Raw genomic sequence first — 57,671 nt, forward strand, 5'->3', positions numbered from 1 at the left:
CACGTAGATATCGTTAAACTGTTTCATGACCTGCCTCCTGAGTTATGGCACTGGGTTGATAAAGGTTTCGCACCCATCAACTTAACCCACGTTTGTCAGGTGGGCAGGTCATCCATCATGTCTACAAAAACACATCCTTTGCATGTTGCCCAAGGCTTCAATGGGCTGGATCTACAGGAGTTCCGATGTGGGTGCCAGAGTCGGTGAGAAAGAGACAGGTGGCCAAGGTGTCACATGGCCGCCCGCACCGGCGAGCACGGTATGGGCCTGCACACGATGGATTTTTTGCACACCGTCATTGATGGGGGTGTTCAAGTTTTCAAAGGCACCCTAGAGTCAGCCGTTTTTGATGCTTGACGCCTTATGGACCCCCTCGAACTCACGCTGCTGGAAGCGGCCGCAGCGCTGCGCACGCGACAACTCGGGCACTTGGAGTATGTCCAGGCCTTGCTTGCGCAAACCGACCGGCTGACCTCTCTGAATGCCTGGATCAGCCGCGGTCCTGAAGGCCTGGTCCTGCAAGCCAAGGCCTTCGATCAGGCCTCGAGTGCACCATCTGAACATCTCCCTTTGGCGGGCATACCTGTGGCCATCAAGGACAACATCGACACCGCTAATCTGCCCACCAGTGGTGGCACTCGGGCCTTGCTCGCTTCCAGGCCCCAGCGCAATGCGGCTGTGGTCGAGCGCCTGCTTCAGTCGGGCGGCTTGATCGCTGGCAAAACCAATCTGCACGAACTGGCCTTGGGCGGCACCACGAACAACGCGGTCACGGGTGCTTGTCGCAATCCCTGGAACCCGCTGCGCATCCCGGGTGGCAGCTCAGGTGGATCGGCCGTGGCCGTGGCCGCGCGCATGGTGCCCGCTGCCTTGGGCACAGACACGGGTGCCTCGGTTCGCCTGCCTGCCGCCTTATGTGGTGTGGTCGGGTTCAGGCCCAGCATGGGCCGCTACGCCTCGCAAGGCATCTTGCACTTGTCCCCAAGCAAAGACACCGTGGGGCCGATGGCCCGCAGCGTTGCCGACGTAGCTTGGCTCGACGCGCTCTTGGCTCAAGACCCAGCGGACCTGCCGGATGTGTCGCTCAGGGGCCTGCGTCTGGGCATTCCGCGCGGGGACTTTTTTGAAGGCGCCGACCCGCAAGTTTTGGCGGTCATTGAGCAAGCGCTGGATACGCTGGTCGCTGAAGGCGTTGTGTGCGTGACTTTGGATGTGCCCGAGCTGAAACAGCACAACGACGCCACGGGTTCGACCTTGGTGATGTTCGAAATGATGCAAAGCCTGCCCGCTTATGCCCAGGCGCAGGGCTTGTCGATGGACGCCCTGCTGGCAGGTGTAGGCAGCCCGGACGTGGCCCGGCTTTTGTCTGGGCAACTCGGCCCTGCACGCGTCACGGCCACCGCTTATGCTGCGGCACAGGCCCGTCGCCAGAAACTGCAAACCGACTACGCCAGGCATTTTGCCGACCACCGCCTGGATGCCCTGGCTTTCCCAACTTGCCTCATGACGGCCCCACCCATTGGTCACGACGACCTGGTGGATTTGCATGGGCAAGCCGTGCCCACATTCAAAACCTTGATCCGCAACACCGACCCTGGCAGCAATGCCGGACTGCCTGGCATCAGCCTTCCGGCGGGTTTGACGGCCGAGGGCTTGCCCGTGGGGCTGGAGCTGGACGGCGCTTTGGGCTCGGATCGCCACCTTTTGGCTGTGGCGGCGGCCATTGAGCGGGTTTTGCCACGCCTGCCGCGGCCACCGATGGTTCAGGCCTGATGCAAAAGCTGCCCAATGTGGGCAACCAGTTTGTTGCGCCCCTGAACGCCAAGTTTTTCAAACGCGTGGCCCAGGTGATAACGAACGGTGGTAAAGCCAATGTGGAGCTGCCGCGCAATGTCCTTGTCTGAGCAACCGTTCAGGCAAAGCAGCACCACATCGGCCTCGCGCTGGCTGAGCTGACAAGGACCGCTCAACAAGCGGCGCAGCTCGGCTTCGTCATGGCCCAGCCATGTGGTCTTGGTGGATTCATCGGTGTCCAGTCGGCTCATTGCGGCCGTGAACACGGGCGCAAGAATGTTCAGGCAGGCCATGTCTTGACGGCTGAAGTCGTCTCGTCCCCTCGCCCGGTAAATGACCAAATCGCCCAAACAGTCATCACCACGGTAGGCGTACAGGTTCACGCCCCAGTGAATACCGTCCTGACGCAGGTGGTCGTTGTAAAACTCGGAGCGCTCCAGCTCTTGCACTGAACACACATCGCTGACCCGCACCGGTGTGCGCATGGCCTGCAGGCGCGGCGTGATGGGGTCACAAAACTGAAAGTGCTCTTCATAAGCCCGGATTCTGGACGGCTTAACGTTGTACGAAGCGCAGATGGCGTAGCGATGGGTGGTGGCATTCCATTGGCGAGACACCAGATGATCGGCCTGCATGAACTGGGCCAGGGGTTGCGCCAAGGTCTGGAGCAGTTGTGCTTTCGAGACGTCCGAGGCCATCACCGCGCACAGGTCTGCCAGCATTTTGGATCGTTGTGTGTTCAGGTACATGGGGGGCTTCTCACTAGCACTTCAAGTTAACAAATGCAACGGCATGGTCAAGAGAGATTACCCGCTGTCTGGGCGCCTTGAACTTGACCAACCGTCAATTTTGAGGGTGTTCGCTAACGGCAGAAAACCCTAAAGTCATCTCGTGTGTTTTTTTAACTTTTGAACCTCAAGGATGCGCGATGAAAACGAAACTCTGGTTGGGCAGCGTGTTGCTGCTGTTGTCTGGGCTGGCGCAAGCCAACGACCCGGTGCCCCTCAAAGTATTGGTGGGTTTTGGCGCTGGCGGCTCGGCCGATTTGGCCGCACGCCTGCTGGCCGAACGCTTAAAAGACGAATTGGGCCGTCCTGTGGTGGTTGAAAACCGCGTGGGTGCGGGTGGCCGCATCGCCGCAGAAGCCTTGAAAAATGCCCCGCCCAACGGCTCCACCGTCATGCTGGCACCCATTGTGGTGCCCGTGCTGGCACCGCTGGTGTTCAAGAAACTCAATTACGACGCGCAAAAAGACCTCGCACCCGTGGCGCACATTGCCGACTTCCAGTTTGGTGTGTCGGTCAAGGCCGACAGCCCGATTCGCAGCATTGCGGACTTGGTGCCCGTGCTCAAAAAGAACCCCAAAACCGGCTCATTTGGTTCACCCGCCCCGGGCAGTTTGCCGCATTTCTTTGGCGTCATGATCGGTCAGAAGACCGGGCTCGATTTGACCCATGTGCCCTACAACGGCGGCGCGCAATTAATGACGGCCCTCATCGGCGATCAAGTCACGCTGGGCATCGACACCTTGGTGGACCAAGGCGAAATGCACCGCTCAGGCAAAAGCCGCATCCTGGCCACCTCAGGCCCTCAGCGCAATGCCTTGTTTCCGGATGTGCCCACGCTGCGCGAGTCGGGCTTCAAGGATTTGGTGGGCGTGGGCTGGTTTGCCTTGTTTGCACCGGGCGGCACCGATTCCGCACAGATCGCCACATTGAATGCTGCCGTGAACCGGGCTTTGAAAAATCCGGCCCTCAAAGACCGTTTCACCAAAATGGGCCTGGAAATCGGTGGCGGCAGCCCGCAAGACCTGCAAGCGCTGATCAGCTCAGAAGCTGCCCGCTGGGCACCCGTGGTCAAGGCCTCGGGATTCACGGCCGATTGACCCAGCGCTTCCAAAAAAACGGCCAGGTGAGGTTTCCCACCTGGCCGTTTTTTTCTTTCAAACCGGCTCAAGACCGGTCTTGATCAGATCGCTGGCGCTTTCAGTGAGCCCCACACCGCCTCGATGCCCATGCCGATGGCCAACAGATTGCTGTCTGAGCCCAAGGGGCCGTCGATTTCCATGCCCACGGGCAAGCCACCCGCTGTCAGACCCGCAGGGATCGACAGGCTGGGAATGCCGGCGTTGGTGCAAGGGTCGGTGTTGCGGATGCAAGTGCCAAAGGTGTCGCCCGTTTTCGCAACGCCACCGACTGTGTACTTGACTTCGCTGGAACCTTTGGCTGCATCGATCTTGGGCGCTGCCAAGAGGGTCGTTGGGAACAGAACACACTCCACACCAGTCGCAGCAAAGTAATCTTTGTAGAGTTTTTGCAGTTGCGCGCGGCCCCCTGTCGTGGGAACCATGGCCGCGTCATAAGCGGCGGCAAACACATCACCCGCAATCGCGCCAAAAGCACCGATCACATCAGGGCTGGCCAATCCGGCCTGCACTTGAGCAACGGTGGTCACTGGCGCGCTGTTGGCGCTCAAGTAAGCAGGAATCGCAGCGACGGGCTCGTGCAACGCAATCGGGAAAGAGACCGAGTCGTTGAGAGCCATGATGCCATCCAAATCGGCCGTGCTGGCTTCCACGAACACCACACCCGCATCTGCCAGCTTTTTCTTGGCTGCATCAGCGACAGGTTTCACGATGTCATCCAAATCCTTCCAGAAGGCAGAGGGAATACCTATTTTCACACCCTTCAGCGATTTGGCTGTAGGCACAGCGCTGCCTGTAATGACCGCATCGAGCAAGGCGATGTCTGCGACGGTTCGGGCCATGGGGCCGACGGTGTCACGCGTGGTGCTGATGGGAAGCACGTCACTCACACCATCCGGATAACGACGGCCTTTGCCGGCGCCATCGCCCACCGAGGGGCGAAAGCCCGCAATGCCTGAAAAAGATGCAGGCTCCCTTGTCGAGCCGCCCGTGTCGGTGCCCAAACCTGCTGGCGCAAAGCGTGCGGCCACGGCAATGGCTGTGCCACCCGATGAACCGCCGGGAATACGGCTGGTGTCGTACGGATTTTTGCCTGGACGCGTGGCTTCTTTGGTGATGGGGTCAATACCCAGTGTGAAGTTCGTGGTGGTGATGCCAAAGGCCCACTCGTGCAGGTTGGACTTGCCCAAAATGATGGCACCTGCATCGACCAGCTTTTGTAAGCTGGGCGCGTTGGTTTTGGGTGTGAAGTTGCGCAGCGACGAAGTGCCGCCCGTGGTTTTCATGCCTTTGGTGTTGATGTTGTCTTTGACCACAATCGGCAAACCAGCCAATGCGCCCATGGTTTTGCCTGCAGCGCGGTCGGCATCGACTTGCTTGGCCGCAGCCAGTGCACCCGCTTCGTCAAGGCTGATCATGGCGTTGAGCTCAGACAATGACTTGGCGCGGTTGATCAAATTGGTGACGTACGCGGTGGCGGTCAAGCTGCCTGCTTTGTAGGCGGCCAAGGCCTGCGTGGCGGTGAGCGCCAGTTGTTCGTCTGCGCTCAAAGCAGCTACGCCACTGCTGCTGCCGCCGCAGGCGGTCAAGCCAGCGCCGCCCAACATGGCAGCGGCTGACACAGCGCCCGTGCTTTTGAAAAATTGTCGACGTGATGTATTGGGGGTCATGAAGGTCTCCTTGGATGTTGAAACGCCCGGATGGACGTTCTCTTCATGCTAAGCAACCCCTCTGTTCGCCACCATCCTCGGGATTGCGGAGGGTCGCGCGCTCAGGCCCTCAACTTGTGCACCAGGGCTGCGCGGTTGCTCACGCCCACTTTGCGAAAAGCATTTTCCAAATGCGTGCGCACCGTGGTGGTCGAGATCTGCAACGCCCGTGCGATTTCTTTGTCTGGCATGCCCAGCATCACCAAGCGCGCGGTGTCCTGCTCACGCGGGGTCAAGCGCTGAGACAAGATATTGAGTGGCAGGTCCTGCGTCTTTGCGGGCCGTTGAGCCCTGGCCAGTGCGGTCACAAACGCCGGTTGCAGCATGTCCAGCAAACGCAACTCATCGTGCGAAAAGTTCTCACGCCGCTTATCACGCCAGATGCGCATGTCGCCGAGATTCTGCCCCTGATGCCAGGCATACAGGTTCACACCCCAGTACAGGCCGTCTTTGTTCAGGAAGTCATTGAAAAACTCTGTTTTTTTCAGCTCTTCAAGGGACAAAACATCGGTTGCACGCACGGCCACCTGGTATCGCTGCATCTGGGGCGTAATCGGGTCGTGAAACTGGTAATAACTTTCATAGGCCCGAAGGTTGATGGGGTCCATGTTGATCTGGGTGGGCCGTGCAAAGCTCAAAGAACCCGGTTGCCAGACGTAACTGGCATAGAACTGCGCACCCAACAATTGCATGACCAGGTCACCCATGATTTCACGGATTTCCAATTCTTCATGCGGTTCGGCCAGCGTTTGCATGATCTGGCCGAGCAGCACAGTTTGCTTTGCGCTGAGGTACATGCTCACTCCTTGAAAGCTTGCGGTTTTGATCGTGGATTAGATGTCGATCAGGAAAAAAACCCTATCGGGTTTATCCCATCCTTAATAACAAGGATACACACTCAGGGCGTTGGCTCAGGGCAGCAGCAACTGCTCGATGCGCTCGAACAATTGTTCAGGGTCAAAAGGCTTGAGCATCACACCACTGAGCCCCGCCGATTTGAAGCGTGCCAGATCCAAAGGGTTCACGTTGGCAGTCAGGCCCAAAATCGGCACCTGGTTGATGCGCGCAATGGGGTCCTGACGTATGAGCCGTGTGGCGTCGATCCCGTCCATGACCGGCATGACCATGTCCATGAAGACCAGGTCCACCGCTTGCTGGCGCAACAGGTCCAACGTCTTTTGCCCATCCACCGCCTCCAGCACGGTGCTGTGAGGCCAGGTGTTTTGCAAAACCTGTTTGAGTAGCAATCGGTTCACGGGGTGGTCGTCGGCCACCAGAAAAGTCCAGGCCCGATCGGCACTTTGCAGCGGCTGCTGGTGCCGCTCGGATGACTTGGCGGGTGGGGTGGCCGGCGTCAATGGCAGTTGCAGCCAAAAGCGTGAGCCGTGACCGGGCTCACTCTCGAAGCCGATTTCACCACCGAGCAATTGGGCCAATCTCTGTGAAATAGCCAGCCCTAGGCCATTTCCCCCGTACAGGGTTTGCGTGTCGTTTTCAGCCTGGGTAAAGCGTTTGAAGATCTGGTCTTGCCGCTCCTTAACGATGCCAATGCCGGTGTCCTGCACTGAAAACTCCACCCCGGGATCGGTCCAGCGCACCCGCAAAACCACCGAGCCTTGGTGCGTGAACTTGAGCGCATTGCCCAGCAAATTCACCAGTACCTGCATCAGGCGATGGCGGTCGGTGTACACCCAAACGGGCAAGGCCGGGTCCAACACCAGGCGGTATTCCAGATCCATGCTTTCCACGCGGGGCTTGAACAACTCGAAAGCATGTTCTGCGGTGTGGCGCAACTCAAAGGTTTCGGGCTGGATGGCCAATTGCCCTGACTGCAGTTGGGAGTAATCCAGGATGTCGTTGATCACCGTCATCAGATGATCGGCCGACTGGCGTGTGTGGTTGAGCACCTTGAGGGCTTCGGGCTTGCCTTGAACCCGTGCCAACAGCAACGCATTGAAGCCCAGTATGGCGTTCATGGGTGTGCGCAACTCATGGCTCACGGTGGCAATGAAGTGCTCGCGCATGACCGAGGCATGCTCCAACGCCTCGCGCCCGGCCTCCAGTTCGCGTTGGTGCTCGCGGCTTTCTTCCAGCGCTTGGCGGTACATGTGGTCGTACATCAAGGGCACCACAATCAAAACGCACGTCACCAGCGTGTAAGTCAAAAAAGACGATGGCACATGCGCCATGCCCGTCTCAAAGGATTGAATCCAGCCCAAGTGGTTGGACACGGCCATGATCAGCTGCAAGACCATCACAACCAAAAGCCAAAAAATGCCCGCCCTGCGGTTGATCACGTAAAAAGGGGTCAAAGGCAAGATCAACATCCAGGCTAACCGTGGCGAATAAACACCCCCGGTGACCCAAGCTGCATAGAACAAAATCACCGCACCCAGGCCTGTGCCCAGATGCGTCGCCCAGATCAGGGAAAAGCCTTGGTTGGTCAAGACCAACAGCACCAACAGGCAGAATGCAAAACCGCTGAACATCACGTTGGCATAGGGATAGGGGCTCACCACGGCGTAGGTCAAGAGCACCGCGATCAGCACAGCCACAAAGAAAAACACGTAGGGCATCTTGCCCTCTTGAAAACGGGCGGGCAAACGTGCCACCATGTGGGCCATCGCTGCGCTTGACCAGGCCATTGCTTTCACGACAGGCTCTTTCTCGCCAAAGCCACATGATGGCCCACGGTGCGCATCAGCATGACCGTGTCCATGGGCTTGTGCAGCACCTCATTCATACCAGCAGCCAAGCAGCGTTCTCGGTCCACCGGATTGGTGTTGGCCGTGAGTGCCAAGATGGGCATGCGGGCTGCAATGGCTGGAAACTGCTGACGAATTTGCCGTGTGACCTGCATGCCGTCCATGTCAGGCATGATCATGTCGATCAGGGCCACATCGAACAACTGCTGGTCGATCAGGTTGAGCGCTTGGGCACCACTGTCCACCGTGGTGATCTGCGCATTGGGCCAGCATTTTTGCAATTGCAACTGTGCCACCATCAGGTTGACCTTGTTGTCGTCCACCACCAGGATGCTCAGGGCTTCGTCGCTCAAGTTGTCATCGGTCAAAGCCACGCGCGGGTCTATGCTCTGCGCCGCCTGCAAGGGGATCTCAAACCAGAAACAAGCGCCAGACCCTTCATGACTGTGCACACCGATCTGGCCCCCGTGCAGCGTCACCAGTTTTTCGCACAGCGTCAAACCCAGTCCCGTGCCACCAAAAGCCCGGTTGGTTTGCTCATCGGCGTGTTCGAAGCGCCGGAAAATGTGCACCTGCCGTTCACGGGGAATGCCCCGTCCGGAGTCCTGCACCTCCAAGCGTATGCGCTCGCCTTGGGCCTTCATGCGCACCGTCACCGATCCTTGGTGGGTGAATTTGATGGCGTTGTCGACCAAGTTGTTCAGGATTTGCAGCAAGCGGTTGGGGTCGCCGTGCACCCGCGCAGGCAAATCAGCGTCCCTCTCAAAATGCAAGGCCAAGCCTTTGTTGTGTGCTTTTTCACCGTTTCGTTGCTGCAACTCGTCTTGCAGGGTCTGCAGGGCAAAATCCACACGGTTCAGGCACATCTTGCCCGCCTGCAATTGCGAAAAATCCAGGATGTCGTTGACCACCTGCAGCAAATGTTCGGTTGAACGGCGGATGTGCCCGACCACCGCCAAAGGTTCGGGCTCGTCAGCCAACTCACGGCGGAGCACACCATTAAAGCCCAAAATCACATTCATGGGTGTGCGCAGTTCGTGGCCAACTGCGGCCACAAATTCGTCCTTGTGCGCCTGTGCCCGAATCAGCGCTTCATGCGTGGCCTTAAGCTCATCGTTGCGTTGGTTGAGTTTGCGCAGCTGAACCTTGTGCAGGTGTTCATAAATGCGCACCCCCATCATCAGGTTCAAAAGCGCCAGTACGTGGTTCAGATAGGCCCAGGTCACCACCGACGAAGACACATCCACGTGGCTGCCCACAATGCCCCACCATGTCATCGCGGTCAAGCCAAGAATGGCCAACAGCATGATGCCGATCCAGACCACGGTGGCTGCGCGTCCCAACATCAGCAAGACCGGCACCGACAACACGTTGAGCCAAACCACGGCAGTGGAGTTGATGCCACCCGTGTACATGGCCGTATAAACAATCAGCACCACTGTGAGCGCAGTCACCGCGTGCACAAGGTATTCAAAAATGGCTCGGATGCGGACCACCGCAAACAAGCACACCGCCAACACCGACACCACCAAATTGGCCTGTGCCACCGGCTCAAGCGGTGTAAAACAATACCCAAAAAAGGTCGTACCGCTCACCAGTATCAAATAGATGGTGAGCATTTCCTGGCGCAGAAACCCATCGGCGCGAAACAAACTTCGCCACACGGTCTGGGACCATTTTTGAGCCTGTTTCAACGAGCACTCAGCCTCGCAGTTTGTCGATCAGCCCGTTGAGTTCGTCGAGCGAACCGAACTGGATGCTCAACTCACCCATTTCTTCCATCTTGCCCATGCGTTTGACGCGTTTTTTAACGCGCACTTCGACCTGGGCCATCAACAGGTCTGACAATTCTTCTTCGACCCGGCGCACGTCGCGCGACTTCTCCTTCTTGGGCTTTTGAGTGACCAGGTTGAACTCGGCACCCAGTTTTTTGGCCAGACTTTCCGCCTCACGCACCGACAGTTTTTTGGCCGCAATCTGGTTGGCGGCCGTGATTTGGGCCGCTTTGTCCAGGGGCAACAGAGCGCGGGCATGGCCCATGTCCAAGTCACCCGCCATGAGCATGGTCTGCACCGGTTCGGCCAGGTTGAGCAAACGCAGCAAATTGCTGGCGGCACTGCGAGAGCGGCCTACCGCCTTCGCGGCAGTTTCGTGAGTGAGCCCAAACTCTTTGATCAAGCGCTGCAAACCCTGGGCTTCTTCCAGCGGATTGAGGTCTTCGCGCTGGATGTTTTCGATGAGGGCCATCGCGGCAGCGGCCTCGTTGGGCACATCGCGCACCAAAACGGGGACAGATTCCAGACCTGCCAGGCGTGAGGCGCGAAAGCGGCGCTCGCCTGCAATGATTTCGTACTTGCCGGCGTTAGGGCCATCGGTGAGTTGACGGACCAGAATCGGCTGCATGATGCCCTGCGCCTTGATCGATTCGGCCAGTTCGTACAGAGCACCTTCGTCCATGCGGGTGCGCGGTTGGTACATGCCGGCCACCATCTGCTCAAGCTTGAGCAGGCTGGGCTGTCCGCTGTTGGCCACAACCGGGGCGTCTTCCACTTTGGGGCCCAACAGGGCTTCGAGTCCGCGGCCAAGGCCTTTCGGTTTTTTGGTGACCATGGTCATTCCTTCATGAGGGTTTGCAAGAGCGCATGGCCTTGAGGCCAGGCGCCTAAAGATGAATCAGCATTGATGTGCCCGGCCAGTCCCGAGTCGAGCCATGAAGCGCCCCAATCTTGCGCCAGGGCCTGGGCACGGTCTGCGCGGCAATAGGGGTCATTCTGGCTGCCCACCAGAATGCTTTTGAATGGCAAGGGCTGGCGCACGATGGGCGTCCAACCGGAAAATCGGTCGCGCATCTCTGGCGCTTCCACGTCGCCGGGCGCCACCAACAAAGCGCCTCGTACGCGGGCGGTGTGGCGTGAAAACAAGGCCCAAGCCGCCGTCAAAATGCACCCCAAACTGTGCGCCACCAGCACCACCGGACCGGGTGCATCGATGACCACCTCGTCCAGTCGGGCCAGCCAGTCACCCCGCAGGGGGTGCAACCAGTCGTTTTGCTCGACGACGGTGTACCCATAAACACGCGCCCAGTGCATTTGCCAATGACCGGGTCCACTGCCATGCCAGCCGGGCAAGATCAAAACGCTGACCGAGGTCCCTTTCGCGCTTTGGCGTGAGCCTGCGCCTGTGTCACCGGTCAAATTGATCATGGCGCGAAGGATCTCTCGGCTCACAGCGTGGGGGCACGTTTGACCATTTCGCGGGCAAACTCCACATAGGCTTGGCTGCCCTTGGCCGACGGGTCGAACACCACACCCGGCAAGCCATAACTGGGTGCTTCGGCCAAGCGCACGTTGCGGGGGATCACGGTGTCAAACACCTTGTCCCCAAAATGCGCCTTGAGCTGATCGCTGACCTGCATCTGCAATGTAACGCGTGGGTCGAACATGACCCGCAAAAGGCCAATGATTTTCAAGTCCTTGTTCATGTTGGCGTGCACCTGTTTAATGGTGTTGACCAGATCCGTCAAACCCTCCAAGGCAAAGTATTCACACTGCATGGGCACAATCACGCCATGGGCCGAGCACAAGCCATTGAGGGTGAGCATGGACAAAGACGGTGGGCAGTCGATCAGTACAAAATCGTAATCGGCATCTGCCTCGGCGATGGCGTTTTTCAGGCGCTGGTCTCGGTGCTCCAGTTGCACCAGTTCAACCTCGGCACCAGCCAGCTCGCGGTTGGCGCAGAGCACGTCATAACCGCACTTTTCGGCCTTGACGACCGCTTCGGCAATCGATGCCGACTCCAGCAGCACATCGTAAACGCTCAATTCCAGCTGCCGCTTGTCGATGCCTGAGCCCATGGTGGCGTTGCCTTGCGGGTCCAAATCGACCAACAACACGCGCTGCCCGACTTTGGCCAAGCCTGCGGCCAGATTGACGGTGGTGGTGGTTTTGCCCACCCCACCCTTTTGGTTCGCAATGCAAAAAATCTTGGCCATGGTCGTACCCCGGTTTATTTAGAAGCGGCCAGCTTGATGCCAAAGCCAATTAGAAAAACACCCGCCAGTTTCTCAAACATCCGACCGACGCGCGGGTTAGCGCGCATGCGCTCTGCCAAGTGGTGCGTCAGCAAAGTCATGCACAGCCCGTAAAGAAACGTCAACACAGCAATGGTCACAGCCATGACCGCAAAGCTGATCAGTCCAAGGTGCGTTTTTGGATCGACAAACAACGGAAAGAAAGCCATGTAAAAAACAATCGCCTTGGGGTTGAGCAAGGTGATGGCCAAGGTTTGCTGAAAATACTGCCGAGGCCGGATATTCAGGACCGGCGCATCACCCGGCTTGGCCGACAACAGCTTCCAGCCCAACCAGGCCAAGTACAAAGCACCCAGCCACTGGATGGCGGTAAATGCTGCTGGGTAGGTGGCCAAAACAGCAGCAACACCGGCCACCGCCAACCACATGAGCACCTGGTCCCCCACTATTACCCCCAGCGTGGCCATCAAGCCGCCAGCCACCCCACCCTTTCCGGTTGAGGTGATCAGCGCCAGATTGCCAGGTCCAGGAATAGCCAGAAACAGCACAATCGCGGCCACAAACGCGCCATAGTCGGAGATGCCAAAGAACATGCAAACCTTTCAAAAACAGGGCGAAGTTTGACTCAGGCCGAGTTTGGCCATCACCATTTTGAGACTTAACCCCACCAAACACAGGCACGCTAATATTGCATACCGCCCAAAAGCGGAGATGGACCTGAGTGTAAGTGATCGACCCCCAGTACAACAGGCCCTGACCATCCATGTTTCACGTGAAACAAGCCATCCATCTCGCAAGGCCCTGCTGTATTGCCCTGACCTGACGGCTTGTTTTGCGGTGTGCGCGACACAGTCGCTCCTTCTAGTTTCAGGATTAGTCCGACTGAACTGACTTCATCCAAATCATGCAGCGCTCCACATCCAGCCCCGGAACGGTCAATGGTTCCACGTGAAACACTTTCACATCAGCAGGTAAAGCGCCTATTTCGACTTGCGGGTGTTTGCCCTTCATGGCCATCCACACCCCGCCCTCGGCCAGTGCCGAACGGGACCAGGTCACAAAATCATGCAAAGATGCAAAGGCACGGGAGCAAATGACCTGATACGGATCGGTCAGGGATTCGACCCGCGCATGCAAGCCGCGCAAATTGGGCAGCTTCAGGCTCACGGCTACTTGCTGCACAAATGCGGCTTTCTTGGCCACGGTGTCGACACAAGTCAACTGCAGTTCGGGCATGCAAATGGCCAGCACCACACCGGGCAAGCCGCCGCCTGAGCCCACGTCCAGCACCCTGATCGGCTGACCTTGCGTGTGCCGGATCAACGGAGAAACGGCCGTCAGGCTGTCCAGCAGATGGTGCGTGAGCATGTCCGCCGGGTCGCGCAGCGCGGTGAGGTTGTAGACCTTGTTCCATTTCTGGATCAGAGCCGAATAGTCAAGCAAATGTTTAATTTGTGCGTCCGACAAAGCCAAGCCCAAGGCTTCGACCCCCGCACGCAGCCCCGCCTCCAGACTCAGACTCATGCCTGCACGCCTTCCTCGGAAGCTTGCATGAAGCCCTTGAAGCCACCCTTTTTCAAGTGGATCAACAGAAGAGACACGCTGGCAGGCGTAATGCCCGAAATACGCGAGGCTTGACCCAAAGTTTCAGGCCGGTGTTTGGCCAACTTTTGGCGAGCCTCGATCGACAAGGCAGAGACCTGCATATAGTCCAGACTTTCTGGCAGGCGCAGGTGCTCGTAAAACGCCGCCCGCTCCACCTCGCCCCTTTGGCGGTCGATGTAACCAGCATATTTGGCGGCAATCTCAACCTGTTCGATGACCGACTCGCTCAATTCGCCCAGCGTTTCACGTGAAACATCGGCACTGAGCATGCGTCCTTCGTCCAAAGACATGAGGGCCGGGTATGTGACATTGGGTCTTCGCAGCAAATCGAACAGGTTGTGCTCGTGCTCAATGGCCTTGCCCAGCACCCGCTCAGACTCGGCCGCAGGCAGGTTACGCGGGTTCACCCAGGTGGATTTCAAGCGCTCTGTTTCACGTGAAACAGCATCGCGCTTGCGGCTGAACGCATCCCAACGGGCGTCGTCCACCATGCCCATTTGGCGCCCCACTTCGGTGAGGCGCGCATCGGCATTGTCTTCGCGCAGCTGCAGGCGGAACTCGGCCCGGCTGGTGAACATGCGGTAAGGCTCGGTCACGCCCTGGGTCACCAAGTCGTCGACCAAGACGCCCAAATAAGCTTGGTCGCGTGCTGGCAACCAAGCGGCTTCGCCACGGCATTGCAGCGCGGCATTGATGCCCGCAAACAAGCCCTGAGCCGCCGCCTCTTCATAGCCGGTGGTGCCATTGATCTGGCCCGCAAAGAACAAGCCGTTAATCTGCCGCGTCTCAAAACTGTTCTTTAGTGAGCGGGGGTCAAAAAAGTCGTATTCGATGGCGTAACCGGGGCGCAGGATGTGGCAGTTTTCCAGCCCTTTCATTGAGCGCACCAGCTCGTACTGGATGTCAAACGGCAAACTGGTCGAAATGCCGTTGGGGTAATACTCGTGCGTGGCCAAGCCTTCAGGCTCCAGAAAGATCTGGTGGCTGTCTTTGTCGGCAAAGCGGTTGATCTTGTCTTCCACGCTCGGGCAGTAGCGCGGGCCCACGCCCTCAATCTTCCCGGTAAACATGGGGCTGCGGTCAAAACCGGAGCGGATGATGTCGTGTGTGCGCTCGTTGGTGTGGGTGATCCAGCACGGCACTTGCTGCGGGTGCATGCTGGCCTGACCCATGAAACTAAACACCGGCACCCCACCCTCAGGGTTCATGCCACCGGGAACACCATCACCGGGTTGTTCGGAGCACTTGGAAAAATCGATGGTTCGGCCATCCAGGCGCGGCGGTGTGCCGGTTTTCAGCCGCCCTTGTGGCAGCTTCAGTTCTTTCAAGCGCGCCGACAAGCTAACGGCTGGGGGATCGCCCGCACGACCCGCCGCGTAGTTTTGCAAGCCCACATGGATCTTGCCGTCCAAAAACGTGCCGGCGGTCAACACCACCGTGCGCGAACGGAAGCGGATGCCCACCTGCGTGACAGCGCCCACCACCCGGTCGCCCTCCACCATCAAGTCATCCACAGCTTGCTGAAACAGCCACAAATTGGGCTGGTTCTCCAGCATGCGGCGGATGGCGGCCTTGTACAAAATCCGGTCGGCCTGGGCACGGGTAGCGCGCACGGCCGGACCTTTGGAGGAATTCAGGATTCGGAACTGGATTCCGCCTTCGTCAGTGGCCAGCGCCATGGCGCCGCCCATCGCGTCCACCTCTTTGACCAGATGGCCCTTGCCAATGCCGCCAATCGACGGGTTGCAACTCATCTGGCCCAGCGTCTCGATGTTGTGAGTCAAAAGCAAAGTTTTGCAACCCATCCGGGCGGAGGCCAAGGCAGCCTCGGTTCCGGCATGGCCGCCGCCGACCACGATCACATCGAATTCTTGAGGGTAAAGCATGAGAGTCTGCCCTGGGAGGGTCAAAAAAATGGGCGCCGCCTGCGCCATGGAGCCGCCCCTGCCACGGGGTAGGCTGAAGCTGCTTATTTTACAGGCAGGGTGTTTTCGGTGAAGTGCACAGCAAACGCCCAGGAAACACGCCCAGAACAGCGTGGCGGTTAGTGCCCTGCTCGCATGAAGTGTGGTGACATCAAGTCAATATAGCGCTAGCGATGGTCAGCGCCACCAAACGTGTTTTCTGCTAATCTGCGAAGAACCCTAAATCGCTGTTTTCACCTACTTTCCTGCCTTTTAATAAGGAGACTACCCTTGTTCCAGCAACGCAGAACCCTTCTGGCCCTAGGCCTGTCTCTGGCCGTTGGCGCGCCCGCGCTGGCACAAGACAAATTCCCCTCCAAACCGGTCACCATCATCGTGCCGCAGGCGGCCGGTGGTGCCAACGACACGATCGCGCGGGTGCTTGCACAAAAGCTGACCGAACAGACGGGACAGTCCTTTTTGGTGGAGAACCGCACTGGCGCCGGGGGCAATGTAGGCACGGCAGCAGCTGCGCGGACCCGTCCTGATGGTTACACCATACTGTTAACCGCCGACAGCGCAATGGTCATCAATCCAGCGCTTTACAAAAACACGGGTTTCGATCCGGTCAAGGACTTCGAGCCGGTCAGCAGCGTCGCCACGGCCGGGTATGTGTTGGTGGCCCACCCGAGCTTCCCAGCCAGAAACACCGCCGAACTGGTCGCACTGGCCAAGCAGCAACCAGGCAAAATCAACATTGGTTCGGCTGGCAACGGCACCCTCAACCACCTGATCGGCGAGATGCTGGGCAAAGCCACCGGCATCGAATTGACCCATGTGCCCTACAAGGGGGCCGCAGCAGCAGCCACCGACCTGGTGGCTGGGCAGGTGCAGGTCTCGGTGCAGAGCCTGCCCTCTTCGATCGCATTCATCCGTTCCGGCCGGATGAAAGTGCTCGGCGTGGTCAACCCCAAGCGCCTGCCTGTGTTGCCGGATGCCCCCACCATAGGCGAAACCATCAAAGACTTTGGCGCCACCCCTTGGTACGGCGTGTTTGCGCCGACCGGAACGCCCAAGGCGATCATCAACCAGATCAACGCTGAAATCGCCAAGGCACTCGACTCGAAAGAGGTACAGGAGCGTCTGGCAGGCGTGGGTTGTGAGTTCTTCAAATCCACCCCCGAGCAGTTCGCCCAATTGGTGCGTGACGACTTGCCCCGTTGGGCCAGGATCGTCAAAGACTCTGGTGCCACCATCGACTGAGCGCCCTCTGCATGACCCTTTGAATGAATATGCCGGCGCTGACCCAAGCGCCAGAGGGCCTGCATGGGGCATATTCGCGTCTCCAGCAGGCGCGTGAGCTGCGAGGTTTGCCTTTGATCGTCTTTTACGGCTTTAAAGGCAAGGCCCCAGCAGCCTTGACCTCACCCAATGAAAAGCTGGTGTGCAGATCTTTGACATTGGGCAGATTAAGCAACACATCCCGCGCAAACTGACTGAAGGTGTTCAGGTCTTTGCTGACCACCTGCAGCTCAAAGGTGCCGGTGCCGCTGATGTAATGGCAAGACACGACCTCAGGAATTTTCAAGATGGCCTCTTCCAGTTGGCGCGTGATGTCGCCGCGGTTGCGCTCAGCGTCCAAGCGCACAAAGGCCAACACGTCCAAGCCTACCTTCTGACGGTTTATTTCGGCGCGGTAACCTTGGATGACACCCGACTCTTCCAGCGCCCGCACACGCCGCCAGCAAGGCGCAGCCGATAGCCCCACCCTTTGCGCAAGTTCGGCATTGGTCAAACGGCCGTTGGTTTGCAGTTCATTCAATATCGCCCAGTCAAATTTGTCCAGTGTTTCCAAAATAAGCCTCTTTGCGAAAGATCCTTTCAAATCATAGGGCAAATCCTGTCGCCGAAAGCAAGCACTTGTCGGCTGGCCCGCTCTACACTGTGCATTCCATTTCAGCCGCAGGACAGACCATGAACGCCCCCTTGCCCGAATCGATTCGCCAAGCTCTTGAAACGGTGACGCTGGACGACAAATACAGCTTGGATGTAGGTCGCGCGTTCATGAGTGGCGTGCAGGCCTTGGTCAAACTGCCCATGCTGCAGCGCCAACGCGACGCGCTGCAAGGCAAAAACACCGCTGGCTTCATTAGCGGTTACCGAGGATCCCCGCTGGGCAGCTACGACCAGTCGCTTTGGAAAGCCAAAGACCACCTCAAAGCCCAGCACATCGTGTTTCAGCCCGGCGTCAACGAAGAGCTGGCCGCTACCGCCTTGTGGGGCACTCAGCAACTGGGTTTTGCGCCACCGGGCACCAACAAGTTCGATGGCGTGTTCGGCATCTGGTACGGCAAGGGCCCGGGCGTCGACCGCTGCTCGGACGTGTTCAAACACGCCAACATGGCAGGCACCACGCCGTGGGGCGGCGTACTGGCCGTGGCAGGCGATGACCATGTGGCCAAAAGCTCGACTGCCGCGCACCAGAGCGACCACATCTTCAAGGCCTGCGGCCTGCCCGTGTTTTTTCCGGCCAGCGTGCAAGACATCCTGGACCAAGGCCTGCACGCCATTGCCCTGAGCCGTTTTGCTGGCATTTGGTCGGGCATGAAGACGATTCAGGAAATCGTTGAGTCGAGCGCCACCGCGCACATCGACCCTGAACGCGTGCAAATCGTGTTACCCGAATTTGTCATGCCGCCCGGCGGCGTGCACATTCGTTGGCCCGACACCGCACTGGAACAAGAGGCTCGTTTGTTCGACTACAAGTGGTACGCGGCACTGGCCTACATCCGCGCCAACAAGCTCAACCACAACGTCATTCAGGGCCCGAACGATCGGTTCGGCCTGATCGCCAGCGGCAAGGCTTTTAACGACACGCGCCAGGCCCTGCTCGATCTGGGTCTGGACGACGCCAACTGCCATCGTTTGGGCATCCGATTACACAAGGTTGGCGTGGTCTGGCCCCTCGAAGCGCACACCACGCGTGAATTCGCCACCGGTCTGCGCGAAATTTTGGTGGTCGAAGAAAAACGCCAGGTCATCGAGTACCAAATCAAGGAAGAGCTGTACAACTGGCGTGACGACGTGCGCCCCAACATTGTGGGGAAGTTCGACGAAGCCGATGGCGACACCTCGGGGGGCGAATGGTCAACGCCCAATCCGACACAACGCACCTTGCTGCGAGCCAACGCCGACCTGACACCTGCGCTGATTGCGCGGGCCATTGCCAAGAGGCTGAAAAAACTGGGCGTGGATGCCGACACCACCGCCCACATCGATGCCCATCTGGCCGTGCTAGATGCCAAAGAAAAATCCTTGCAAACACTGAACTTGGGTGCGGCCGCTGAACGCACACCCTGGTTTTGCTCGGGCTGTCCACACAACTCCTCCACCAAAGTGCCCGAAGGCTCACGCGCGATGGCGGGCATTGGCTGCCACTTCATGAGCCTCTGGATGGACCGCAGCACTACGGGCTTCACCCAGATGGGCGGTGAAGGCGTGCCATGGAGCGGGCAACAGCCCTTTTGCACCGACCAGCACATCTTTGCCAACATTGGCGACGGCACTTACTTCCACAGCGGCATCCTGGCGGTGCGCCAAAGCGTAGCTTCGGGTGTGAACATCACCTACAAAATTTTGTACAACGACGCTGTCGCCATGACGGGCGGCCAACCCGTAGGTGAGCGATCTGAAGGCCACAGCGTGGTGCAGATCGCCATGAGCATGAAAGCCGAAGGTGCGCAACGCATCGTAGTGGTCACCGACGAACCCGAGAAATACGAGGGCGTGGCTTTGGTCGAAGGCGTGCGCGTGTTTCACCGCGATGAGCTCGACCGCATCCAACGCGAAATGCGAGAGATCAAAGGCACATCCGTCATCATTTACGACCAAACCTGTGCCACAGAAAAGCGCCGCCGCCGCAAACGCGGCACCATGGTGGACCCGGCTGTGCGCGTGATGATCAACGAAGAAGTCTGCGAAGGCTGCGGCGATTGCAGCGTGCAGTCCAATTGCTTGTCAGTCGAACCGCTTGAAACACCTTTGGGGCGCAAACGCACCATTAACCAAAGCACTTGCAACAAGGACACCAGCTGCCTCAAGGGCTTTTGCCCGAGCTTTGTCACGGTGGAAGGCGGCACCTTCAAAAAGAAAGCTTCCTCCTCTAGTGCGGCCCCAAATCCTGCCGCGTTGGGTGTTCTGCCCGAGCCCGAACTGCCGCTTATCAACCAGCCTTGGGGCATGGTGGTGGCGGGTGTGGGGGGCACAGGGGTCATCACCATTGGCCAGCTCCTCGGTATGGCCGCGCACATGGAGGGCAAAGGCATCGTTACACAAGACTCGGCAGGTCTGGCCCAAAAAGGCGGTGCCACTTGGAGCCACATCCTGGTGGCCAACACCCAAAACGACATCCGGACCACCCGCGTGAGCATGGCCGCTGCCGACCTGATCATAGGTTGCGACCCCATCGTCAGTGCTTCCAAAGAAACCACTGTGCGCATGCGTGCAGGTCGCACCCATGTGGCCCTGAACAGCAACAGCACCCCCACAGCTGCGTTTGTAAAAAATGGCAATTGGCAAAACCCGGCCGAACAATGCGTGGCCGAAATCACAGCGCAAGTTGGCGTTTCAGGCGTTGGCGCTTTTGATGCCGATGCCCTGGCCAAACAACTCATGGGCGACACCATTTATGTCAACCCGATGCTGCTTGGCTACGCCTGGCAAAAAGGCTGGGTGCCTTTGCGCCGTGAATCTTTGGTGCGGGCCATTGAGCTCAATGATGTACAAATTAAAAACAACTTGGCCGCTTTCGAGTGGGGCCGTCACGCGGCACACCAACTCGACGCGCTGATGCAAACCCTGCAGCCCGTGCAAGTGATCCAGTTCAAAAAGCGTGAATCTTTGGACGACCTCATCGCTGACCGCATGGCACGATTGACCGATTACCAAGACACGGCCTATGCCCAGCTTTACCAGAGCATCGTGGGCCGCGTACAAACCACCGAAGCGCCTTTAGGTAAAACACTTTTGAGCGAAACAGTAGCGCGTCAACTGTACCGCCTGATGGCCTACAAAGACGAATACGAAGTGGCCCGTTTGCACACGCAAACGGGATTCGTGGAACGCATTCAAAACAGTTTTGAGGGCGACTTCAAAGTCCATTACCACCTGGCCCCGCCGCTTTGGTCCAAGCGCAACAGCCAAGGTGAATTGGTCAAAAGAAAGTTCGGCCCCGTCATGCTCACGGGCTTCAAACTTTTGGCCAAGCTCAAGGGTTTGCGCGGCACCACGCTCGATTACTTTGGCAAAACCGAAGAACGTCAGACAGAGCGTGCCCTGATCCGCGAATACACAGCGCACATCGAGCGCCACTTGATGCAACTGTCAGAAAAAACCCATGCACATGCGGTCAAAGTGGCCCAAGTGCCAGAGAACATCAAAGGCTATGGGCACGTCAAAGAACGCAATATCCGCGCAGCACGCTCCTTGTGGGCATCTTTAGACCCTCTATAAAAATGCCTTGGCCCTAATTAAGGGGCCATGGCATTTTGAAACACAGCATCAGAAAAATGGTAACAGCGGCTCAAAAGCAGCTAAAAATAAGGCTTAGCGCGAGTCGGGTAATTCGATTTTGACTTCCAGCACCTCAAGGTTGTCATGACGCTCTAGGTTGACCTTGATGTCTGCAACGTTGATCTTGATGTATTTACTGATCACTGCCACCAGTTCACGCTGTAAATCAGGCAAGTAATCGGGTTCAGCAGCATTGCGACCGCTGCGTTCGTGTGCCAAGATGATTTGCAAGCGTTCTTTGGCCACATTGGCCGTCTGCTTCTTTTCGCCCAAGAAGAAGGAAAGAAAAGACATGATTTATTTGCCTCCAAACAGACGTTTGAAGAAACCCACCTTTTCCACATCGATGAAACGCATGGGCTTGTCTTCACCCAAAAAGCGTGCAATCACATCCTTATAAGCTTCTGATACATCACTGCTGTTCATGTGAATGGCTGGTGTGCCTTGGTTGGAAGCTTGCAACACAGTTTCGCTTTCAGGGATGACGCCCAGGAGTTTGATGCGCAAAATGTCCTGTATATCTTGCAAGGACAGCATTTGCCCCTCTTCTACCCGACTGGGGTTATAGCGTGTGATCAGCAAATGCTCTTTGATGGGTTCAAGACCTTCAATGGCGCGCATGGTCTTGCTGCCGAGTATGCCCAAAATACGGTCTGAATCACGCACCGAAGATACCTCAGGGTTGGTCACCACCAAAGCTTCGTCAGCGAAATACATGGCCATCAAAGCGCCGGTTTCAATGCCGGCAGGCGAGTCACAAACGATGTAATCGAAACCCTTGTCGCGCAAGTCGTTCAGTACTCTTTCGACGCCTTCTTGAGAAAGGGCATCTTTATCCCGAGTCTGGGATGCAGCCAAAACAAAAAGGTTGTCACATTGTTTGTCTTTAATCAATGCTTGGTTCAAATTGGCTTCGCCGTGAATGACATTGATCAGGTCATAAACCACGCGACGCTCGCAACCCATGATCAGGTCTAAATTGCGCAACCCCACATCAAAGTCAATGACAGCTGTCTTAAAGCCTCTTAGAGCCAGGCCTGTGGCAAAACTGGCGCTGGTTGTAGTCTTGCCCACACCGCCTTTGCCAGAGGTCACAACAACGATTTTTGCCATGGATAAACTTTCTTCGACAAAATAAAAAATACAAATCAGTTTTTCAAGGGATTGATCAGCAGTTTGTCCCCATCAGGACCCGAGTTCAAACTAACCAGGGCCGGTTTGCCGAAAAGGTCTTTGGACAATAGATTTTCACTGGTGCGGTAGACACCTGCAATGGAAATCAGTTCTGGCTCCATCGCTTGCGCAAAAATCAGTGCGTCGGTATTACCTCTAGCGCCAGCAATCGCTTTTCCTCGCAAAGTGCCGTAAACGTGGATATGGCCATCGGCAATGACTTCAGCACCGGCATTGACCATGCCCATCACAATCAAATCCCGTCCTTTGGCGTAAACCTGTTGACCAGAACGCAAGGACTTGTCGATGCGCATCGCGACAGAAAGTGCAGGTGATGTGATGAATGCATCGGCCATAGGCTCTTGAGGTGTTTGTGGCTCAGCAAGGGGTATAGAACGACGAATACGGGCATCGGATGCTTCAACCAAGCCAAGCCCCTTGGCCAGATCCAAAAGTGCTTCAGAAGCACCTTTGATGGCCAAAGGCACAAGTCTGTGTTGCGTTAAAAGGGTCGTCAGGGCGCTCAAATCGATGGTTTCATGTTCAACCAAACTTAAACCACTGACATCAATGACAAGTGGATCGTGGTCAAAAAACCCTGGACTTTCAGCCATTTGAACGGCAAAAGCGCGGGAAACCTTGGCCATATCGCTTGTTTTAAGGACCAAAGCCACCAGTGACAAGTCAGCGCTTTTGATCTCGTAACAGGGGTTTGAAGGGTCTTCTGAAACGATCGCCATGGTGCCGTTAAGGGGGAAAAGACGCAAATTTTAACAGTGCACTTGTTTTTTTGTTATCTCTTTATGTTTTATATCTCTAAATAGTTGTAGTAGTAAGGGGATGGTGAAGATGTGGACAAGTTGTTTTTGTTGAGCTTTGACAAGGACTTGGTGTACTTTCAAGCATGTGGGTGACCCTGCTTTTGAATTGCTTCGCCGATATGAACAACTTTTACAAATCGGATCAAGCTGTGGATAAGTCATGGGTTGCGCTATTTTTATCCACAGCTTTGTCCCGAGTCTCTTTTCATTTGTCAATGACCCATTGAATGACCCCTTTGGCCACAAAACCCAACATGCCGAAAGCCAGGCTCAGAAAGATGACAAAGGTGCCGAATTTCCCGGCTTTTGACTCCCAGGCCAGCTGCAAAACGATGAACAGCATGTAGAGCATGAAAGCGCTCACACCAATGGTCAGGCCAAACCAGGCGAACTGTTCTTCAGTGAAACTCCACATCACACAGTCTCCTGGCGGGGTATGCGCTCGGGCACTTCACGGATATCAACGAGATCGCGGTAGGCATGCCAGGAAGCGTGGCCCAGCATAGGCACAATCACGATCAAGCCGATGAACAAGCTCAAAATGCCTATCATGCTCAGGCCCATGATCAAAAACGCCCACAGCACCATGGGCATGGGATGGGTCAGAACCACTTTCCAACTGGTCAATACCGCTTGAAAGGTGTTGAGTTGGCGGTCGAGCAGCAAAGGCATGGCCACTACGCTGGAAGCAAAAACCGGCGCGGCCATCAAGCCACCCAGCATCAGCCACAGCTCAAACAGGTAACTGTCTGGGCTGAGCACCACATGGCGAATGAAATCCATGGGAGTGTGGATAGCCACCGGGGCCAACAAAGTGATCAGGGCCGATGAGGTCAAGACCCAGCCTGTGCCCGCTATGGCCAGCAACAAGCCAAAACGCACCAGACACCAGTAACTCACAGGTTCGTTGTTTTGCAGCCTTTGCCATTGCGTCCAGGTTTTGATCAAAAGCCGCAGGTTCACAGCTTCGTTTCTTTCGATGGCGCGACTCATGGCATACAAGCTGGTGGCCAAAACCGGGGCAACGACCAAAAAACCCGACACCGCACTGGCCAGCAGCCAGAACCGGTCGTGTGCCAGCCAGGTGATCATGCCACCACCCAGAGCCATGATCAGGCCGTGCGCCAGGCTTAGCCAAGGTGAATGACAAATGTCTTTCAGCCCCAAATAAAGCCAATACAAGGGTTGCTTGCCGTTGATGGGCAGAACCCCAGGTAAGTTCAAACTTCCACGTCCAGTCGGAGGCTTTTCGGGTAGCGGCTTGGGTGAATAGTGTGGAGGCGGGGAGGCTTGTTTCATACCACCGAGCTTATCCACCGGGCGATTTGAGAATTTGACCTGCATCAAATGGTAAAAGGCTGCGAAGCAGCCTTTTGGAATCAGTCACACCAGAAAAAAACTGGTTGAGTGGTGCCCATGGAGAGTCAATGGTGGCCGTGACCGTTTGAATGTTTCATGGCGTGCATGCCAGAACCTTTCATCATGCGAGCGGTTTCCTGATCAAACACTTGCTTTTGGTCAGCGCTCAGGGTGGCGTAAAAAGCCTTGGTCGTATCGGCGCGTTGTTGCATGTGCGCGTCACGTTGTTTTTTCATGGCCTGCATTTGGTCCAGGCGTTCGGGCGTGGTCATCTGTTCAAAAGCTGCACGTTCGGGCCGCGCTATGTGGGCTGAGAGCTGCATCGATTGTGCGAAAGTATTCCACGCGGGCTCTTGAGCAGCTTGCAAGTTCAGTTTGGACTTGAGCTCGGTCAAATGCTGCGCGTGGCGCTCGACTTTGTGCTCGCGCATTTTCTCCATGCGACCAGCACGGGCGTTGTCGGCAGGAGCCGTGGTGTTTTGGGCCAAAGCCAGACCGGTCAGACCGGCCATCAAGGCTGTGGCGATCAAAGTGGTGCGAATCGATTTCATGGAAACATCCTTGGGTTGATGGGATGCCTGCAGTGTGATCCGCCCATGTATCCGGGCTGTGCCCGAATGGTGCTGATTTGTAAAGATCAGGTATTTTTGTTCTGCAAAAAATTCAAGCATTGACGCGGTAACCTTCATCGGCAATGGCTTGGGCCAAAGCCTCACGGTTTTTTTCTGAATCCACCTGTACGGTGTTTTGTAAGCGATCGATCACGACCTTGGCCTTTGCATCCAAAGCCAGCAAAGCTTTGGTGACTGCTTTTTCGCAATGCCCACACGTCATGCCCTCAACCCTGAAAATTTGGTTCATGATGCATCCTCTCCAATGAACTGAACACGACCCGTTGGGGTCTGGTCTGAGCATAGACCATCAAGAACTTCATGCCATGACACAGATCAAGACTGCCCCGCCAAGCACCTACGACATAGGCATTGGCGGCATGACCTGCGCCTCGTGTGTGGCGCGTGTTGAAAAAGCCCTGAAAAAAACACCCGGTGTGCTCAGCGCCACGGTCAACCTTGCCACCGAATCGGCCCGTATCGAAGTGGCATCGGGTGATGTGACTGACGCACGGTTGCGTCGTGCTGTGCGCGACGCCGGTTACGAGCCCCGCACACCCGAAGCACAAGCCGATGCAGGCCGTGAATCACCATGGGCGGGCTTCATGCCGGTGGGGGTGGGCCTGCTATTGACTGCGCCTTTGGTATTGCCCATGCTGGCCGGGTTGTGGGGGCAGCATTGGATGCTGCCCGCTTGGGTGCAATTTGCACTGGCTACGCCTGTGCAGTTTGTGTTGGGCGCTCGTTTTTACAAAGCCGGTTGGCACGCGCTGAAGGCGCTCACGGGCAACATGGATTTGTTGGTGTCCTTGGGCACCACCGCAGGCTGGGCCTTGTCTGTCTGGCTGTGGCTCACTGCGCACGACGGGCATGCGCCACACCTGTACTTTGAAGGCTCGGCCGTGGTCATCACCTTGGTGATGCTGGGCAAATGGCTGGAGACGCGTGCCAAGCGCCAGACCACTGAGGCGATCCGCGCCCTGCACGCCTTGCGCCCTGACAAGGCACATTGGTTGGGTGAAGATGGTGAAGTCGATGTGCCGGTGGATGAAATTCTGGTGGGCGACCGCATCGTGGTGCGCCCCGGCGAGCGATTCCCGCTGGACGGCGAATTGTTGGAAGGGCAAACCCAGGTGGACGAATCGATGCTGACCGGAGAACCCTTGCCCGTGGCTAAAGCTATAGGTGGGGCACTGACAGGCGGGTCGATCAATGGCGAAGGGCGTGTGCTCATGCGCGTGACAGCCGTGGGCCATGAAACCGTACTCTCGCACATCATCCGCTTGGTGGAAGACGCACAAGCGGCCAAAGCGCCCATTCAGCGGCTGGTGGACAAAGTGGCCGAAGTGTTTGTGCCCGTGGTGCTGGTGATCGCCCTGCTCACCTTGGGTGCGTGGATGGTGACCGGGGCAGACTTTGAGACAGCGCTCATTCACGCGGTGGCCGTGCTCGTCATTGCCTGCCCTTGCGCCCTGGGCCTGGCCACGCCTGTGGCCATCATGGCGGGCACGGGTGTGGCGGCCAAACACGGCATCTTGATCAAAGACGTGCAGGCGCTGGAATTGGCCCACCGCGTGCAAACCGTGGCCTTTGACAAAACGGGCACGCTCACCGTGGGCCAACCGCGCTTGCTGGCCTATGTGCCGGCGCCCGGGCACGATGCAACAACGGCTTTGGGTTTGGCCGCACGCGTGCAAAACGGCAGTGAACACCCTTTGGCGCGAGCGGTGGTGAGTGCGGCTGAACAGCAGGGCTTGACAGGCTCAGCCGCGCAAGACCTGCAGGCCGTGCCCGGCAAGGGCGTATTGGCCAAGGTGGATGGCAAGCAGTTGATGCTGGGCAGTTTGCGTTGGCTGCAAGAAGAAGGTTTGGACATCGGCATGTGGCAGCCAGACATCGACGCCTTGCAGGCGCAAGGCGCGAGCTTGTCGGCTTTGGCAGAGCGCACCGATGCGGGTTTGCAGGCGCTGCTGCTGATGGGTTTTGGCGACGAGCCCAAAGTGGGCGCTGCGCAAGCTTTGACTGCGTTGCGCGATCGCGGCTTGAAGCTGGTGATGATTTCGGGTGACAACCAAGCCGCCGCCGAAGCCATGGCACGTCGCTTGGGCTTGCGCCCCGAGGCCGGAGAAGTGCTGGCCAATGTGCTGCCTGGCGACAAATCGGCGCAGGTGCAAAAACTGCGTGCGGGTGGCCAAGTGGTCGCCATGGTGGGCGATGGGGTGAACGATGCGCCCGCCTTGGCCGCCGCCGATGTGGGCATGGCCATGGGCAACGGCACCGATGTGGCCATGCATGCCGCGGGCATCACCCTCATGCGCGGCCAAGTTGCCTTGGTGGGCGCGGCGCTCGACATCTCGGCCCGCACCGTGGCCAAGATCCGGCAAAACTTGTTTTGGGCCTTCGCCTACAACGTGGCCGGCATCCCTTTGGCCGCGCTGGGCTACCTCAACCCCATGATGGCGGGCGCGGCCATGGCGCTCAGCTCGGTGAGCGTGATGGCCAATGCCCTGCTGCTCAAGCGCTGGAAACCCTGAAGGCGTATTTGCTTGATGTGCGTCATGACGCGGCGTGAGACAAACGCGCAAAGTGAAGGCATTCACCTTCCGGAGAGTTTTCATGCAACGCCACAGCGCCCTTCAGACCATCCGCGACGAGCACGCGAGCTTGGCCGCCATGCTGCAATCCATGCGGCTCATGGTGGAAAAAGGGCCGTCCGATGACCATCGTCAATTTTTCAATGTGCTGCGTGCCATGTTGTTCTACATCGACGAATTTCCAGAGCGCCTGCACCACCCCAAAGAGTCGAATCTGCTGTTTCCCAAAGTCGTGAAGCTCGCGCCCAAAACCATGGGGGCTGTGGACAAGCTCGAACGCGACCACATGCGCAGCGAAAAAGCCGCACGCGACCTGCAACACATGCTGCTGGCTTGGGAGTTGTTGGGTCCGGGCAGACGCGCCGCGTTTGAAGAGGCCATGGGCCAATACATCGACGCTTACCTGGAGCACATGAACCTGGAAGAAAACGTCATACTGCCCGAAGCCGAACGTTGCTTTTCAGAGGAAGATTGGAAGCTGCTGGACGCGGCGTTTGCCGAAAACGCCGACCCTCTCACGGGCCAATACCGGCCTACAGAGACCTATGAAAAACTCTTCACCTTGATCGTCACGCGAGCGCCTTCACCCATTGGCTTGGGATGAGGCGTGCACGCGGGTCAGAACATCCACTTGGTCCCGATCGTCACCAGGTTTTGACCGGCCTGTCGGCCCACGCTGCCATCGAGCTGTAACTTGGGCAGGATGTTGGTTCGCAAGCCCGTGGCCCAAGTGGGTTTGTCGTGTTGTTGGCCATAAAGCTCCACATGGGCGGTGATGTCACCATATGCACGCTCCCAGGCCAAGCCCCAAGTGCCGATGCGTTGGCTGCTGGAAACATCAACCAACCCCAGATTGGTGTGCAGGCTGCCCAGCTTGGCGTGGTTGCAGGTGAACAGCGCGTTCACATAGCCTTTGGATGCCTCACCCATGGTGCGGGCAGCACCCAACACGGCGCCCACATTGCAGCCGTTGTCTTGTGACGGGGTGAGGCGGAACTTGGCCTGAATGTTTTGGGTCTCAAGCCCTGTTTTTTGTTCACGCGCCAAGCCCGCGCTCAGCTCGACGTTCTGGATCGGCGCATAGGCAGGCGCAACGGTCCAGCTGCGCAAACCGTTGGGTGCGCGTGTCCACCAGCCTTCAACATGACCTTCGCCGACGTCGTTCACATTGGCATCGTCCACGGTCAAAGGTCGGCCGGCTTGGACGCTGAGCACGAAGCCCAAGCCCAGCAATAAAAACAGGGCCTTGCGGGTGTGTGTTTGAGAAATGGTGATCATGGGTGGCGATGATAAAACGAGATTGAATCATTGGCGTGGGTTGTAGCGCAGATATGGCTTGCGCTGGAATCAGCTCGCGTAATCAGGACTTTCGCGTTGCAGTTTGCGCAGCAGCGAAGGCCAAACAAACGCACCGCCCAGGCCGCCCGTTTGCACGCGCATGGCCGTGGCTACGCCAGTCAGAATTTGGGGGTCCACCGCCGTGAGGTCTTTCGGGCCGGACTGCCCAACCAGCGCATCGACCTGGATGCGGCAGGTGTTCTCAAACGTGTACATCGACAAAAACGCATCGGCGATGGTTTTGCCCACGGTAAGCAGGCCGTGGTTGCGCAGCATCAGGTAATTGGCTTCGCCCAAGTCGGCCTGCAGTCGCAGTTTTTCGTCGTCGCGAATGGCCACGCCCTCGTAGCCATGGTAGGCCAGCGAGGCCAGCACAAACGTACTTTGCTGGCTGATGGGCAGCACGCCATGGGCTTGAGCACTGACTGCGACGCCCGCTCGGGTATGGGTGTGCAACACGCAGCCGGCATCGGGTCGTGCTTCGTGCACCGCGCTGTGGATCACAAAGCCGGCCGGGTTGACCGGGAAAGGGCTGTCGTGCAGCTTGTTGCACTGCATGTCCACCTTGACCAGGCTGGACGCGGTGATCTCGTCAAACATCAGGCCATAGGGGTTGATCAAAAACTGGTGGTCCTGACCTGCCACCGACTCGGGCAGCTTGGCGCTGATGTGGGTGAACACCAGATCGCTCCAGCCGTACAGCGCCACCAGCCGGTAACAAGCGGCCAAGTCCAGCCGCAGCTGCCATTCGTCGGGGTGAACGCTGTCTTTTAAGGAAGGAATCTCAAACGCCATGGCTGTGCTCCGCAGGTCAGCAAAAGGGGTTCAGCTTAGCGGCAAGCGGGGTGGGGGGATGACTTGTTGGTGACTGGTTTGTGAACCTATTGGCGGGGCCAAACGAAACTGAGAAACGTTGCATGTGCCAAGTTTTGGATGGATACAGGTGAGAAATTGTGTTGGCACCAGAAAATGGTGACTTGACTATGCGAGCGATCAAAATAGAATGCCAATGATATCAATATTGAATATTCAGCATCATGACCACTCAAGTACTCATCCGCCTTCCCACAGAGGTTGCAAGGCGTTTTCGAAACGCCATCCCTGCTCGTCAGCGAAGCGAGTTTGTTCGTAAGCTGCTGGAGGAAAACCTTCCGAATGTGGATGAACACATGTATGAACTCGCCCTCCAGGCAGAGGCGTTTGACCGTGCCAATCCACAGGAAGTGAGTGAGCTCGACGCAACCCTCATGGACGGTCTTGACCCCAACGAAACTTTTGACAACGCCAAATTGCTTGCCTTATGCCAAAAGTGAAGAAAGAAATCGAGCGGGGGGACGTCTTTTGGGCAAGACTGGATCTGACTGTGGGTTCAGAGTTGCAAAAAACCCGACCTGTTGTGGTTCTCTCCATCAACCCACTCAACAAGGCACGAAAAACGGTGGTGGTTGTTCCACTCTCAACCTCGGCACCCGCCATCGAGTTTCTGAATGTCGCGCTCAAAGGTGGATCAGTAGCGCGATGCGAACACATTCGTTCCATCGACAAAACCCGACTGGCCGACAGGATTGGTTCTATTTCAGATGCAGACATGGCAAAGATCGAAGAGGGAATCTCGCGGATTCTTGGCGTCAATCACTGATTGACATCATCGACGAGCCATCACCCCGGCCGCGTCAACTCCTCCAGCCGCATCAGCCAAGCCCGGGCGTGCACCCCGCCATCTTCTACAGCCCCGCACATCTCAACCGAAGCTTGCAGTTGCCCGCACACCGCAGGCCGTTCGGGTTGCCCAAAAATTTTGCAGCGCAGCTGTTCGTCAAGTTGCACGCAGGGCACACCCGCTGTTTTGCCGTTGGGCATGCCGGGGATGGGCGAGGAGATGGAGGGTGCGGTGCAGCAAGCGGCGCAGCCGGGGCGGCAGGTCAAAGTCATTCGGTTCAGCGTGGCCACAGGGCCCACATTTGCAGGGGTTGCTTCAGGCGTCCGGCCAGCTCGCCCGCCGCCGAGCCGGAGCCTGCGTAATAGTCGGCCCGCACGGCGCCCACGATGGCGGTGCCGGTGTCTTGGGCCAGCACCAGGCGGTCCAGATTGGTTTGGGGGCCGGTTGATTTCATCCACACCGGGGTGCCATAGGGGATGCTGCGGCGGTCCACCGCAATCGAGCGCTCGGCCGTGAGCGGCACGCCTTGTGCGCCTTTGGGGCCAGGCGGCACGCTGCCCTGGGGCACGGCTTCTTCGCGGAAAAACACCACACGCGGGTTTTGCCACAGCAACTCCTTGACCCGCGAGGGGTTGCGGTCGATCCAGGCCTTGATCCCGAGCCAACTCGCGTCGGTGATCAGGCGGTTGTCGAGCAACCAGCGGCCAATGCTTTTGTAGGGCTGGTCATTGGTGGCGGCGTAGGCCATGCGCACCCAGCGCTGGCGGCCGTCGGGCTCGGTCACATTCACCAAGCCTGAGCCCTGAATGTGCAGCACCATGGCGTCCACCGGGTCGGCCAGGTAAAGCAGTTCTTTGCCGCGCAGGGCGGCGCGTGCGGCCGGCAGGGTGTCGATTTCTTGTCTGCTGAACCAAGGTTTGCGCTGGGCCAATTGGGTGGGCGGTGCGTACAGCGGCACCTGAAACGCCCCTTGTGCCCGGCGCGAGCCCGTTAAAGCGGGCTCGTAATAACCGGTCAGCAGGCCTTCGCTGCGTTGGTCCAGCGCCTCGACGCGGTAGGGCTGGAGTTTTTCGCGCATCCAGCGGCGCTGCACTTCGGCGCTGGCGTTGGCCAGTTGGGCAATCTCTGGGCACAGCGCCCGCCAGTCGGGGGCCGGGCGCTGGCAGCTTTGTTGCCAGGCGGGCCAGGCTTCGTTGACGGCGTCGCGGTCCATGCCGGGCAGCTCGGCCCAGCGCACGGGCACCCAGCGGCTTTGCTCGCGCACCAGGACGGGCGGCAGGGGCCGGGTGTCCTCCATGGCCAGGATGTCTGCAATGCCGGGTTGCGGCGATGGGCTTGAGGTGGGCGGGGTTTGCACCACGGGGGCAACCGAGCAGGCGGCCAGCATGCCTACAATCGCGGCCATCATGAAGCCAGCCCGCAACGGGCGGCGGATCAAGAAACGGGGTTTTTGCATGGGTCTGATTTTGCTGGAAGCTTTGCTGGCCTTGTGCATCTTTATTGTGATTGTTTGGTGGACCATGTTTTCCGGCCGCAGCAAAGGTGAATTGCGCCAGGCACTGCCGCCGTCTGATCAGCCCCCGAACGAGGCCAGCGAGCCTGCACTGGATCATGCCTTGAGCCAAGCGGCGGCAAAAGAAACATCAACAGTTCAGCCAGCACCTGACGAAACCCGCCGTTGAGGCTTTTCAGTCCAGCAGGCTGTGAGCGCCTTCAAAGCGCTGGGCGTAATAACGGTTGCTCATAGCGTCGATGCGCACCCCGGTTCGGGGGTTGCTGGCGTGCACAAACCGACCATCGCCTACGTACACCCCTACATGCGAGTGGCGTGCGCCCAGGGTGTTGAAAAACACCAGATCGCCCGGCTGCACGTTGGTGGTGTCGATGGGGCGGGACATGCGGCCCAAGTCGGCCGCTGAACCCTGCACCCGCAAGCCCCCTCCTTCGCGCAGCACATGGGCCACCAGGCCCGAGCAGTCAAAGCCCGTGGCCGGGCCACGCCCGCCCCAGGCATAGGGCGTGTCCAGCAAGGACAGCGCCACCATGGCCACATCGTTGCGCACGGTGTTGTAAGTGCCAGAAGGCCGTGGGCGCGAGGCAGCAGGGTTGGCCGGCTCTGAGTTGGCGGGTGCCGTGCGGCGAGCTGGGGGCGATGAGCAGCCCGCCAGCAGAACGGCGGAAACCAGACCCAGACCTGTGAGCAAGCCCTTGCGGCGCTGCGGGTCATGCGCTGCACGCGTCGGGCGGGGCGCAGCCAGCGTTTGAAACAAAGAGGTGTCAAGCTTGTTCATGGCAATTGCCGCATCAAATTGGCCAATTCCACCGCTGACTTGACTTCCATTTTGTCGAACACCCGGGCGCGGTGCACCTCCACTGTGCGCACGCTGATGTCCAGCTGGTCGGCGATCAGTTTGTTGGGCAGGCCCTCCACCACCAGGCGCATGACGTCGCGCTCACGCTCGGTCAGCTCCAGCAGGCGCGATTGCAGGCGCTGGTGGGTTTGCCGAGCCGCCAAACGCTCTTGCGACAAGGCCAAGGCCTGCTCCACCCGATCGACCAAGACGTTGTCCGAAAAGGGCTTTTCGCAAAAATCAAAAGCCCCACGTTTGACACTGTCCACCGCCGTTGGCACATCGGCGTGGCCCGTCAAAAAAATCACCGGCCAGGCCTGCGCCATGCCCTTGACCAACAGCTGCTCGAACAAAGCCAGGCCGCTCATGCCGGGCATGCGCACGTCCAGCAAGATGCAAGCCGATTGCTGCAACCTGGCCGGGTTCGGTTGCCAAGCGCCATCGGTGTTGGGGTTGGCGTGGGTGCTTTGCAGCATGGCCAAAAAAGCCTCGGCGCTGTCAAAAGACTCACTGAACAAGCGCCGTGTGCGCAGCAGCCAGGCCATGCCCTCGCGCACACTGGCGTCGTCATCCACAATGAAAACGGTGGGCGTGTCGGTGAAACTCATGCGGCGATCTTATCCAAAAGCACAGCGGGCAAGGTGAAGCGAAAGACCGTTCCCCGTGGGACCAAGGGCTCGAAACTGAGGTGTCCGCCATGTTGCTCGACCACGGTGCGGCACAGGCTCAGGCCCAGGCCCATGCCTTCGGCCTTGGTGGTGAAAAATGGGTTGAACAGCTGACGCTCCACATCGTCGGCAATGCCCACGCCCACATCGCTGACCGAGAACTCCACCCAGCCGTGCTCGGCGTTTGAAGCGGCACGCCGCACCTGCAGCACCAGCACCCGCTCCATGCTGCCGGGCTGGTCCATCGCCTGCATGCCGTTGCGTGCCAGGTTCAGCAGCACCTGCTCCACCATGGTGCGGTCGCACAGGACCTGAGGCAACTTGGCCTCGAAGCGGGTGTGCACCTTGACCTGCAGTTTGCGCGCCTGCAGGTTGACCAGTGGGGCAATGGCGTCGAGCAAGGCCTGAGGTGCCACAGCTTCACGGGCCTGATCGCGGCGGCGCACAAAATCGTGCACGCTGTTGATGACCTTGCCCGCCCGCCCGGCCTGCTCGGCAATGCGCCGCAAGGCCATGTGCACGTCGTCCAGGGTTTGTGGCAGGGCAGCCGGGTCTTTTAGCAGGTTGAGCGAGCCATTGGCATAACTTGCGATGGCAGCCAGCGGCTGGTTCAACTCATGGCTGAGCAAGGAGGCCATTTCGCCCACGGTGGCCAATCGGGCCGTGGCTTGCAGTCGCTCCTGGCTGGCCCGCGAGAGCTCTTCGATGCGCCGTTGCTCGCTGATGTCGATCACTGCGCCCATCCAGCCGGTTTGCTGGCCTTGCACGCTGATCAGTGGTGCCTCGATGATGAGCACCTCAAAGCGCGTGCCATCGGCCCGCATGAAGACCGACTCGAAGCCTTCGCGCGGTGGGGCGTTGCCTGCAAGCCGAACGGCATGACGTTGCTTGTATTCGTCCATCATTTCGGGGGGCCAATACGGCATGGGGGCCAGCTGACCGGTCAGTTGTTCAGCCGCCAGCCCCACCATTTGGCAAAAGGCCGGGTTCACGTAGGTGATGCGCCCTTCCAGGTCGCGCGCGCGCAGGCCGGTCACCAGAGAGTCCTCCATGGCCTTGCGAAAGGCCAGTGCCTCGGCCAGATCGTTTTCGGCTTTAAGGCGTCGGCGCGAGTCTTTGGCCAGCAAGACCATCACCGTGACCAGGGCGATCGACATGGCGGTGACCAGCGCCGTGAGCACGTTGGGGAACAGGTCGGGCTCGCCCCGGCGGCCGTCCAAGCGCAAGATCAGGGTGTTTCCTGGCAAGTCCACCAGTTGTTGGGTGGTGAAGATGCGCAAGCCCCGGCTTTGGTTGCCCGCAATGGCCAGGCGTGTGCCATCGGGCTCGGTGAAGGAAATTTCGTTGCGGCGGCCGTAGCCCACGCCTAGCCGCGCATTGATGATTTCTTGCAGACCATAGGTCACGATGGTGAAACCCACCAGCAAGCCGCCTTGGGTGTTGGGCAAGCACATGTCCATGACCTCGATGCCCAAACCGTCTGTTTGAGGCAGGAAATAAGAGCGGGAATAACTGGGACCACTGCCGCGCTTTGCCTGTAAGCAAGCTTGCTGGGTATCGCTCAGGGTTTCGGTGCGGGGCACGCGCTCAAACACCGGACTGCGCAGGGGCGAGTCGAGTGATTGGTTCAGGTTCAGCGCCGAATCGCGCCATTCGATGCGCAGCATGTCGCGGTTTTCGCGCAAGAGCGCTTGCGCCTCCAGGGTCCAGAAGGCTTCGGACGGGTGGCTCGATTGCAGGCCCTGTAGCGCCTGCACATGGCGCGACAGTTGGGTGCGCAAGTCACTGACCGCGTTGGCTGTGTCGCGCTCTAGTTCGGCTTGCAACTGGCTGGCTTCATAGCGTCCGGCCAGCCATACCAGGGTCATCAGTACCGCCATGACCAGCGCGATCAAGGCGCTCCACAGGCTTCGGCGACCCCGCCCCCCGGGCAACGCCTCTTCTACAGCCTGCCACCAGGCCAGGGTGCGTGTCTTGAGTGTGGAGATCAGGCGCTGCAGCCCGTGGAGTGTCATGCCCGCATTGTCCTGCACTCAAGGTGCCAGCCGTTTGGGCTGGGTGGGCATGGGCGGCGCGTATCAAGGTGGGGTTTTGGGCCCGGGGGAGGATGCTGGGCGGGGCTCCACCCGAGTGACTTGGGGGTTGGCCCAACTGCCGTCAATCAAAAATTCCTGTGCCGAGGCGCGCGACAGGGGATTTTGCAAGAGCCATTGTGCAATGAAGGTGGTCAGGCCTACCAAAGGGTTGACGGCGATGGCCGCAACCAAGGAGGCCGTTCCGGCGTCCACAATGGGCAGAATTTGTGCTCGCAGTTTCTGGGTTTCGCGTGCGATGTCGGCAGAGCCGTCCAGCTGCACCAGGGCATTGACGCCCTTGATTTGCAGGTTGCGTGTGTTGGCCATGCCGTGCACGATGGTCACGTCCCCTTGCACCGAATCAAAAGCAAAGCCCTGTTCAAACACATCACGGAAATCGAGCAGCAAGCGCCTGGGCAAGGCCTGCAAGCTCAGCACGCCCAGCAGCTTGGCGACCCCTGGATCGGCCTTGAGGAACTGGCCTCGCCCCATGCGCACATCCAGGTGGCCGTTCAGGCTGGGGTAATGCGGGCTCAGTGGCGAGCCTTGCCAACTGACCATGCCTGCGATTTGGCCCGCTCCGCCGCGCAAAGCCCCGGGCGTGCCCAACCGGGTCAACAAGACCCCGGCGTCCTGCACGTCCAGCACGAAATTCATTTCGCTTTTACGCCAGGGGCTGCCTTCGCGGGCCGCCAGCCAGCGGCCCGTGCTGCGCAGAGTGGCTTCGGGTAAATCGATGTTGAGCTTTTTCAGTTGCCACTCCCGCGCCGCCGGCGTTTGGGCAAGCGCCTTGTCTGTGTTGACCGCTTCGATCTCGACGCGTCCAAGTTGTTTGCCGCGCAGCTCCAGCGCGTCCACCACGATGTCCAGCGCGGGCAGGCTGAGGGGTGGAGCTTCGAGCAGGCTTTCTACCTCGGTGGTGCTGTTGGGCGGTAAATTCAGGTGGCTCAGTCGAGCGAACAATTGGCCGGCGGGGTCTGTCTGACCGGGCATGGCTTGGTCAAATGCCACATGGCCGCTGAGTTCGGCCGCGTTGATGTTGACCCGCCAGCGCCCCGCTTCGTAAGTGCCACCTGCTTGCACTTGGTGCAGTTGGCGGCCGCTGGCTATCAAGCTGTTGGCCTTCAGACCCATGCGAGAGGGCAAGTAGTTTTGCCACGCCGGAGGTTGCGGCGCCTTGCTGGGCGCAGGCTTTGCCGGTGGTGCGGGCAGCAAGGCCAGCCACTCGTCCACCACCAGCCGGTCCACGGCCACACTGGCCGTGACGCCAGTGTCGGGCAAAGCGGGCATGTTTTCGGGCAATACGCCCAAACCCAGACGGCCGCGCAGCACGCGCGGCGTGTCAGTGCTCAAATCGCGCACGTACATCAGCCGCGCCGTGTCGCCCAAGCTCAGCTCGATCTCATCTTGCGGCCCAGTTGGGGTCTGTCGCGACCGGATCTGCAGGGCCAGTGCTTTTTCCATGTCTGCGGGTTTGCCCAAGGGGGCGGGCAGCTGCAAGCCCAAACCACCCAGCCGACTGTGCACCGTCAGCTCGGGTTGACCTTGGTGCCAGGTCAGGCGGGCGCTGTAATCGGTGGCGCCGCTGGCGTGTTGGGCCAGCAGGCTCAGTGGGGCGATGTCGTGTGCTGACTGCAGGCCCGCCGCGCTCACGCGGCCTTGGGCCTTGAAGGCCATCCGGGTGGTCGTTGGGGTTGCGGCACGGATGTCAGGGTCAGGTGCTTGCATGCCGCCGTCGATCACGGCTGGCCCGCCCAGCAAGGTGGCCTGCAGCTGGCGAACCTCAAAACCGCGTTCGTGGAACTGCAGCGTGCCGCGCAGCTTGTTCAGCCAGGGTGTGCCAGGCAGCATGCGCAAGTCGTTGCCATTGAATTGCACACTGCCTTGAACCCGCGTGCTTTGCAGGTCCAGCAGCGGAAGTTGCAACGCAAAGCGTGTGAGCAAGGGGCCGCTGGCCTGAGTGGGCTGCAGCGCACCTGAAAGCAGCGCGTCCAATGGCGACTGCCGCACCCAGTCCAGCAGCAGTGGTGCGTCGGCCAGGCTCTGGGCCTGCACACGCAGTAACGGTTGATGCACCATGTCGGCGATGTCCACCGAGGCGGCCTTCAGCTCGATGGCCTGTGCCCCCTCACCCACCCGGGTACTGGCCTCGCGCAGCTGCATGCCCAAGCGGTCAAAAGTCAGTTGGCCTTGCAGGGCGCGCAGGCGCGGCCAAGGCACTTCACCTGGGGTCATCAGGTAGGCGGGCACCATGTCGAATTCGGCGTCTTTCAACTCGCCAGCAAACAGGAATGTGCCGTCCTCGGGCCTGGCAAAGGGCAGTTTGTCCAGATCTCCCTGGATCTGAACTTTCACATCTTCGTATCGGCCCTGCACCAGGGCATCGCGCAGATAGTGGCGCACCTCGGGCGGCAGATTCAGGGGCAGGTAACGGTGCACTGCGGCCGCTTGCGCCCGCTCAATACGCCCTTGCAGAGTTAACATGCCGGGGCTTCGGCCATCGGGGGCAGGTCGCCATTGGCCTTGCCATTGGCCCTGCAGGTCAGCGTTGGCCAGACTCAGTGACCATTGCGGCACATGCCAGCGCCCGCCAGGGCTGCGACGGTCTGTTTCGCGGGCCCAGCGCACACTGGCTTTGAGTTGGTGCAATGGCACTTCGGCGGGCTCCAAAAGGCCCGGCAACCACAGCGCGCTGTCTGCACCGGTTTGCAAATCAAGTTGGCCGCCGCTTGGGTTCAGCGCCAAAGTCAATTGGCCGCCGCGCAGGCCCGGCACGTCGGCACCAGGCAGCGCTCCCCATGCGGCAACCGCCGCTGATCCAGGCTGCCAACTCAGGCCTTCCACCTTGGCCCGCGCTTCCTGGATGTCGGGCTGGGCCCAGTCGCCTTGCCAGCGCAGGTTCAAGGAAGTGATCTGGCCCCTGAGGTCGCGCGCTTTCAAAGCGGCGTGCCATTGAGGTGAAAGCGTCGTCCTCAAGGGCAGGCGCAAGGCCAGGGCTTGCAGCGCCTCCAAATCCAATTGACTCGCACGCAGATGGCCACGGGCTGGGCGAGTGCCTTGGGCGTGCGTGTAGTCCAGCGACAACTTGCCCTCTGGCCAGTGAAGGCCCTGTTCGCTCACGAAGCGCAAATCCTGGGTTTCGGCCACAAAGCCCTCGGCATGCACCTGCAGACCCAGCCGACCCGATAGGCTTTGTAAAGCCAGGGTGGTTGTGTCTGAACTGAGTTGGGCCTGCAGGTGTTTCAAGTCCACCTCGGCCAGGCCGCCGCGCCACTGGCCCTGCTGGACATCGGCCCACAAGCGCAAGCGCCCCTGACCTTGCAAAGGCCGGGTTTCTGCAGGCAAACCGGTGGGCATTTGCAGAGCATGCTTGGACCAGGGAGCCATGTCCAGTTGCGGAAAGTGAGCAAAGGCCTGACCCGACCAATCGGCCATTCGTCCCGGGTGCAGGGACAGCAGGCCGCGCTTGAACTGGCCCATCAGCACAAAGCGCTCGCCCCATTCAGGGGGCGGCGTGGCGTCCAGGCGCAGCATGTGTTGCCGGGCGGTGTTGCGGATCACCAAGTCCACTTCGCGCAGGGTCAAGGGGATTGGTGGGGCGTTGTCCTTGCCTGGCGAGGTGTTGATTCCGGTGTCCGGCCCATGCCAGTTCACTTGTGCGCCCCGCACCACCACTTCGCGCTGGCTAAATAACCAGTCGGTCGCAGCCGAGTTTCCTGTAGAAGGCGCTCCCCATGTCATTCCGGCGATCTGCCACTGGCCATCGGCAGTCAGGCGCAGTGTCAGCTCGGGCGAATCCAGCACCAATTGATCCAGCTGCCACAGCGCTGCCGAGCGCAGGCTGAGCGCCACCAGCACCTTGGGCAGGCGCAGCCCGGTTCGGCCCTGGTCGTCCAGCAGCTCGATGTCACGCAGCTCAAAAGAGGGCACCCAGCCGGTGCTTTGCGCCGACACGCCGCCGATGCGCACCGGTACACCCAGCGATTGGCGGGCAAGGCTTTCAAGCGCAGGGCGAAACTCGGCGATTCGCGGCACAATCCAAAAATGCAGAGTCGCCCAAGCCAGACCCAACACCAGCCCGGCGACCAGCAGCCCCCATAAAACAAGCCGAACAGCCCGCGCTAGCCAAGGGCGCAGCAGGACTTCGGTGGGGGGCCAAGTGGGTGAAGACGACACAAACGTATGAATTAGAAAGTCAGCAGGAATTATGACCCGCAGCCCGTCCATAGACGACCGTTCTGATCCCCCCCCCCCGATTGTTTCGCCCTCCGGTGTGCCCAGCCCTGTGGATTTACCGCTTGATTTGCCACTTTATTCGCGCTTTGTGCAGCGCCTGCACCGCCGCTACGCAGATGAGTTGCCGCTGCTGCCGCCAGGCCCCGCGACCCGCGACAGCCTCAGCGCCGCTTACGCAGCCTTGCAATGTCGGGGTCTGGACACCAGCGCAGCCTTGCGCGTGTTGCGCCAACTCACACTCGAGCGCCTGGCCCAGCTGGACTGCACGGGTCAGGCCGATCTGGCAACCGTCACGCACGGCATGACCTGGCTGGCCGAGGTCACGCTCGACATTGCCTGGCAGCAAGTCATGGCTGATCTGGACGGCTTACACGGCGCACCCACCAAAGCCGACGGCCAGCGTGCCGAGATGTGGATCGTGGGCATGGGCAAGCTGGGTGCGCGCGAGCTGAACGTGTCGAGCGACATCGATTTGATATATGTCTACGACGAAGACGGCCAGACGCTGGGCAACAGCGAAGGCCGCAACAAAGTGTCGTGCCAGGAGTACTTCACCCGCGCCGTCAAGCGCATGTATGCCCTGATTGGTGACACCACCGAACACGGCTTTGTGTTCCGGGTCGATTTGGCGCTGCGCCCCAATGGCAACTCTGGGCCCAGCGTGGTTTCGCTGGACGCGCTGGAAGAGTATTTGCTGGTGCAAGGCCGCGAGTGGGAGCGCTTTGCCTGGATGAAGAGCCGCGTGGTCGCGCCCCGCGCTGCCATGCTCAATGGTTCAGCCCAGGCGCTGCGGGCGGTGGTGCTGCCCTTTGTGTTTCGCCGTTACCTCGATTACAACGTGTTCGAGTCGCTGCGCACCCTGCACCAGCAAATCCGTGACCATGCGGCCAAACGCAGCGCAGGCCATCCGGAGCGTGCGAACGATGTGAAATTGTCACGCGGCGGCATCCGCGAGATCGAGTTCACCGTGCAACTGCTCCAGGTAGTGCGCGGAGGGCAGTTCCCCGAAATGCGCACTCGCCCCACCCTGGACGCGTTGCAGCGTGTGGCCAAAGCCGGCCTCATGCCGCAGGCAACGGCCGACGCCCTGAGCGCGGCCTATGTATTCTTGCGTCAGGTCGAGCACCGCATCCAGTACCTGGACGACCAGCAAACCCATGTGCTGCCTACCCGTGACGACGACCTGGCCTGGATCGCGCAGACGCTGGGTCATGCCAGCACCTGCAGCTTCCTGAGCGCGTTGGACGCGCACCGCGAAGGGGTGGCGCAAGAGTTCGACACTTTGCTCGGCGGCGACCGTGATTGCAAAACCTGCAACGGTAAAAATGGCAAGAACGGCAATGGCCGCGAACATGCCGAGCTCGATGCGGTGCTGACCGACTTCAAAGGGCGAGTACGTGAGCGCCTGGCGCAGTGGACCGACAACCCGCGCGTGCTGGCCCTGCGCGACGACGCACGCGGGCGGCTGATGCGCTTGCTGCAACGCACCGCCCAGTGGCTGAACGAAGGCCGCATCAGCGAGGTGGCGGTGTTGCGGATGGCCGACTGGATCGAGCCCCTGTTGCGCCGCGAAAGCTATTTGGCCCTGATGCTGGAGCGCCCCTCGGTGTATGAACGCCTGCTGCGCCTACTGGGTGCGGCCAAGTGGCCTGCGCGGTATTTGTTGCAACACCCAGGCGTGATCGACGAGTTGGCCGGGGGCAACTTGTTTGATGCCCGCTTTGACGCCGCCGAGTTTGAAGCTGAGCTGCAAGCACGACGGGCCGCCCTGCAGCGTACGGGCGAAGATGACGACGAAAGCCTGATGAACTTGCTGCGACGCGCCCACCACGCCGAGCAGTTCCGCACGTTGGCCCGCGATGTGGAAGGCGTGCTCACCGTGGAGCAAGTGGCCGACGACCTGAGCGCACTGGCCGACGCTGTTCTGCGCGTGACCGCCCGCTGGTGCTGGGACCGGCTCAAAACCCGCCACCGCGATGAACCGGCGATGGCCATCATCGGCTACGGCAAATTGGGCGGCAAAGAACTGGGCTACGGCAGCGACCTGGACATTGTGTTTGTGTACGACGACGAAGATGAACGCGCCCAGGAAATCTACGCCGCTTACGTGCGCAAAATGATCAACTGGATGACGGTGAAAACCGCCGAGGGCGATATCTACGAAATCGACACCGCCTTGCGCCCCAACGGCAACTCCGGCCTGCTGGTTACCCGCTTTGAAGCCTATGCCGACTACCAGCAGCAACGCGGCAGCAACACCGCCTGGACCTGGGAGCACCAGGCCATGACGCGTGCCCGCTTCGTCATGGGTTGGCCCAGCCTGGCTCCCCGCTTTGACACCGTGCGCCACGCCGTCATCAGCGCCCCGCGCGACGCCGCCAGCCTCAAAGCCGAAATCGTGGCCATGCGCGAACGCGTGCGCCAGGGCCACCCCGTCCAAGCTGAGCACTTCGATGTGAAGCACAGCCCCGGCGGCATGGTCGACGCCGAGTTTGCCGTGCAATACATGGTGCTGCTGCACACCGCCTCGCATCCAACGCTTGCCGACAACGTGGGCAACATTGCCTTGCTCGTTCGCGCCGAAGTGGCCGGCTTGTTGCCCATGGGCCAAGGCCAGGCGGCGGCCAACGCTTACCGCCAGATGCGCCGCCTGCAACACCAAGCGCGCCTGAACGAGGAGCCCACCCAGGTGGACCCAGCCGCTCTCACCGCCGAGCGCGAGGCCCTGCTGGCCGTTTGGCGCCATGTCATGGGTTGAACGCCTTGTTTTCTGGGGGCTACTGCGTGCCCCTGCTGTGGTGAAAAAACAGAGACCTGAACATTACTATTAAATTCAATACAAATTTAAGTAAAAAATTACTCTTTAATTATTTTTTAATGCCAAAATCCAAGGTCTGTGAGCGGTTTTCACGTTCATTTGGAGCTGGCCATGAGAGCAAAACAGTCATTTTTCAAACGTCAACGCATCTTGGGGGTCGTCATTTGTGGCGGTTCTTGTGCCTTTGTTGGGGCGCAAAGCACAGAGATGTCGGTCACCACTTATCCACCAGTGCATGTGGTTGAAAAGCCGCTTGAATACCGACAATTTGAAAAAGTAGAAATCACTGGGTCATCGATTGTTCGCAAAGAACAAACACTGGCTTTGCCCGTTCGGGTGATCACACGCCAGGAAATTGACAAAAAAGGACACCTGTCGGTGACCCAGGTTGTGCAGAGCCTGACCCAAGTGTTCAATTCAGTGGACCGAACGCAAAGTGGCAATTTACTGGGTGGATTCAACAATGGTGCTTTGCACGGCATGCCGACCGGAACGTTGGTGTTGCTCAATGGCCGAAGGTTGGCCCCGTTTGGTATCCAGAACATCTCCGGCACTGAAGTGGCCCAAGTAGATTTGGACAGTCTGCCCTTGGCTGCTGTTGACCGCATTGAAGTCTTGAGTGATGGTGCATCGTCTTTGTATGGAACAGATGCCATTGCAGGGGTGATCAATGTCATCACCCGCACCGACAGGCAAGGGGTGGAAATCACGGCAGATCTCAGCCGGCCCCAAGGTGGCGTGGGCCAAGCCTGGCGCAGCAGCTTGAGTTGGGGGCGAGGGCAGTTGCAACGAGACGGCTTCAGTTTGCGCTTGACAGCAGAAATCGATGAGGAAAAAGCCATGGGCATGTCCGATCGATCAGCCGGTAGCCAAGGCCGAGTCTTCTTTGAACATCAAGGCAATCCATTTCACATCGACAGCCCCAAAGTCTCCTCCTTCACGGCGCCAGCGTTGCTGTATTCACCATCTGCCAAAAATAACAAAATGTGGTCGTATTTGTTTAAAGATGGGCAATGCACACATGAAAGTATCAGTTACCGGGGGTTTCTGGGTGGCTGCAAAGTCAACTTGTTGCCCACTTATGACCTGTACCCTGACAGCCAAAATAGAAAGCTCCACCTCAGTGGAGAGTACAGACTTCACGAAGGGGCCACGTTCTTTGCTGAAGGGCTCTATACACGCCAGAAAACAAACATGGCGAGCTTGGACTGGACCCCCATCAGTGGACGCCTTGTCAACCGTGTGGATTCAGTGGGGTACAGCGAGGCGGTGGCGCAAGGTCTGGATCCGGCCAATGCTTTCTATTTCTTTCAACCTGATTTGCCTGCATTGCAAAGGACTCGTGACAAAACACAATGGCGTGCGTCGGTGGGTGTCAAAGGCGAAATTGAACATTGGAATTACCAGGCCAGCTTGTACAGCGCACGGTCACAGGTCATCACGGGGGCCGAATATGGGGACATCGGTCGTCTTGGGCTCATAAAATCCACACCACTGCCCAGTGCTTGGGTACTGCTGCCCTTGGATGCGCAAAACCCGTTAACCCAACAAATTCTGGACACACGGCAATGGCAAAAAGACCGTGAAGGTCAAACGCAATTGACGGCATTTGATGTCCGCGCATCCAAAGCTGTCGGTGAGCGTGACGGCAAAGACGTTTTGTTAGGGCTGGGTATTGAAGGGCGACAGGAAAAGGCCATCACCCGCTACCTGGAAGCCTCGGCGGCGTTCCCCGGCTTCGGTGACCAGCGCCATGTCATGGCCGCCCATGGCGAACTTCAGATACCTGTGACAAGCAGCTGGGATTTGATCGCATCATTGCGCCACGATGCGTACAGCGATGTGGGGGGAACCACGAACGGTAAATTGGCCAGTCGACTGGCGATCAGCCCTCTATGGGCAGTTCGTGGCTCCTGGGGGTCTGGATTCAGAGCGCCGTCTGTGGGACAAACAATGATGTTGACCGAGCCTTATGTACACACTGTCTTGAGCGGATTGAGTTGCACACCCGATCTGATTGCGGTCACCAACACACTTACGCCGACGGCTGGCAGTTCCGGTGTTTATTGCCGAAATAACAAATCCATGCGGGTCTTTACCAACGGCAATCCTGACTTGAAACCAGAGACCTCAGAGCAGATGACTTTAGGGTTTGCGTTGACACCCACGCGCAATTTCAGCATCAGTGCAGATTACTGGCGGGTCCAGATGAAAAACACTTTGCAGTTTGAAAGTTGGACGCAAGTGCTGGCCAATCCGCTTCAAAACACAAATCAATTCATTCCGTATCCCGAGTTGGTCCGAAATCCGGGAAGCAACACCCAGTACAACGATGTGGCCTTGCTTTTGAAGATGCGCAATTTGGGTATGTCGGTCAAAGGGCTGGATGTCGATGTGCGTTACAGAAAGCCGGGTGATTGGGGCAGATGGTTGCTGGGTTTGCAAGCCACCTACATGCTCAAGTCCAAAGAGCGCCAAAGTGAAACCACAGAATGGACGACAGACCTTGCCGCCTATTCCAGCGCCACCAATGTGGTCACACCCCGGTGGCGAAGCCAATGGACGCTCGGCCTAGAGCGGTCCGATGTGCAGTGGCAAATGGTGATACACCACACCACCGGCTACAAAGACAAGGACATCACGGCCATTCGGGTTGACACTGGAAAAAGTGAAGTCATCTCCAGCCGCAAAGTACCGGGTTTTGTCACGGCCGACGTGATGGGTTTGTTCAAGGTGGGGACACACACCCAAATTCGCACCGGTGTAGTCAATGTAACCAACCGCATGCCGCCGCTGTCGTTTTATTCCGCCAATGGACTGTCGTGGGGGGTGAACAGCGACCAGGGGAGCTTGAGGGGCAGAACGGTGCAATTGGGATTGACCCACAAGTTTTGAATGGAGTGGGCTTATTGACCTCGGTGCTTCGGTCAACATGGACGCATTCTGAAGGGAAGCCACCCGCATTCAAGGTTCAATTCATGTTTAACGCTTGACCGCTAAACTTGGCCGGCGCCAAGAGGGCGTGTAGTCAAGAGTAGTGTCATGAAAAAAAGCGGTATCTGGGTGTGGGCTGGTGTTTTGTGGAGTTTGGCTTGGGTCGCCCAGGCAGCCGATGACCGCCAGCAACCCGCCGCTTCTAAGCCGTCATTGACAGTGACCGTGGTCACGCCCCAAACTGCCAGCTTGTCCCAGAAAATCAGCGCCAACGGCAACCTGGCTCCTTGGCAAGAAGCCATCATCGGCGCTGAAGCCAATGGCCTGAAGATCACCGAAGTGCACGTGAATGTGGGCGACCGGGTGCAGCGCGGCGATGTGTTGGCGGTCTTGCAGGCAGACACCCTGCGCGCCGAGCTGGCGCAAGCCGAGGCCGCACTTGCAGAAGCCACGGCCAGTGCGCAAGAAGCCAAAGCCCAATCTGACCGCGCACGCAGCTTGCAGCAGCAGGGCTTTTTCAGCAACGCGCAACTGAGCCAGACCTTGGCTGCCGATGCGTCAGCGCAAGCGCGTGTGCAGTCGGCTCGCGCTCTGGTGCAGCTGCAAAATGTGCGCCTGGCGCAAACCCAAGTGCGTGCGCCCGATGCGGGTGTGATTTCGGCGCGGCAAGCCACGGTGGGCAGCGTGGTGGGCGCGGGCACTGAGTTGTTTCGCTTGATTCGCCAGGGCCGTATCGAGTGGCGCGCTGAAGTCACAGCAGCCGAGATGGGTCGCATCCAGGTGGGTGCTCCGGTACAAGTGAAGGCCGCAAGCGGCCAGCAGTTGCAAGGCAAGGTGCGCATGGTTGCGCCCTCGGTCGATGCGCAAACCCGCAACGCCATCGTGTACGTTGACTTGCCCGCCGCCACTGGCAGCGCCCGCGCAGGCATGTACGCCCAAGGCGAGATTGCGCTGGGCCAAAGCCAGGCGCTCACAGTGCCGCAAAGCGCCGTGGTGGTACGCGATGGCTTCAGCTACGTCTACACCGTGGGTTCTGATCAGAAAGTCAGCCAGCTCAAGGTACAAACCGGACGCCAAAGCGGCGATCGCGTGGAGGTGAGCCGTGGCCTGAAGCCCGATGCCCGCGTGGTGGCCAGTGGCGGTGCATTTTTGAACCATGGCGATACGGTGCGTGTGGTCGACACGGCCGTTTCCTCCGCTCTCTCCGCTGCACCCGCCACCAAATAAAGGGACGCCATGATCAACGTCTCTTCGTGGTCGATCCGCAACCCGATCCCCGCCGTCATGCTATTTGTGCTGCTGACGGTGGCCGGCTTCATTGCCTTTGGGTCCATGAAAGTGCAAAACTTTCCGGACCTGGACGTGCCCACCATCTCGGTGACTGCCAGCCTGCCCGGTGTAGCGCCCTCGCAGCTCGAAACCGATGTGGCCCGCAAGCTCGAGAACGCGCTGGCCCCACTACAGGGCCTCAAACACATCACCACCAAGGTGCAAGACGGCGTGGTGTCGATCACCGCCGAGTTCCGCATGGAAAAACCCAGTCAGGAGGCGGTGGACGATGTGCGCTCGGCCATTCAGGGCGTGCGGGCCGATTTGCCCGGTGACCTGCGCGACCCGGTGGTGCAAAAGCTCAACCTGGCGGGCACCCCCGTGTTGGCCTACACCGTGCGTTCGGCGCGCATGGACGACGAAGCGCTGTCGTGGTTGGTCGACAAAGAGATCACGCGCAAGCTTTTGTCGCTGCGTGGTGTGGGTGCCGTCAACCGCGTGGGTGGCGTGACAAGAGAAGTGCGTGTGGCTTTGGATGTGAACCGCCTGCAGTCGCTGGGCATCACGGCGGCCGAAGTGTCGCGCCAACTCAAGCAGGTGCAGCAAGAAGGCTCGGGCGGACGCATGGCGCTGGGCGTGGGTGAACAACCCGTTCGCACGCTGGCCACCGTCAAGACGGCGCAAGAGGTGGGGCAGATCGAGTTGGCCACATCTCGTGGCGGGCGGGTGCGTTTGGACCAATTGGCCACGGTGAGCGACACGCTGGCCGATGCCCGATCAGCCGCAGCACTGGACGGCAAGCCCGTGGTGGGTTTTGAAGTGGTGCGCAGCAAGGGCGAGAGTGAAGTGGCCGTGGGCCGCTTGGTGCGTCAGGCGCTGGCCGACTACCGTTTGCAAAACCCGGACATCGAGATCACCGAATCCTTTGACTTTGTGACCCCGGTGGAAGAGGAATACAACGGCTCTTTGCTGCTGCTGTACGAGGGCGCGATTTTGGCGGTGCTGGTGGTCTGGTTGTTCTTGCGCGATTGGCGGGCCACCTTTGTCTCGGCGGTGGCGCTGCCGCTGTCGGTCATCCCTGCCTTCATTGGCATGGCTTACTTGGGCTTTTCCATCAACGTGGTGACTTTGCTGGCGCTGTCGTTGGTGATCGGCGTGCTGGTGGACGACGCGATTGTGGAGGTAGAAAACATCGTGCGCCATTTGCGCATGGGCAAGTCGCCCTACCAAGCAGCCATGGAAGCGGCCGATGAAATTGGTCTGGCCGTGATCGCCACCACCTTCACCCTGATCGCGGTATTTTTGCCCACGGCTTTCATGAGCGGCATTCCGGGCAAGTTCTTCAAGCAGTTTGGCTGGACGGCGTCGCTGGCGGTGTTCGCTTCGCTGGTGGTGGCGCGGGTGCTCACGCCCATGATGGCGGCCTACATTTTGAAGCCCATCGTCACAGCCGCGCACGAGCCGGGCTGGCTCAAGCGCTACCTGGTCTGGGCCACCTGGTGCATGAGGCACCGCCTGGTCACCATGGTGCTGGCCACCTTGTTTTTCATCGGCTCCATCATGCTGGTGCCTTTGTTGCCCAAGGGCTTCATCCCGCCGGACGACAATTCGCAAACCCAGGTCTATGTGGAGCTGCCACCGGGTTCGACTTTGGCGCAAACCCAGGCCAGTGCCGAACACGCCCGCACGCTGCTCATGTCGGTGAACGACGTGAAGAGCGTCTACACCACCATTGGCGGCGGCAGTGCGGGCAGCGACCCGTTTGCGGGTGGCGGTGCGGCCGAGGTGCGCAAGGCCACGCTTACCATCCAATTGAGCGAGCGCGGCACACGCCCGCGCAAGCAGGTGATTGAAAACGACATACGCACTGCTTTGCAGCAATTACCCGGCGTGCGCACCAAGGTAGGCCTGGGCGGATCGGGTGAGAAATACGTGTTGGTGCTCACGGGCGAAGACCCGCAGGCCCTGCAAACGGCTGCCATGGCGGTGGAGCGCGACCTGCGCACTATTTCAGGCTTGGGCTCGATCGCATCGACGGCCAGCTTGGTGCGCCCCGAGATCGCAGTGCGCCCCGACTTTGCCAAAGCCGCCGACCTGGGCGTGACCAGCGCCGCAATCAGCGACACCTTGCGTGTGGCCACTTTGGGCGACTACGATGCCGCCCTGCCCAAGCTCAATTTGTCGGAGCGCCAAGTGCCCATCGTCGTGAAACTGGGCGACGCATCCCGGCAAGACCTGGCCACGCTCGAGCGCCTGATGGTGCCCGGCAGCCGTGGCCCCGTCATGCTGGGCCAGGTGGCCAGCATCGAGGTGGCGGGCGGCCCGGCCGTGATTGACCGCTACGACCGCCAGCGCAACATCAACTTCGAAATCGAGCTCTCGGGCATGCCGCTGGGCGACGTGACGCAAGCCGTGCAACAACTGCCCGCACTGCAAAGCCTGCCCCCGGGCGTGAAGGTGGTCGAAGTGGGCGACGCCGAAGTCATGGGCGAACTCTTTGCCAGCTTTGGCTTGGCCATGATGATCGGCGTGCTGTGCATCTACATCGTGCTGGTGCTGCTGTTCAAAGGCTTCTTGCACCCCATCACGATTTTGGCGGCGCTGCCGCTGTCGCTGGGTGGCGCGTTTGTGGGCTTGTTGATCGCGGATAAGAGCTTTTCCATGCCTTCGCTGATTGGTCTCATCATGCTCATGGGCATCGCCACCAAGAACTCCATCTTGTTGGTGGAGTACGCAATTGAGGCGCGACGCGGCAAACCTGCCGAGGGCGATCACCCCGCCGTGCCCGGCATGAGCCGCTGGGACGCGATGCTGGATGCTTGCCACAAACGCGCCCGGCCCATCGTCATGACCACCATTGCCATGGGCGCGGGCATGCTGCCCATTGCCGTGGGCTGGGGCGCGGCCGACGCGAGTTTCCGCTCACCCATGGCCATTGCAGTGATTGGCGGCTTGCTCACCAGCACGGTGCTCAGCTTGCTGGTTATCCCGGTGGTGTTCACCTACCTGGATGACTTGGGCCAGTGGTCTGGCAAGATGTTTAGAAAACTGACACAAACAAGGAGCAAAGCATGAGCAACAAAGTGGCGGTGGTGGTGGGCGGCGGCAGTGGCATGGGCGCAGCTGCAGCGCGCAAGCTGGCGCAAGATGGTTTTCAGGTGGCGGTGTTGTCTTCGTCCGGCAAGGGCGAGGCGCTGGGCCGCGAGTTGGGCGGCATCGGCCTGACGGGCTCCAACCTGTCGAGCGAAGACCTGCAAAAGCTGGTCGATCAAACCATGGCGCGCTGGGGCCGCATCGACGTGCTGGTCAACAGCGCAGGCCACGGCCCCAAGGGCCCGTTGCTCGAGTTGACCGATGCGCAGTGGCACTTGGGGCTCGACATGTATTTCTTAAACGTGGTGCGCGCCGTGCGGGTGGTGGCGCCCATCATGGTCCAGCAAAAATCGGGGTCCATCGTCAATATCTCTACCGCCTGGGTGGTCGAGCCCAGCGCGATGTTCCCGACCTCAGCGGTGGCGCGCGCTGGCTTGGCCGCTTTCACCAAGCTCTTTGCCGACGAGAACGCGGTGCACCAGGTGCGCATGAACAATGTACTGCCCGGCTGGATCGACAGCCTGCCCGCCCAAGAGCAGCGCCGCCAAAGTGTGCCCATGCAGCGTTACGGCACCAGCGAAGAAGTGGCCGCGACCATCGCCTTTTTGGCCTCGGATGCAGCGGCTTACATCACGGGCCAGAGCTTACGGATTGATGGTGGGTTGATGCGTTCGGTGTAACTGCGCACAGCCACGCTCGTTGGTTGATGATTCAAGGATTGGAAAAATCACAACGGGCGGCATCTGCCCATGGTTGGGCATGGACTTCCATTCCCGATACAACGCACTCGTGGGCAACAAAATTCCAGCCTCCAACACGGGCTTGATGCGATGGTGCCGAAGACTGTGGTGACGTCAGTGCATGCAAGACACCCAATCGAGCGACAACCTAACCCTGACCCATCCGGGTGGTCACCGAGGGCTGTTCATCAAGATAACGATGGAGGAACGCCAAGGGGTTCAGGTGGCCGGGTCAAATCCTAGTTTCTTGGAGACCTCCAGCGCTGCGCTTACAAGCTCAGGTGCCAGTTTTTCGATGACGGCGTCAGTCAGTCGGCTGGCGGGTCCGCGGATGGCCAGGCAGCCTTCGATTTCGCCACGCCGACCAAACACGCCCGCTGCAAATGCTCGGATGCCGGCAACACACTCTTCGTTGTCCAGTGCCCAGCCGCGCACCCGCACGCGCTTGACCTCGGCGCGCAACTTGTCAGGGCTGATCAGGGTGCGCGGCGTGACGGCTGGCAAACCGGTCACCAGCACTTCGTCGAACAGTGAATCGGGCCCGAAGGCCAGCATCACCTTGCCAGATGCGGTGCTGTGCATGGACTCTGCATCACCGACGTTGGCCGCAACTCGCATGGGTTGGCGGCTTTCCAGGGGCAGCGATACAACGGTTTCCGTGCCACGGCGTACAACGAACATGACGGTTTCGTCACACAGATCGCGCAAGCTCTCCATCCATGGCCGTGCCACCTCTCCAGCAGGTACTTGGCGCAGGTTGTGGCTGGCCAATTCAATGAGGCCAGGCCCCAATCGGTATTTCTTGGTGGATGGGTCTTGTACCAGGAAGTCCTCCGCCGCCAAGGTGCGCAGCAAACGGTAGGCAATCACCTTGTCCATGCCCAATAGCCGAGACACATCGCTGGCACCCAGGTCACCTGCGGCGGGCGTGAATTGCTTGAGGATGGTCAGGGCTTTGGCAACGGTCTTGCTCATGGGTGTTCATGTCCCAATATTTTCACATCAGGATGTCGTAAGACAATGATTTGGCACGACTTTTTTGGTTTGAAGTCGGGCTTCGATGGGGTGGTCGGGTCCATGACGGAAGGTGTTTTTCTTCTGGATGGAAAGGCCCCGCAGGCTTATGCTCGCAGCAGCAAAGAGTTCTCGTGTAACGATAATTGTAACGCTCCTAACCTTCCAAAGCATTCAAGTGGTTGCGGTCCAGTGCCGTTACCACCTGCCCTCGTTAGGTTTTTAACCCATGAGGTTACAAAGACCATGAGTTCGCCCCTCTCCGGCTGCACGACATATGAGCAGCAGCTGCTGACATTTTGATAAAGGCGAAACGGGTGGCCCTGATCGAGTTGACCACAAACTGCGTGGATTGAAACCCACGGGGGTGTGGTGTTTTCAGCGGTTGAGGTCCTGGAACTCTTGATTCCTGCATCATTGATGAACAGCAAAATTTGCAAATAAAGAAACAGCATTTCTTAATAAGTAATAGATAAAGATTTATAACGGTTTTAACAAATCCAAATTGATCTAAAGAAGTAGATTTTGTGAGCTAAATCTGGTTGAGAATGTGTCGTAGGTGACAAGGAGCCAAAAAAATCATTGCTTTTAAAGAAATGACGTGATTAAAATTAGTAAACGCATGGGTCAATGACCCCTCCTTCAACCATGTGACGACAAGACCGAGATTCAAGCCATGAAAGAGAACCCCGGGGATAACCGTCCCAGCACGGCCGAACGCCTGGCCATGTATGAGCGAATGCTGCTGATCCGCCGTGTTGAAGAGCGCTTGGGCGCGGACTTCAAGGCGGGCAAGTTGATTGCAGGCGTGCACCTTTACAGCGGACAGGAAGCAGTCGGTGTGGGTGTGTGCCAACACTTGCGCGACGCCGACTGGATCGCCAGCAACCACCGTGGGCATGGCCACTTCCTGGCCAAAGGCGGTGACGTGCGGGCCATGATGGCCGAGATCCATGCCAAGGTAACGGGTGTGTGCAAGGGAATGGGCGGCACCATGCACGTGGCAGATCTGAGCAAGGGCATCTTGGGCGCCAATGGCATCGTCGGCGGTGGCATCAGCCTCATCTGCGGTGCGGCCTATTCGCAGTCTTTGCAGGGTGATGGCGGCGTGTCTGTCGCTTTCTTTGGTGATGGCGCGTCCACCCAAGGCGTGATGAGCGAGGCCCTCAACCTCAGCGCCCTTTGGAAGCTGCCCATGATCTTCATCTGCGAGAACAACCTGTTCTCGGAGTTCTCGCGTTCGGACACCGTGGTGGCTGGACGTATCGTGGACCGCGCTGGCGCCTATGGCGTTCCAGGTGTGCAGGTCGATGGCAATGACCTGGATGCAGTCTGGGCCGCCGCCAGCCAGGCCGTCCAACGCGCCCGCAACGGAGAAGGTCCCAGTTTCATCGAAGCCTTCACATACCGCATGTCCGGGCATGTGGAAGCCGAAACCGGTTTCCTTCAGGGTGCAAAGTACCGCAGCGAAGAAGAAGTTCAGTCCTGGGTTGAGCGCGACCCGATCCAGCGACAAATGGCTCAACTCTTGAGTACTCAGCAAGCCACGTTGGACCAGTTGACCGACATCGAAGCCCGCGTTCTCGCTCAGGTCGAAGACGCCGTTCAATTTGCCATTGACAGCCCGCCGCCTCCGCCAGAGCAAGCGCTGCAATTCATGTTCGCCTGAGGGAGCACCAATCTATGGCAAAGAAGAGAATTATTCAGGCGATCAACGAGGCCCTCGTTGAAGAGATGACACGCGACGAACGCGTCATCCTATTTGGCGAAGATGTAGAAATCAGCCTTTTTGGTGACACCCGTGGCCTATCGCAGCGCTTTGGGCCAAGCCGCATCCGCAACACACCGATTTCGGAAACACTGATCACTGGCATGGCGCTGGGCGCGGCCGCTGCAGGGCACCGCGTGGTGGCGCACATGATGTTCGCCAATTTCACCTACACCGGATTCGACTCCATCGCCAACCAGGCGGCCAAGTTGCGCTACATGACCGGGGGGCAGGCACGTTTGCCTGTGACCTACGTGGCAGCCTACGGTGGTGGGCGTTCGATTGCTGCACACCATTCCGACACGCCCTACCCGTTGTTGATGAACTTGGGCGGTATTCGAGTGGCGGTCCCCGCCACCCCCGAAGACGCCAAGGGACTCATGAAGTCTTGTATCCGCAGCGACAGCCCATCTTTTTTCCTGGAAGCCGGTGGCCGTGGTGGTGAGATGGGCGAGGTGCCCGATGGCGATTACGTCACGCCCTGGGGCAAGGCGGCGGTGCGTTGCACGGGTGGCGACGTGACCGTGGTGGCCATCGGCTCCATGGTCAAGCTGGCCATGGCTGCGGCCGAGGTGCTGCGCAATGAACACAGTATCCACGTCGAGGTGATCGACCCGCGCACACTGGTTCCGCTGGATGAAGACTGCATCCTGAGCTCGGTAGAAAAGACAGGCCGACTGGTCTTGGTCGATGAATCGCGTGACAGCTGCAGTGCCGCGAGTCATATCGCAGCCATCGTCGCCGACAAGGCGTTCGGATCGCTGCGTGCCCCCATCCGCCGTGTGACGGTGCCAGATGTTGCCATGCCCTATGCCCCCAATTTGGAGCGGCTGGTGATGCCCAGCGTCGAACGCATCGTTGCCACCATTCAGCAATTGACGGACAGCCGTCCTTGAAACCCATGAAAGTCAATCTCAAACTCTCCCGCGTTGGCATGAACATGGAGTCTGCCACCATCAGCGTCTGGCACAAGAAGCCCGGTGATATCTTTCGCAAGGGTGAAACGTTGTACGAAATCGAAAGTGAAAAAGTCACGATGGAGGTGGATGCCCCCTGTGACGGCAAGCTGTTGTCCCACACCGTAGAAGCGGGTGGCGAGGCCACTGTGGGCGGCAACGTCTGTGTCATCGATACGGATCTGTCAGCATGAATAAAACCGATCAATTGAATTTCAACCTCGGCTTACGAACGCAATACTTGGCCGAACGCGCTGCGCGAGTCATGCCAGGAAGGCAGAGCAATCTTCGCACCTTCCCCGAACCTCCGGTATTCATCGAGAAGGCGGTAGGTCAAAGGTTGTGGGACGTTGATGGCCGAGAGTTGATCGACTTTGCCATCGGCATGGGCCCGGGCATTTGGGGACACGGCAACCGTGAATACCAGGACGCCCTTCATGCACAACTAGAAAGGCTTTTCGTTGTGGCCTCGGGCATGCTGCAGACCGAGCCTGAGGTGCAATTGGCTGAGAAGATCGTCAGACATGTTCCCTGTGCCGACCGGGTTAGATTTGTGACCACCGGATCAGAGGCTGTGCAGATGGTGGTGCGTCTGGCGCGAGCCTTCACAGGTCGACGCCTGTTTGTACGCTTTGAGGGCCACTACCATGGCTGGCTGGACAACGTTCTGGGTGGCCGCGTCAACGATGAGCAGGGCGTCGACCCTTATGCGCTGGAGAACCCAGCTGACCCCATGCACACCGAAGGCCGCGCTGAATTTGCCATGCGCGAGTCTTTCAAGATCCCATGGAACGATGCAGATGCTTTAGAAGAACTGCTCAAGACCCACGGCAAAGACATCGCGCTGGTCATGATGGAAGCCGTCATGACCAATGGGGGCTGCTGCATCCCACGACCCGGTTACTTGGAGCGTGTGCGAGAGCTTTGCGCCCAGTACGGCGTGGTCTTCTGTATTGACGAGGTCATCACAGGTTTTCGGATGGGCTTGAGTGGTGCTCAGGGTCACTATGGCGTAACCCCCGATTTGGCCAGCTTCGGCAAGGCCATTGCAGGAGGCATGCCACTGGCGGCGGTAGCGGGTCGTGCGGACATTTTCGAGCTGCTGCGTTCCAACGCTGTAGTCGGTGCGGGTACCTTCAATGCCGCCCCCATGAGCATGACGGCGGGCCTGACCACCATGCGCATGCTGGAGCGCGACAATGGCGCAGCGTACCGGTACATCGACGAGATGCAGTCGCACTTCATGGCCGAATTCAAGCGACTGGGCAGCAAGCACGGACACGATCTGCTGGTGCAAGGCGTACGAGGCGTGTTCTGCGCTCACTTTACTTCGCTACCGGTGGCTTACTCAGCACGCGACCTTGCCGTAAACGCGGATCGTGACAAGGCACGCCGACTGCGCTTGGCGCTGATTGAAGAAGGGGTCTATGCTGGCCGTGGCGACCGCTACTTTGTATCTGCTGGCCTGACGGCTGCCGATCTGGAGGACGGTTTGGCCAGACTGGATCGTGCGCTGGCGCGTATCTAAACAAGGCAAAGACTGTCTATGGGCAACGCGCAGCCGACAACCGATGTGTTCCGACAAGAGCCCAGTGTGGTGCCGAATGCGGATCCGGTTGCGCCGATGGCCTTGGTGCTGTCAGTCGACGTGAACGTGGCCGGAACCCTGGAACTGATGGCGGAGTCTGAGGGGGTGTCACAGCGTTACCGCTGGCAGGTCGAGTCCGGCGTCAAGTCGCTGCCGGTTGTCGGTTTGAAGCCCGCTCGGTCATACCGCCTGGAAGTGTCACTGATTGACGCCCAAGGGCAGCGGTTTGCGGCAAAGCCACTGACTGTTCAGACACCCGCACCGCCCATCAGCAGCCTTGACTTTCCACCCTTGCGCGTGAACCGTGCGCAGCGAGACCGCATGGAGCCTGGACTGACGCTGTTGAGTGTGCGGCGACGTGCGCTTGGGCGATCACATCGCATGACAGCCGAGCAACGTCGGTTCACCACCGACTGGAGTCTGATCCTGGCGCTTGACGAGGACGGTGAGATCGTGTGGTTCTATCGCAGCCCTGCACGGATTTCAGGGGTAGCTGCTTTGGAAAACGGTCACCTGTTCTTTCACACGACGCGAAACAGCCCGACCGAGATCGACTGGCTGGGGCGCACACTGCGTTGCTGGGGTGCCGCCCTGGGGCCTGCCCCGATGCCACCTGGCGCTGTCCCTGTACAGGCAGTGACCTTGCACCACCAACCCGATGCGCTGCCCAACGGCAATTTCCTGTCGCTCAATGCCGTGCCGCGCCTTATCGAAAACTACTACACGAGCGAGACGGACGCTACCGCACCAAGGCGGTCGCAATGGGTGATGGGCGACGAAGTCATCGAGTTCACCCCGGAAGGTGAAGTGATTTGGCGCTGGAACTGCTTCGACCACCTCGATCCGTTCAAGATCGGCTACGACACATTCTGGTCATATTGGTGGGTACGCGGTTTTCCGGACCACTTGGACTGGACGCATGGCAACGGTGTGCACCACGATCCGCGTGATAACTCGGTGCTGCTGTCGCTGCGCAACCTCGATGCAGTGATCAAGATTGACCGATCGACAGGTCAGATCCGTTGGATTTTGGCGCGCGACATCGGCTGGTCAGAGCCGTTACGGGCCAAATTGCTGAGGCCCGTCGGTCCTGATTTCATCTTGCCAAGCCACCAGCACAATCCGCGTTTGACACCACAAGGGCACATCGTTGTCTTCAACAACAACGTCCACCAGGCGATTCCTTTCACAGGAGAGCGCGTCAAAAGTGCGTCAGAGTCAATGAGTCAGGCAGTGGTCTACGAAATTGACGAGGTCAAGCAAACTGCTCGCGTGGTTTTTTCTACGCCGACAGATGCTTCCGAGGGCGCGGTGAGCTTCGCCATGGGCGACGCCCATGTTCTGCCACGCACAGGCAACG

The 57,671-nt window shown here is 59.1% G+C and carries 48 protein-coding genes (1 of these 48 running past the window's edge); 20 read left to right on the forward strand and 28 right to left on the reverse strand.

The features are described 5' to 3' along the window. The first annotated feature begins 234 nt into the window (after nt 1-234). Together B9Z49_RS22405 and iaaH are read left to right on the forward strand one after the other, a co-directional pair. Nucleotides 235-357 carry a hypothetical protein gene (locus B9Z49_RS22405; RefSeq protein ID WP_255418918.1) on the forward strand — a complete coding sequence of 41 codons (123 nt, stop codon included), beginning with the start codon at nt 235-237 and terminating at the stop codon, nt 355-357. A 6-nt stretch (nt 358-363) separates the two neighbouring features. Next, entirely contained in the window at nt 364-1,773 is a 1,410-nt protein-coding gene (iaaH, locus tag B9Z49_RS15575; protein ID WP_108354363.1) for an indoleacetamide hydrolase, read from the forward strand. On the opposite strand, the gene B9Z49_RS15580 is transcribed toward iaaH, so the two are convergent. Next, nucleotides 1,764-2,543, reverse strand: a complete 780-nt coding sequence (locus B9Z49_RS15580) for a helix-turn-helix transcriptional regulator (RefSeq protein WP_108354364.1) — start codon at nt 2,541-2,543, stop codon at nt 1,764-1,766. The two genes, iaaH and B9Z49_RS15580, sit on opposite strands and share 10 nt — an antisense overlap. 179 nt (nt 2,544-2,722) lie before the next feature. On the opposite strand from B9Z49_RS15580, the gene B9Z49_RS15585 reads away from it, so the two are divergent. Next, entirely contained in the window at nt 2,723-3,679 is a 957-nt protein-coding gene (locus B9Z49_RS15585; RefSeq protein ID WP_108354365.1) for a Bug family tripartite tricarboxylate transporter substrate binding protein, read from the forward strand. An 83-nt stretch (nt 3,680-3,762) separates the two neighbouring features. Here the strand turns inward: B9Z49_RS15585 and B9Z49_RS15590 are convergent, their stop codons facing one another. The 10 genes from B9Z49_RS15590 to mnmG all read right to left on the reverse strand — a co-directional run bounded on the left by B9Z49_RS15590 (nt 3,763) and on the right by mnmG (nt 15,656). Further along, nucleotides 3,763-5,388 carry an amidase family protein gene (locus tag B9Z49_RS15590; RefSeq protein ID WP_108354366.1) on the reverse strand — a complete coding sequence of 542 codons (1,626 nt, stop codon included), beginning with the start codon at nt 5,386-5,388 and terminating at the stop codon, nt 3,763-3,765. Between the two features lie 101 nt (nt 5,389-5,489). Next, nucleotides 5,490-6,224 (reverse strand): LuxR family transcriptional regulator, encoded by a 735-nt coding sequence (locus tag B9Z49_RS15595; RefSeq protein ID WP_108354367.1) that lies wholly within the window; start codon nt 6,222-6,224, stop codon nt 5,490-5,492. Between the two features lie 114 nt (nt 6,225-6,338). Beyond that, a complete protein-coding gene (locus B9Z49_RS15600) occupies nt 6,339-8,072 on the reverse strand; it encodes an ATP-binding protein (protein WP_108354368.1) in 1,734 nt (577 codons plus the stop codon). A 5-nt stretch (nt 8,073-8,077) separates the two neighbouring features. Next, entirely contained in the window at nt 8,078-9,751 is a 1,674-nt protein-coding gene (locus B9Z49_RS15605) for an ATP-binding protein (protein WP_108354369.1), read from the reverse strand. An 82-nt stretch (nt 9,752-9,833) separates the two neighbouring features. Beyond that, the gene (locus B9Z49_RS15610) at nt 9,834-10,742 is read right to left on the reverse strand and encodes a ParB/RepB/Spo0J family partition protein (protein ID WP_108354469.1); all 909 of its coding nucleotides are present in this window, start codon (nt 10,740-10,742) and stop codon (nt 9,834-9,836) included. Nucleotides 10,743-10,744: 2 nt separating this feature from the next. After that, nucleotides 10,745-11,335, reverse strand: coding sequence for an alpha/beta hydrolase (locus B9Z49_RS15615; protein WP_108354470.1), 591 nt, complete (start codon nt 11,333-11,335; stop codon nt 10,745-10,747). A 20-nt stretch (nt 11,336-11,355) separates the two neighbouring features. Next, complete coding sequence (locus B9Z49_RS15620) at nt 11,356-12,126, reverse strand: ParA family protein (RefSeq protein WP_108354370.1); 771 nt, start codon at nt 12,124-12,126, stop codon at nt 11,356-11,358. A gap of 14 nt (nt 12,127-12,140) precedes the next feature. Then, nucleotides 12,141-12,758: a LysE family translocator gene (locus tag B9Z49_RS15625; protein ID WP_108354371.1), complete on the reverse strand. Its 618-nt coding sequence runs from the start codon at nt 12,756-12,758 to the stop codon at nt 12,141-12,143. Between the two features lie 280 nt (nt 12,759-13,038). Beyond that, nucleotides 13,039-13,689, reverse strand: a complete 651-nt coding sequence (rsmG, locus tag B9Z49_RS15630) for a 16S rRNA (guanine(527)-N(7))-methyltransferase RsmG (protein WP_108354372.1) — start codon at nt 13,687-13,689, stop codon at nt 13,039-13,041. Further along, nucleotides 13,686-15,656: a tRNA uridine-5-carboxymethylaminomethyl(34) synthesis enzyme MnmG gene (mnmG, locus tag B9Z49_RS15635; protein WP_108354373.1), complete on the reverse strand. Its 1,971-nt coding sequence runs from the start codon at nt 15,654-15,656 to the stop codon at nt 13,686-13,688. The genes rsmG and mnmG overlap by 4 nt, the downstream gene beginning before the upstream one ends. 309 nt (nt 15,657-15,965) lie before the next feature. Here mnmG and B9Z49_RS15640 point away from each other — a divergent pair, with 309 nt between their 5' ends. Then, nucleotides 15,966-16,937, forward strand: a complete 972-nt coding sequence (locus tag B9Z49_RS15640; protein WP_108354374.1) for a tripartite tricarboxylate transporter substrate binding protein — start codon at nt 15,966-15,968, stop codon at nt 16,935-16,937. A gap of 124 nt (nt 16,938-17,061) precedes the next feature. Here the strand turns inward: B9Z49_RS15640 and B9Z49_RS15645 are convergent, their stop codons facing one another. Continuing rightward, the gene (locus tag B9Z49_RS15645) at nt 17,062-17,529 is read right to left on the reverse strand and encodes an Lrp/AsnC family transcriptional regulator (protein ID WP_108354375.1); all 468 of its coding nucleotides are present in this window, start codon (nt 17,527-17,529) and stop codon (nt 17,062-17,064) included. Between the two features lie 119 nt (nt 17,530-17,648). Here B9Z49_RS15645 and B9Z49_RS15650 point away from each other — a divergent pair, with 119 nt between their 5' ends. Continuing rightward, nucleotides 17,649-21,185, forward strand: a complete 3,537-nt coding sequence (locus tag B9Z49_RS15650; protein WP_108354376.1) for an indolepyruvate ferredoxin oxidoreductase family protein — start codon at nt 17,649-17,651, stop codon at nt 21,183-21,185. 93 nt (nt 21,186-21,278) lie between these two features. Here the strand turns inward: B9Z49_RS15650 and minE are convergent, their stop codons facing one another. From minE to B9Z49_RS15685, 7 genes are all read right to left on the reverse strand, one after another. After that, nucleotides 21,279-21,539 (reverse strand): cell division topological specificity factor MinE, encoded by a 261-nt coding sequence (gene minE / locus B9Z49_RS15655; protein ID WP_108354377.1) that lies wholly within the window; start codon nt 21,537-21,539, stop codon nt 21,279-21,281. Between the two features lie 3 nt (nt 21,540-21,542). Further along, on the reverse strand, nt 21,543-22,358 hold the full coding sequence (gene minD / locus B9Z49_RS15660) for a septum site-determining protein MinD (RefSeq protein ID WP_108354378.1): 816 nt from the start codon (nt 22,356-22,358) through the stop codon (nt 21,543-21,545). Between the two features lie 35 nt (nt 22,359-22,393). After that, nucleotides 22,394-23,158, reverse strand: a complete 765-nt coding sequence (gene minC / locus B9Z49_RS15665; RefSeq protein WP_108354379.1) for a septum site-determining protein MinC — start codon at nt 23,156-23,158, stop codon at nt 22,394-22,396. Nucleotides 23,159-23,444: 286 nt separating this feature from the next. Continuing rightward, entirely contained in the window at nt 23,445-23,654 is a 210-nt protein-coding gene (locus B9Z49_RS15670; protein ID WP_108354380.1) for a DUF2788 domain-containing protein, read from the reverse strand. Then, the gene (locus B9Z49_RS15675) at nt 23,654-24,538 is read right to left on the reverse strand and encodes a DUF2189 domain-containing protein (RefSeq protein WP_108354381.1); all 885 of its coding nucleotides are present in this window, start codon (nt 24,536-24,538) and stop codon (nt 23,654-23,656) included. The genes B9Z49_RS15670 and B9Z49_RS15675 overlap by 1 nt, the downstream gene beginning before the upstream one ends. 125 nt (nt 24,539-24,663) lie before the next feature. After that, nucleotides 24,664-25,149, reverse strand: coding sequence for a Spy/CpxP family protein refolding chaperone (locus tag B9Z49_RS15680; protein WP_158273521.1), 486 nt, complete (start codon nt 25,147-25,149; stop codon nt 24,664-24,666). Between the two features lie 112 nt (nt 25,150-25,261). Beyond that, the gene (locus B9Z49_RS15685) at nt 25,262-25,459 is read right to left on the reverse strand and encodes a heavy-metal-associated domain-containing protein (RefSeq protein WP_108354383.1); all 198 of its coding nucleotides are present in this window, start codon (nt 25,457-25,459) and stop codon (nt 25,262-25,264) included. Nucleotides 25,460-25,535: 76 nt separating this feature from the next. Between B9Z49_RS15685 and B9Z49_RS15690 the strand changes: the two genes are divergently transcribed. After that, nucleotides 25,536-27,743: a cation-translocating P-type ATPase gene (locus tag B9Z49_RS15690; RefSeq protein WP_108354384.1), complete on the forward strand. Its 2,208-nt coding sequence runs from the start codon at nt 25,536-25,538 to the stop codon at nt 27,741-27,743. An 82-nt stretch (nt 27,744-27,825) separates the two neighbouring features. After that, nucleotides 27,826-28,407 (forward strand): hemerythrin domain-containing protein, encoded by a 582-nt coding sequence (locus tag B9Z49_RS15695; RefSeq protein ID WP_108354385.1) that lies wholly within the window; start codon nt 27,826-27,828, stop codon nt 28,405-28,407. Between the two features lie 14 nt (nt 28,408-28,421). Here B9Z49_RS15695 and B9Z49_RS15700 read toward each other — a convergent pair whose 3' ends face one another. After that, nucleotides 28,422-29,081: a hypothetical protein gene (locus tag B9Z49_RS15700; protein WP_108354386.1), complete on the reverse strand. Its 660-nt coding sequence runs from the start codon at nt 29,079-29,081 to the stop codon at nt 28,422-28,424. A gap of 69 nt (nt 29,082-29,150) precedes the next feature. Next, the gene (locus B9Z49_RS15705) at nt 29,151-29,936 is read right to left on the reverse strand and encodes a class II aldolase/adducin family protein (protein ID WP_108354387.1); all 786 of its coding nucleotides are present in this window, start codon (nt 29,934-29,936) and stop codon (nt 29,151-29,153) included. A 242-nt stretch (nt 29,937-30,178) separates the two neighbouring features. On the opposite strand from B9Z49_RS15705, the gene B9Z49_RS15710 reads away from it, so the two are divergent. Together B9Z49_RS15710 and B9Z49_RS15715 are read left to right on the forward strand one after the other, a co-directional pair. Then, complete coding sequence (locus B9Z49_RS15710; protein ID WP_108354388.1) at nt 30,179-30,454, forward strand: hypothetical protein; 276 nt, start codon at nt 30,179-30,181, stop codon at nt 30,452-30,454. Next, the gene (locus B9Z49_RS15715; protein ID WP_108354389.1) at nt 30,442-30,780 is read left to right on the forward strand and encodes a type II toxin-antitoxin system PemK/MazF family toxin; all 339 of its coding nucleotides are present in this window, start codon (nt 30,442-30,444) and stop codon (nt 30,778-30,780) included. The genes B9Z49_RS15710 and B9Z49_RS15715 overlap by 13 nt, the downstream gene beginning before the upstream one ends. A 20-nt stretch (nt 30,781-30,800) precedes the next feature. On the opposite strand, the gene B9Z49_RS15720 is transcribed toward B9Z49_RS15715, so the two are convergent. Continuing rightward, the gene (locus tag B9Z49_RS15720; RefSeq protein WP_108354471.1) at nt 30,801-31,073 is read right to left on the reverse strand and encodes a YkgJ family cysteine cluster protein; all 273 of its coding nucleotides are present in this window, start codon (nt 31,071-31,073) and stop codon (nt 30,801-30,803) included. A gap of 5 nt (nt 31,074-31,078) precedes the next feature. After that, complete coding sequence (locus tag B9Z49_RS15725) at nt 31,079-32,323, reverse strand: murein transglycosylase A (protein ID WP_108354390.1); 1,245 nt, start codon at nt 32,321-32,323, stop codon at nt 31,079-31,081. On the opposite strand from B9Z49_RS15725, the gene B9Z49_RS21645 reads away from it, so the two are divergent. Then, entirely contained in the window at nt 32,256-32,483 is a 228-nt protein-coding gene (locus tag B9Z49_RS21645; protein ID WP_146188545.1) for a hypothetical protein, read from the forward strand. The genes B9Z49_RS15725 and B9Z49_RS21645 overlap by 68 nt on opposite strands. Nucleotides 32,484-32,489: 6 nt before the next feature. Here B9Z49_RS21645 and B9Z49_RS15730 read toward each other — a convergent pair whose 3' ends face one another. The 4 genes from B9Z49_RS15730 to B9Z49_RS15745 all read right to left on the reverse strand — a co-directional run bounded on the left by B9Z49_RS15730 (nt 32,490) and on the right by B9Z49_RS15745 (nt 40,071). Beyond that, the gene (locus B9Z49_RS15730) at nt 32,490-33,092 is read right to left on the reverse strand and encodes a C40 family peptidase (RefSeq protein ID WP_108354391.1); all 603 of its coding nucleotides are present in this window, start codon (nt 33,090-33,092) and stop codon (nt 32,490-32,492) included. Then, nucleotides 33,089-33,760, reverse strand: coding sequence for a response regulator transcription factor (locus B9Z49_RS15735; protein WP_108354392.1), 672 nt, complete (start codon nt 33,758-33,760; stop codon nt 33,089-33,091). The genes B9Z49_RS15730 and B9Z49_RS15735 overlap by 4 nt, the downstream gene beginning before the upstream one ends. Beyond that, nucleotides 33,757-35,835, reverse strand: a complete 2,079-nt coding sequence (locus B9Z49_RS15740; RefSeq protein ID WP_108354393.1) for a sensor histidine kinase — start codon at nt 35,833-35,835, stop codon at nt 33,757-33,759. The genes B9Z49_RS15735 and B9Z49_RS15740 overlap by 4 nt, the downstream gene beginning before the upstream one ends. A gap of 63 nt (nt 35,836-35,898) precedes the next feature. Further along, on the reverse strand, nt 35,899-40,071 hold the full coding sequence (locus tag B9Z49_RS15745) for a YhdP family protein (RefSeq protein ID WP_233254655.1): 4,173 nt from the start codon (nt 40,069-40,071) through the stop codon (nt 35,899-35,901). Between the two features lie 31 nt (nt 40,072-40,102). Here B9Z49_RS15745 and glnE point away from each other — a divergent pair, with 31 nt between their 5' ends. From glnE to B9Z49_RS15770, 5 genes are all read left to right on the forward strand, one after another. After that, entirely contained in the window at nt 40,103-42,889 is a 2,787-nt protein-coding gene (gene glnE, locus B9Z49_RS15750) for a bifunctional [glutamate--ammonia ligase]-adenylyl-L-tyrosine phosphorylase/[glutamate--ammonia-ligase] adenylyltransferase (RefSeq protein WP_108354395.1), read from the forward strand. Between the two features lie 171 nt (nt 42,890-43,060). Continuing rightward, nucleotides 43,061-45,844 (forward strand): TonB-dependent receptor domain-containing protein, encoded by a 2,784-nt coding sequence (locus tag B9Z49_RS15755; RefSeq protein ID WP_146188546.1) that lies wholly within the window; start codon nt 43,061-43,063, stop codon nt 45,842-45,844. A 147-nt stretch (nt 45,845-45,991) separates the two neighbouring features. Next, the gene (locus B9Z49_RS15760) at nt 45,992-47,110 is read left to right on the forward strand and encodes an efflux RND transporter periplasmic adaptor subunit (RefSeq protein ID WP_108354397.1); all 1,119 of its coding nucleotides are present in this window, start codon (nt 45,992-45,994) and stop codon (nt 47,108-47,110) included. A 9-nt stretch (nt 47,111-47,119) separates the two neighbouring features. Further along, nucleotides 47,120-50,227, forward strand: a complete 3,108-nt coding sequence (locus B9Z49_RS15765; protein WP_233254656.1) for an efflux RND transporter permease subunit — start codon at nt 47,120-47,122, stop codon at nt 50,225-50,227. After that, on the forward strand, nt 50,224-50,925 hold the full coding sequence (locus B9Z49_RS15770; protein ID WP_108354398.1) for an SDR family oxidoreductase: 702 nt from the start codon (nt 50,224-50,226) through the stop codon (nt 50,923-50,925). The genes B9Z49_RS15765 and B9Z49_RS15770 overlap by 4 nt, the downstream gene beginning before the upstream one ends. Nucleotides 50,926-51,204: 279 nt before the next feature. Here B9Z49_RS15770 and B9Z49_RS15775 read toward each other — a convergent pair whose 3' ends face one another. After that, a complete protein-coding gene (locus B9Z49_RS15775) occupies nt 51,205-51,960 on the reverse strand; it encodes an IclR family transcriptional regulator (RefSeq protein ID WP_108354399.1) in 756 nt (251 codons plus the stop codon). A 715-nt stretch (nt 51,961-52,675) separates the two neighbouring features. On the opposite strand from B9Z49_RS15775, the gene B9Z49_RS15780 reads away from it, so the two are divergent. The 5 genes in view from B9Z49_RS15780 to B9Z49_RS15800 are tightly spaced (at most 18 nt apart) and all read left to right on the forward strand, a layout consistent with a single transcriptional unit that may run on beyond the window. Further along, nucleotides 52,676-53,668 carry a thiamine pyrophosphate-dependent dehydrogenase E1 component subunit alpha gene (locus B9Z49_RS15780; protein ID WP_108354400.1) on the forward strand — a complete coding sequence of 331 codons (993 nt, stop codon included), beginning with the start codon at nt 52,676-52,678 and terminating at the stop codon, nt 53,666-53,668. Between the two features lie 14 nt (nt 53,669-53,682). Continuing rightward, on the forward strand, nt 53,683-54,663 hold the full coding sequence (locus tag B9Z49_RS15785; RefSeq protein WP_108354401.1) for an alpha-ketoacid dehydrogenase subunit beta: 981 nt from the start codon (nt 53,683-53,685) through the stop codon (nt 54,661-54,663). A gap of 5 nt (nt 54,664-54,668) precedes the next feature. Then, on the forward strand, nt 54,669-54,917 hold the full coding sequence (locus B9Z49_RS15790; protein ID WP_108354402.1) for a lipoyl domain-containing protein: 249 nt from the start codon (nt 54,669-54,671) through the stop codon (nt 54,915-54,917). Beyond that, the gene (locus tag B9Z49_RS15795; RefSeq protein ID WP_108354403.1) at nt 54,914-56,251 is read left to right on the forward strand and encodes an aspartate aminotransferase family protein; all 1,338 of its coding nucleotides are present in this window, start codon (nt 54,914-54,916) and stop codon (nt 56,249-56,251) included. The genes B9Z49_RS15790 and B9Z49_RS15795 overlap by 4 nt, the downstream gene beginning before the upstream one ends. 18 nt (nt 56,252-56,269) lie before the next feature. Next, nucleotides 56,270-57,671: the 5' portion of an aryl-sulfate sulfotransferase gene (locus B9Z49_RS15800; RefSeq protein ID WP_108354404.1), read on the forward strand. It continues 248 nt past the right edge of the window; 1,402 of the gene's 1,650 nt are visible here — the first part of the coding sequence; its start codon is at nt 56,270-56,272; the stop codon falls past the right edge of the window.

It is taken from the genome of Limnohabitans sp. 2KL-51 (assembly GCF_003063645.1).
In the GTDB taxonomy this organism is placed as follows: Bacteria; Pseudomonadota; Gammaproteobacteria; order Burkholderiales; family Burkholderiaceae_C; genus Limnohabitans_A.

Excerpts from the sequence above, each read along its gene's own strand:
- B9Z49_RS15605 (WP_108354369.1), bottom strand. The coding sequence starts at position 9,751 with ATGCTCACCATCTATTTGATACTGGTGAGCGGTACGACCTTTTTTGGG.
- B9Z49_RS15580 (WP_108354364.1), bottom strand. The coding sequence starts at position 2,543 with ATGTACCTGAACACACAACGATCCAAAATGCTGGCAGACCTGTGCGCG.
- B9Z49_RS15725 (WP_108354390.1), bottom strand. The coding sequence starts at position 32,323 with ATGGTCCACCAAACAATCACAATAAAGATGCACAAGGCCAGCAAAGCT.
- B9Z49_RS15720 (WP_108354471.1), bottom strand. The coding sequence starts at position 31,073 with ATGACTTTGACCTGCCGCCCCGGCTGCGCCGCTTGCTGCACCGCACCC.
- B9Z49_RS15710 (WP_108354388.1), top strand. The coding sequence starts at position 30,179 with ATGACCACTCAAGTACTCATCCGCCTTCCCACAGAGGTTGCAAGGCGT.
- mnmG (WP_108354373.1), bottom strand. The coding sequence starts at position 15,656 with ATGCTTTACCCTCAAGAATTCGATGTGATCGTGGTCGGCGGCGGCCAT.
- B9Z49_RS15615 (WP_108354470.1), bottom strand. The coding sequence starts at position 11,335 with ATGATCAATTTGACCGGTGACACAGGCGCAGGCTCACGCCAAAGCGCG.
- B9Z49_RS15600 (WP_108354368.1), bottom strand. The coding sequence starts at position 8,072 with ATGGCCTGGTCAAGCGCAGCGATGGCCCACATGGTGGCACGTTTGCCC.
- B9Z49_RS15700 (WP_108354386.1), bottom strand. The coding sequence starts at position 29,081 with ATGATCACCATTTCTCAAACACACACCCGCAAGGCCCTGTTTTTATTG.
- B9Z49_RS15715 (WP_108354389.1), top strand. The coding sequence starts at position 30,442 with ATGCCAAAAGTGAAGAAAGAAATCGAGCGGGGGGACGTCTTTTGGGCA.
- B9Z49_RS15780 (WP_108354400.1), top strand. The coding sequence starts at position 52,676 with ATGAAAGAGAACCCCGGGGATAACCGTCCCAGCACGGCCGAACGCCTG.
- minE (WP_108354377.1), bottom strand. The coding sequence starts at position 21,539 with ATGTCTTTTCTTTCCTTCTTCTTGGGCGAAAAGAAGCAGACGGCCAAT.
- B9Z49_RS15785 (WP_108354401.1), top strand. The coding sequence starts at position 53,683 with ATGGCAAAGAAGAGAATTATTCAGGCGATCAACGAGGCCCTCGTTGAA.
- B9Z49_RS15670 (WP_108354380.1), bottom strand. The coding sequence starts at position 23,654 with ATGTGGAGTTTCACTGAAGAACAGTTCGCCTGGTTTGGCCTGACCATT.
- iaaH (WP_108354363.1), top strand. The coding sequence starts at position 364 with ATGGACCCCCTCGAACTCACGCTGCTGGAAGCGGCCGCAGCGCTGCGC.
- B9Z49_RS15790 (WP_108354402.1), top strand. The coding sequence starts at position 54,669 with ATGAAAGTCAATCTCAAACTCTCCCGCGTTGGCATGAACATGGAGTCT.
- minC (WP_108354379.1), bottom strand. The coding sequence starts at position 23,158 with ATGGCGATCGTTTCAGAAGACCCTTCAAACCCCTGTTACGAGATCAAA.
- B9Z49_RS15685 (WP_108354383.1), bottom strand. The coding sequence starts at position 25,459 with ATGAACCAAATTTTCAGGGTTGAGGGCATGACGTGTGGGCATTGCGAA.
- minD (WP_108354378.1), bottom strand. The coding sequence starts at position 22,358 with ATGGCAAAAATCGTTGTTGTGACCTCTGGCAAAGGCGGTGTGGGCAAG.
- B9Z49_RS15690 (WP_108354384.1), top strand. The coding sequence starts at position 25,536 with ATGACACAGATCAAGACTGCCCCGCCAAGCACCTACGACATAGGCATT.
- B9Z49_RS15775 (WP_108354399.1), bottom strand. The coding sequence starts at position 51,960 with ATGAGCAAGACCGTTGCCAAAGCCCTGACCATCCTCAAGCAATTCACG.
- rsmG (WP_108354372.1), bottom strand. The coding sequence starts at position 13,689 with ATGAGTCTGAGTCTGGAGGCGGGGCTGCGTGCGGGGGTCGAAGCCTTG.
- B9Z49_RS15695 (WP_108354385.1), top strand. The coding sequence starts at position 27,826 with ATGCAACGCCACAGCGCCCTTCAGACCATCCGCGACGAGCACGCGAGC.
- B9Z49_RS22405 (WP_255418918.1), top strand. The coding sequence starts at position 235 with ATGGCCGCCCGCACCGGCGAGCACGGTATGGGCCTGCACACGATGGAT.
- B9Z49_RS15770 (WP_108354398.1), top strand. The coding sequence starts at position 50,224 with ATGAGCAACAAAGTGGCGGTGGTGGTGGGCGGCGGCAGTGGCATGGGC.
- B9Z49_RS15625 (WP_108354371.1), bottom strand. The coding sequence starts at position 12,758 with ATGTTCTTTGGCATCTCCGACTATGGCGCGTTTGTGGCCGCGATTGTG.
- glnE (WP_108354395.1), top strand. The coding sequence starts at position 40,103 with ATGACCCGCAGCCCGTCCATAGACGACCGTTCTGATCCCCCCCCCCCG.
- B9Z49_RS15735 (WP_108354392.1), bottom strand. The coding sequence starts at position 33,760 with ATGAGTTTCACCGACACGCCCACCGTTTTCATTGTGGATGACGACGCC.
- B9Z49_RS15585 (WP_108354365.1), top strand. The coding sequence starts at position 2,723 with ATGAAAACGAAACTCTGGTTGGGCAGCGTGTTGCTGCTGTTGTCTGGG.
- B9Z49_RS15675 (WP_108354381.1), bottom strand. The coding sequence starts at position 24,538 with ATGAAACAAGCCTCCCCGCCTCCACACTATTCACCCAAGCCGCTACCC.
- B9Z49_RS15730 (WP_108354391.1), bottom strand. The coding sequence starts at position 33,092 with ATGAACAAGCTTGACACCTCTTTGTTTCAAACGCTGGCTGCGCCCCGC.
- B9Z49_RS15765 (WP_233254656.1), top strand. The coding sequence starts at position 47,120 with ATGATCAACGTCTCTTCGTGGTCGATCCGCAACCCGATCCCCGCCGTC.
- B9Z49_RS15680 (WP_158273521.1), bottom strand. The coding sequence starts at position 25,149 with ATGAAATCGATTCGCACCACTTTGATCGCCACAGCCTTGATGGCCGGT.
- B9Z49_RS15740 (WP_108354393.1), bottom strand. The coding sequence starts at position 35,835 with ATGACACTCCACGGGCTGCAGCGCCTGATCTCCACACTCAAGACACGC.
- B9Z49_RS15590 (WP_108354366.1), bottom strand. The coding sequence starts at position 5,388 with ATGACCCCCAATACATCACGTCGACAATTTTTCAAAAGCACGGGCGCT.
- B9Z49_RS15795 (WP_108354403.1), top strand. The coding sequence starts at position 54,914 with ATGAATAAAACCGATCAATTGAATTTCAACCTCGGCTTACGAACGCAA.
- B9Z49_RS15610 (WP_108354469.1), bottom strand. The coding sequence starts at position 10,742 with ATGGTCACCAAAAAACCGAAAGGCCTTGGCCGCGGACTCGAAGCCCTG.
- B9Z49_RS15755 (WP_146188546.1), top strand. The coding sequence starts at position 43,061 with ATGAGAGCAAAACAGTCATTTTTCAAACGTCAACGCATCTTGGGGGTC.
- B9Z49_RS15760 (WP_108354397.1), top strand. The coding sequence starts at position 45,992 with ATGAAAAAAAGCGGTATCTGGGTGTGGGCTGGTGTTTTGTGGAGTTTG.
- B9Z49_RS15705 (WP_108354387.1), bottom strand. The coding sequence starts at position 29,936 with ATGGCGTTTGAGATTCCTTCCTTAAAAGACAGCGTTCACCCCGACGAA.
- B9Z49_RS15650 (WP_108354376.1), top strand. The coding sequence starts at position 17,649 with ATGAACGCCCCCTTGCCCGAATCGATTCGCCAAGCTCTTGAAACGGTG.
- B9Z49_RS15595 (WP_108354367.1), bottom strand. The coding sequence starts at position 6,224 with ATGTACCTCAGCGCAAAGCAAACTGTGCTGCTCGGCCAGATCATGCAA.
- B9Z49_RS21645 (WP_146188545.1), top strand. The coding sequence starts at position 32,256 with ATGGGTCTGATTTTGCTGGAAGCTTTGCTGGCCTTGTGCATCTTTATT.
- B9Z49_RS15620 (WP_108354370.1), bottom strand. The coding sequence starts at position 12,126 with ATGGCCAAGATTTTTTGCATTGCGAACCAAAAGGGTGGGGTGGGCAAA.